Origin of the sequence: Pseudomonas sessilinigenes, from assembly GCF_003850565.1 — a bacterium.
Lineage (GTDB): Bacteria > Pseudomonadota > Gammaproteobacteria > Pseudomonadales > Pseudomonadaceae > Aquipseudomonas > Aquipseudomonas sessilinigenes.
The window spans coordinates 1,924,721-1,980,143 of sequence record NZ_CP027706.1 but is presented as its reverse complement, the minus strand read 5'-3'; the positions used below and the strand labels follow the sequence as shown (position 1 = coordinate 1,980,143).

The 55,423-nt window shown below is 61.5% G+C and carries 59 protein-coding genes and 1 tRNA gene (2 of these 60 cut by a window edge); 15 read left to right on the top strand and 45 right to left on the bottom strand.

The features are described from left to right. Positions 1-71 carry the beginning of a TetR/AcrR family transcriptional regulator gene (locus C4K39_RS09430; RefSeq protein WP_164487271.1) on the bottom strand. 568 nt of this gene lie to the left of the window's left edge, so only the first 71 of its 639 coding nucleotides appear in the window; its start codon is at positions 69-71; the stop codon falls past the left edge of the window. A 92-nt stretch (positions 72-163) separates the two neighbouring features. On the opposite strand from C4K39_RS09430, the gene C4K39_RS09425 reads away from it, so the two are divergent. After that, entirely contained in the window at positions 164-1,171 is a 1,008-nt protein-coding gene (locus tag C4K39_RS09425; protein WP_124346196.1) for an alpha/beta hydrolase, read from the top strand. A 4-nt stretch (positions 1,172-1,175) separates the two neighbouring features. Here the strand turns inward: C4K39_RS09425 and C4K39_RS09420 are convergent, their stop codons facing one another. Then, positions 1,176-1,613, bottom strand: a complete 438-nt coding sequence (locus C4K39_RS09420; protein WP_068577328.1) for a hypothetical protein — start codon at positions 1,611-1,613, stop codon at positions 1,176-1,178. A gap of 85 nt (positions 1,614-1,698) precedes the next feature. Continuing rightward, positions 1,699-2,523: a hypothetical protein gene (locus C4K39_RS09415; protein ID WP_217884170.1), complete on the bottom strand. Its 825-nt coding sequence runs from the start codon at positions 2,521-2,523 to the stop codon at positions 1,699-1,701. A 126-nt stretch (positions 2,524-2,649) separates the two neighbouring features. Here C4K39_RS09415 and C4K39_RS09410 point away from each other — a divergent pair, with 126 nt between their 5' ends. Further along, the gene (locus C4K39_RS09410; RefSeq protein ID WP_124346194.1) at positions 2,650-2,949 is read left to right on the top strand and encodes an Imm32 family immunity protein; all 300 of its coding nucleotides are present in this window, start codon (positions 2,650-2,652) and stop codon (positions 2,947-2,949) included. A gap of 222 nt (positions 2,950-3,171) precedes the next feature. On the opposite strand, the gene C4K39_RS09405 is transcribed toward C4K39_RS09410, so the two are convergent. Both C4K39_RS09405 and C4K39_RS09400 read right to left on the bottom strand, forming a co-directional pair. Further along, positions 3,172-4,140 (bottom strand): acyltransferase family protein, encoded by a 969-nt coding sequence (locus C4K39_RS09405; protein ID WP_124346193.1) that lies wholly within the window; start codon positions 4,138-4,140, stop codon positions 3,172-3,174. Between the two features lie 333 nt (positions 4,141-4,473). Continuing rightward, positions 4,474-4,563: transfer RNA gene (locus C4K39_RS09400), tRNA-Ser, on the bottom strand. A gap of 318 nt (positions 4,564-4,881) precedes the next feature. On the opposite strand from C4K39_RS09400, the gene C4K39_RS09395 reads away from it, so the two are divergent. From C4K39_RS09395 to C4K39_RS09385, 3 genes are all read left to right on the top strand, one after another. Then, positions 4,882-5,571, top strand: coding sequence for a crotonase/enoyl-CoA hydratase family protein (locus C4K39_RS09395; RefSeq protein WP_068577885.1), 690 nt, complete (start codon positions 4,882-4,884; stop codon positions 5,569-5,571). Between the two features lie 195 nt (positions 5,572-5,766). Then, positions 5,767-6,489 carry a lysophospholipid acyltransferase family protein gene (locus C4K39_RS09390; RefSeq protein WP_068577886.1) on the top strand — a complete coding sequence of 241 codons (723 nt, stop codon included), beginning with the start codon at positions 5,767-5,769 and terminating at the stop codon, positions 6,487-6,489. A 140-nt stretch (positions 6,490-6,629) separates the two neighbouring features. After that, positions 6,630-7,601 carry a magnesium and cobalt transport protein CorA gene (locus tag C4K39_RS09385; protein WP_068577887.1) on the top strand — a complete coding sequence of 324 codons (972 nt, stop codon included), beginning with the start codon at positions 6,630-6,632 and terminating at the stop codon, positions 7,599-7,601. 39 nt (positions 7,602-7,640) lie between these two features. On the opposite strand, the gene C4K39_RS09380 is transcribed toward C4K39_RS09385, so the two are convergent. From C4K39_RS09380 to C4K39_RS09370, 3 genes are all read right to left on the bottom strand, one after another. After that, entirely contained in the window at positions 7,641-8,363 is a 723-nt protein-coding gene (locus C4K39_RS09380; protein WP_022643210.1) for an amidotransferase, read from the bottom strand. A 105-nt stretch (positions 8,364-8,468) separates the two neighbouring features. Then, on the bottom strand, positions 8,469-10,613 hold the full coding sequence (locus C4K39_RS09375; RefSeq protein ID WP_124346192.1) for a 3-hydroxyacyl-CoA dehydrogenase NAD-binding domain-containing protein: 2,145 nt from the start codon (positions 10,611-10,613) through the stop codon (positions 8,469-8,471). Between the two features lie 24 nt (positions 10,614-10,637). Further along, positions 10,638-11,843 (bottom strand): acetyl-CoA C-acetyltransferase, encoded by a 1,206-nt coding sequence (locus C4K39_RS09370; RefSeq protein ID WP_068577894.1) that lies wholly within the window; start codon positions 11,841-11,843, stop codon positions 10,638-10,640. Between the two features lie 599 nt (positions 11,844-12,442). Here C4K39_RS09370 and C4K39_RS09365 point away from each other — a divergent pair. Next, a complete protein-coding gene (locus C4K39_RS09365) occupies positions 12,443-12,892 on the top strand; it encodes a rhodanese-like domain-containing protein (RefSeq protein WP_068577896.1) in 450 nt (149 codons plus the stop codon). A 35-nt stretch (positions 12,893-12,927) separates the two neighbouring features. Beyond that, positions 12,928-13,695: a c-type cytochrome gene (locus C4K39_RS09360; protein WP_124348328.1), complete on the top strand. Its 768-nt coding sequence runs from the start codon at positions 12,928-12,930 to the stop codon at positions 13,693-13,695. A gap of 332 nt (positions 13,696-14,027) precedes the next feature. On the opposite strand, the gene C4K39_RS09355 is transcribed toward C4K39_RS09360, so the two are convergent. From C4K39_RS09355 to C4K39_RS09305, 11 genes are all read right to left on the bottom strand, one after another. Next, positions 14,028-14,369: a ribonuclease E inhibitor RraB gene (locus C4K39_RS09355; RefSeq protein WP_068577898.1), complete on the bottom strand. Its 342-nt coding sequence runs from the start codon at positions 14,367-14,369 to the stop codon at positions 14,028-14,030. 211 nt (positions 14,370-14,580) lie between these two features. Then, complete coding sequence (locus C4K39_RS09350) at positions 14,581-14,814, bottom strand: hypothetical protein (protein ID WP_068577900.1); 234 nt, start codon at positions 14,812-14,814, stop codon at positions 14,581-14,583. A gap of 138 nt (positions 14,815-14,952) precedes the next feature. Beyond that, complete coding sequence (locus C4K39_RS09345; protein ID WP_124346191.1) at positions 14,953-15,561, bottom strand: START domain-containing protein; 609 nt, start codon at positions 15,559-15,561, stop codon at positions 14,953-14,955. A gap of 43 nt (positions 15,562-15,604) precedes the next feature. Continuing rightward, entirely contained in the window at positions 15,605-15,859 is a 255-nt protein-coding gene (locus C4K39_RS09340) for a YkgJ family cysteine cluster protein (RefSeq protein ID WP_068577903.1), read from the bottom strand. Positions 15,860-16,028: 169 nt separating this feature from the next. Further along, the gene (locus tag C4K39_RS09335) at positions 16,029-16,511 is read right to left on the bottom strand and encodes a translation initiation factor 2 (RefSeq protein ID WP_178083956.1); all 483 of its coding nucleotides are present in this window, start codon (positions 16,509-16,511) and stop codon (positions 16,029-16,031) included. A 76-nt stretch (positions 16,512-16,587) separates the two neighbouring features. Then, positions 16,588-18,027 carry an aminotransferase-like domain-containing protein gene (locus C4K39_RS09330; RefSeq protein WP_068577907.1) on the bottom strand — a complete coding sequence of 480 codons (1,440 nt, stop codon included), beginning with the start codon at positions 18,025-18,027 and terminating at the stop codon, positions 16,588-16,590. Positions 18,028-18,230: 203 nt separating this feature from the next. After that, positions 18,231-19,043 carry an OmpA family protein gene (locus C4K39_RS09325; protein ID WP_068577909.1) on the bottom strand — a complete coding sequence of 271 codons (813 nt, stop codon included), beginning with the start codon at positions 19,041-19,043 and terminating at the stop codon, positions 18,231-18,233. Then, complete coding sequence (locus tag C4K39_RS09320; protein ID WP_068577911.1) at positions 19,040-19,396, bottom strand: DUF4398 domain-containing protein; 357 nt, start codon at positions 19,394-19,396, stop codon at positions 19,040-19,042. Before C4K39_RS09320 ends, C4K39_RS09325 begins: the two co-directional genes overlap by 4 nt. 9 nt (positions 19,397-19,405) lie before the next feature. After that, positions 19,406-20,230: a substrate-binding periplasmic protein gene (locus C4K39_RS09315; RefSeq protein ID WP_068577913.1), complete on the bottom strand. Its 825-nt coding sequence runs from the start codon at positions 20,228-20,230 to the stop codon at positions 19,406-19,408. 77 nt (positions 20,231-20,307) lie between these two features. Beyond that, entirely contained in the window at positions 20,308-21,237 is a 930-nt protein-coding gene (locus C4K39_RS09310; RefSeq protein WP_068577915.1) for an electron transfer flavoprotein subunit alpha/FixB family protein, read from the bottom strand. Positions 21,238-21,239: 2 nt separating this feature from the next. Continuing rightward, positions 21,240-21,989, bottom strand: a complete 750-nt coding sequence (locus C4K39_RS09305; protein ID WP_031321267.1) for an electron transfer flavoprotein subunit beta/FixA family protein — start codon at positions 21,987-21,989, stop codon at positions 21,240-21,242. Positions 21,990-22,536: 547 nt separating this feature from the next. Between C4K39_RS09305 and C4K39_RS09295 the strand changes: the two genes are divergently transcribed. Continuing rightward, on the top strand, positions 22,537-24,201 hold the full coding sequence (locus tag C4K39_RS09295; RefSeq protein WP_124346188.1) for an electron transfer flavoprotein-ubiquinone oxidoreductase: 1,665 nt from the start codon (positions 22,537-22,539) through the stop codon (positions 24,199-24,201). Positions 24,202-24,253: 52 nt separating this feature from the next. Here C4K39_RS09295 and C4K39_RS09290 read toward each other — a convergent pair whose 3' ends face one another. Continuing rightward, positions 24,254-25,144: an AraC family transcriptional regulator gene (locus C4K39_RS09290; RefSeq protein ID WP_068577922.1), complete on the bottom strand. Its 891-nt coding sequence runs from the start codon at positions 25,142-25,144 to the stop codon at positions 24,254-24,256. A gap of 182 nt (positions 25,145-25,326) precedes the next feature. Here C4K39_RS09290 and C4K39_RS09285 point away from each other — a divergent pair, with 182 nt between their 5' ends. Then, positions 25,327-26,379, top strand: a complete 1,053-nt coding sequence (locus tag C4K39_RS09285; protein WP_068577924.1) for an NAD(P)-dependent alcohol dehydrogenase — start codon at positions 25,327-25,329, stop codon at positions 26,377-26,379. Positions 26,380-26,428: 49 nt separating this feature from the next. On the opposite strand, the gene C4K39_RS09280 is transcribed toward C4K39_RS09285, so the two are convergent. Further along, complete coding sequence (locus C4K39_RS09280; RefSeq protein WP_022643191.1) at positions 26,429-26,908, bottom strand: GNAT family N-acetyltransferase; 480 nt, start codon at positions 26,906-26,908, stop codon at positions 26,429-26,431. Positions 26,909-27,085: 177 nt separating this feature from the next. On the opposite strand from C4K39_RS09280, the gene C4K39_RS09275 reads away from it, so the two are divergent. The 4 genes from C4K39_RS09275 (at position 27,086) to C4K39_RS09260 (ending at position 29,909) form a co-directional block, all read left to right on the top strand. Next, positions 27,086-27,727, top strand: coding sequence for an HD domain-containing protein (locus C4K39_RS09275; protein ID WP_124346187.1), 642 nt, complete (start codon positions 27,086-27,088; stop codon positions 27,725-27,727). 114 nt (positions 27,728-27,841) lie between these two features. Then, positions 27,842-29,056 carry an MFS transporter gene (locus C4K39_RS09270; RefSeq protein ID WP_124346186.1) on the top strand — a complete coding sequence of 405 codons (1,215 nt, stop codon included), beginning with the start codon at positions 27,842-27,844 and terminating at the stop codon, positions 29,054-29,056. Positions 29,057-29,140: 84 nt separating this feature from the next. Then, positions 29,141-29,467: a hypothetical protein gene (locus C4K39_RS09265; protein WP_068577929.1), complete on the top strand. Its 327-nt coding sequence runs from the start codon at positions 29,141-29,143 to the stop codon at positions 29,465-29,467. Between the two features lie 61 nt (positions 29,468-29,528). Next, on the top strand, positions 29,529-29,909 hold the full coding sequence (locus tag C4K39_RS09260; RefSeq protein ID WP_068577931.1) for a Rho termination factor N-terminal domain-containing protein: 381 nt from the start codon (positions 29,529-29,531) through the stop codon (positions 29,907-29,909). A 5-nt stretch (positions 29,910-29,914) separates the two neighbouring features. On the opposite strand, the gene C4K39_RS09255 is transcribed toward C4K39_RS09260, so the two are convergent. The 20 genes from C4K39_RS09255 to C4K39_RS09160 all read right to left on the bottom strand — a co-directional run bounded on the left by C4K39_RS09255 (position 29,915) and on the right by C4K39_RS09160 (position 47,844). Then, positions 29,915-30,835: a PfkB family carbohydrate kinase gene (locus C4K39_RS09255; protein WP_124346185.1), complete on the bottom strand. Its 921-nt coding sequence runs from the start codon at positions 30,833-30,835 to the stop codon at positions 29,915-29,917. Next, a complete protein-coding gene (locus C4K39_RS09250) occupies positions 30,828-32,294 on the bottom strand; it encodes a purine-cytosine permease family protein (RefSeq protein ID WP_068577935.1) in 1,467 nt (488 codons plus the stop codon). Before C4K39_RS09250 ends, C4K39_RS09255 begins: the two co-directional genes overlap by 8 nt. A gap of 162 nt (positions 32,295-32,456) precedes the next feature. Further along, positions 32,457-33,455, bottom strand: coding sequence for an ADP-ribosylglycohydrolase family protein (locus tag C4K39_RS09245; RefSeq protein ID WP_068577937.1), 999 nt, complete (start codon positions 33,453-33,455; stop codon positions 32,457-32,459). After that, complete coding sequence (locus C4K39_RS09240; protein ID WP_124346184.1) at positions 33,452-34,165, bottom strand: GntR family transcriptional regulator; 714 nt, start codon at positions 34,163-34,165, stop codon at positions 33,452-33,454. Before C4K39_RS09240 ends, C4K39_RS09245 begins: the two co-directional genes overlap by 4 nt. A 69-nt stretch (positions 34,166-34,234) precedes the next feature. Continuing rightward, a complete protein-coding gene (locus C4K39_RS09235) occupies positions 34,235-34,798 on the bottom strand; it encodes a DUF1285 domain-containing protein (RefSeq protein ID WP_124346183.1) in 564 nt (187 codons plus the stop codon). An 18-nt stretch (positions 34,799-34,816) separates the two neighbouring features. Further along, the gene (locus C4K39_RS09230) at positions 34,817-35,419 is read right to left on the bottom strand and encodes a DUF4823 domain-containing protein (RefSeq protein WP_124346182.1); all 603 of its coding nucleotides are present in this window, start codon (positions 35,417-35,419) and stop codon (positions 34,817-34,819) included. Positions 35,420-35,519: 100 nt separating this feature from the next. Then, on the bottom strand, positions 35,520-36,488 hold the full coding sequence (locus C4K39_RS09225) for a GTP 3',8-cyclase MoaA (RefSeq protein WP_124346181.1): 969 nt from the start codon (positions 36,486-36,488) through the stop codon (positions 35,520-35,522). A gap of 139 nt (positions 36,489-36,627) precedes the next feature. After that, entirely contained in the window at positions 36,628-37,266 is a 639-nt protein-coding gene (locus C4K39_RS09220) for a TetR/AcrR family transcriptional regulator (protein ID WP_068577947.1), read from the bottom strand. Between the two features lie 739 nt (positions 37,267-38,005). Then, complete coding sequence (locus C4K39_RS09215) at positions 38,006-38,797, bottom strand: TatD family hydrolase (RefSeq protein WP_068577949.1); 792 nt, start codon at positions 38,795-38,797, stop codon at positions 38,006-38,008. A gap of 81 nt (positions 38,798-38,878) precedes the next feature. Further along, positions 38,879-39,865: a DNA polymerase III subunit delta' gene (locus tag C4K39_RS09210; RefSeq protein WP_124346180.1), complete on the bottom strand. Its 987-nt coding sequence runs from the start codon at positions 39,863-39,865 to the stop codon at positions 38,879-38,881. Further along, positions 39,858-40,490: a dTMP kinase gene (gene tmk / locus C4K39_RS09205; RefSeq protein ID WP_124346179.1), complete on the bottom strand. Its 633-nt coding sequence runs from the start codon at positions 40,488-40,490 to the stop codon at positions 39,858-39,860. The genes C4K39_RS09210 and tmk overlap by 8 nt, the downstream gene beginning before the upstream one ends. Before the next feature lie 19 nt (positions 40,491-40,509). Next, a complete protein-coding gene (gene mltG / locus C4K39_RS09200) occupies positions 40,510-41,679 on the bottom strand; it encodes an endolytic transglycosylase MltG (RefSeq protein ID WP_124346178.1) in 1,170 nt (389 codons plus the stop codon). 3 nt (positions 41,680-41,682) lie between these two features. Next, on the bottom strand, positions 41,683-42,498 hold the full coding sequence (gene pabC / locus C4K39_RS09195) for an aminodeoxychorismate lyase (protein ID WP_068577957.1): 816 nt from the start codon (positions 42,496-42,498) through the stop codon (positions 41,683-41,685). Beyond that, positions 42,498-43,742: a beta-ketoacyl-ACP synthase II gene (gene fabF, locus C4K39_RS09190; protein ID WP_068577959.1), complete on the bottom strand. Its 1,245-nt coding sequence runs from the start codon at positions 43,740-43,742 to the stop codon at positions 42,498-42,500. Before fabF ends, pabC begins: the two co-directional genes overlap by 1 nt. Positions 43,743-43,852: 110 nt before the next feature. Beyond that, positions 43,853-44,089: an acyl carrier protein gene (acpP, locus tag C4K39_RS09185; RefSeq protein WP_004884578.1), complete on the bottom strand. Its 237-nt coding sequence runs from the start codon at positions 44,087-44,089 to the stop codon at positions 43,853-43,855. A gap of 195 nt (positions 44,090-44,284) precedes the next feature. Next, positions 44,285-45,025 carry a 3-oxoacyl-ACP reductase FabG gene (fabG, locus tag C4K39_RS09180; RefSeq protein WP_124346177.1) on the bottom strand — a complete coding sequence of 247 codons (741 nt, stop codon included), beginning with the start codon at positions 45,023-45,025 and terminating at the stop codon, positions 44,285-44,287. Between the two features lie 16 nt (positions 45,026-45,041). Beyond that, positions 45,042-45,980 carry an ACP S-malonyltransferase gene (gene fabD / locus C4K39_RS09175; RefSeq protein ID WP_124346176.1) on the bottom strand — a complete coding sequence of 313 codons (939 nt, stop codon included), beginning with the start codon at positions 45,978-45,980 and terminating at the stop codon, positions 45,042-45,044. Between the two features lie 126 nt (positions 45,981-46,106). Further along, positions 46,107-47,117, bottom strand: a complete 1,011-nt coding sequence (gene plsX / locus C4K39_RS09170) for a phosphate acyltransferase PlsX (protein ID WP_083235822.1) — start codon at positions 47,115-47,117, stop codon at positions 46,107-46,109. A 3-nt stretch (positions 47,118-47,120) separates the two neighbouring features. Then, entirely contained in the window at positions 47,121-47,303 is a 183-nt protein-coding gene (gene rpmF / locus C4K39_RS09165; RefSeq protein WP_010447173.1) for a 50S ribosomal protein L32, read from the bottom strand. Between the two features lie 13 nt (positions 47,304-47,316). Further along, positions 47,317-47,844 carry a YceD family protein gene (locus tag C4K39_RS09160; protein ID WP_068577967.1) on the bottom strand — a complete coding sequence of 176 codons (528 nt, stop codon included), beginning with the start codon at positions 47,842-47,844 and terminating at the stop codon, positions 47,317-47,319. A 104-nt stretch (positions 47,845-47,948) separates the two neighbouring features. Between C4K39_RS09160 and C4K39_RS09155 the strand changes: the two genes are divergently transcribed. Further along, the gene (locus C4K39_RS09155) at positions 47,949-48,527 is read left to right on the top strand and encodes a Maf family protein (RefSeq protein ID WP_124346175.1); all 579 of its coding nucleotides are present in this window, start codon (positions 47,949-47,951) and stop codon (positions 48,525-48,527) included. A 51-nt stretch (positions 48,528-48,578) separates the two neighbouring features. On the opposite strand, the gene sppA is transcribed toward C4K39_RS09155, so the two are convergent. From sppA to rluC, 3 genes are read right to left on the bottom strand one after another with little or no spacing between them, the layout of a single operon-like run. After that, positions 48,579-49,568, bottom strand: a complete 990-nt coding sequence (gene sppA / locus C4K39_RS09150) for a signal peptide peptidase SppA (RefSeq protein ID WP_124346174.1) — start codon at positions 49,566-49,568, stop codon at positions 48,579-48,581. Between the two features lie 21 nt (positions 49,569-49,589). Continuing rightward, the gene (locus tag C4K39_RS09145; protein WP_124346173.1) at positions 49,590-50,252 is read right to left on the bottom strand and encodes an HAD-IA family hydrolase; all 663 of its coding nucleotides are present in this window, start codon (positions 50,250-50,252) and stop codon (positions 49,590-49,592) included. Beyond that, the gene (rluC, locus tag C4K39_RS09140) at positions 50,242-51,198 is read right to left on the bottom strand and encodes a 23S rRNA pseudouridine(955/2504/2580) synthase RluC (RefSeq protein ID WP_068577974.1); all 957 of its coding nucleotides are present in this window, start codon (positions 51,196-51,198) and stop codon (positions 50,242-50,244) included. Before rluC ends, C4K39_RS09145 begins: the two co-directional genes overlap by 11 nt. Positions 51,199-51,910: 712 nt before the next feature. On the opposite strand from rluC, the gene rne reads away from it, so the two are divergent. Then, positions 51,911-55,108, top strand: a complete 3,198-nt coding sequence (gene rne, locus C4K39_RS09130) for a ribonuclease E (protein ID WP_124346171.1) — start codon at positions 51,911-51,913, stop codon at positions 55,106-55,108. A gap of 65 nt (positions 55,109-55,173) precedes the next feature. On the opposite strand, the gene C4K39_RS09125 is transcribed toward rne, so the two are convergent. Then, on the bottom strand, positions 55,174-55,423 hold the end of the coding sequence (locus C4K39_RS09125) for a nucleotidyltransferase family protein (RefSeq protein WP_068577979.1). Its footprint extends 347 nt past the window's final position; 250 of the gene's 597 nt are visible here — the last part of the coding sequence; its start codon lies off the right edge, out of view — the gene reads right to left on this strand; its stop codon occupies positions 55,174-55,176.

Sequence of the window (55,423 nt, the reverse complement as noted above, 5' to 3'; positions counted from 1 at the left end):
GATTGCGAGCGCTCCTGTTGAGGCAGCCTTGCGCCCTTCTTGCCCTTGGGAGCCGACGAAGTGTCTTGCATGGGAGAAAAATCCGACATAAGTTATGTTTTAACGTGACAAATGTCACTTTCGATAAAGCGCTCCATCTTCCCTGTCCAGAGCGAGGTCCGCAATGAGCTACCAAGACCAGCATCAGTGGAAAGCCATCCAAGCCTTCCTGCCCAAGGCCTACCAGATCGACGCCAGCAACGCCCCACTGGAGGAATACTGGTCGTGGCGTGGCCACAATGTGCATCTGGATCGCTTCGTCAATCCGACAGCACCGGCCAAGGTCATCCTGTTCCATGGCGTGGGCACCAATGGGCGGCAGATGTCGACGATAGCCGGCTTGCCTCTTGCCCGCCTGGGGCTGGAAACGGTGGCGATCGACATGCCCGGCTACGGCGAGACCCAGGTCGCCCCAAAGGCCCAGGTGCGCTATGACACCTGGGTGGAACTGGCCCACGCGCTCATTGAACACGAGCGTCGCCGGGACTCGCGGCCGATCTTTCTCTATGGTCTGAGCGCCGGTGGCATGCTCACCTACCACGCAGCTGCCATGAACCAGGAGGTGGCGGGCATCATCGGCATGACCTTCCTCGATCAGCGCGTGCCCCTAGTCAGGGAACAGACCGCCCTAACCCCGCTGCTGGGCCGGTTGGGTGGGCCACTGATACACGCTCTGGCGAACACTCCGCTGGCCGGGCTGAAGATACCGATGTGGCTGGCCAGCAAGATGCACACCCTGGTCAATGACCGAGCCGCATTAAAAGCCTGCCTCAAGGACCGCACCTCGGCCGGCAACTGGGCCAGCTTGCGCTTTCTGAGTTCCTACCTGAACTACGTGCCAGTGATCGCCCCCCAAGACTTCAAGGCCTGTCCGGTCCTGCTGACCCAGCCGGCAGCGGACCGCTGGACGCCGCTTAAGCTCAGCCAACCGTTCCTCGAGCGACTGGCACAGGTCGAGGTGCAGACCCGCCTGCTGGAGAACGCCGGGCACTATCCGTTGGAAGAGCCGGGGCTGACCCAGATGAACCAGGCCATTCTTCAATTCATCGAGGCGGTCCTGGCCAGTACCAGCGGGACGCCGCCCACACCCGGTGCCCAGAACCACCCCGAGTCCCTGGGCCAGCGCAGTTGAGCCCTCAGGTCCGGGCCAGGAAGCTGTCGGCGTCGCCGCCTTCGCATTTCCAGTCGGCGAACACCCCGACCAGATTGCAGGAATCACACCGGCAGCCAATGTAGTACCAGCGCACATCGTTGCTGTCGGCATAGAGCGCGACTGCCGAAGTGATCGCAAAATGTTCGTGGTCACAGACGCAGATATGGTTCTCGAAAGCCGCCTGCACTGCGTAGTCGGCGCTGTCGCCCAGCAGCTTGACGGCTGCGCACCGGGTGCAGGTGCTTCTGCCCGCGCCGACCTCCTCGTCGGTTTCCAGGGTGAACCGGTCGTTCCCGCAGGCGCATCGGGCAGCGTTGAACCTCACCGCTTCGTAGCTTGATTGGCTATAGCGGCGGATCTCCGGCTGGATATCCGCGTCTTCGCTGCCGTACCTGTAGCGGCCTTTCTTTGAAATCGTCATGGTGTCTCCACTGCCAGTGGTTATCCGCCGTGGATGATCTGTCGGGCCCGTCGGCGAACACCCGGGCGCCAGGCAATCCAGCTCTTCAGGCCTGTGCCGTCGCCGGGACGGGTACTTCGAACATACGGCGGATAGTGTCCTGGATACGCAAGATATCCGAGACTGCGTACAGCCCCACCGAAGGCGCCAGATGGCTGCTATCCGGAGGATGGGCGACACAGGCGGCAATTAGCGTCACCTGGCCGGCAGGATCGGGCTGGAACTTGATGCCACTCACGCCATACAGGCTCTTGCGCCGGATGCCATCGTTGTACAACTCGCCCTGGGCGGGCGTTTGCTGCAACTGTTCCAGCGTCGGCACCTGGTCGAACACCTGGGCATAGAACTCGATGATCGGGCTTTCGTTGATGCTGCCCAGGCGATGCACATAAGCGGCGTAGAACCTGCCCTCCAGGTGGATGGCCAAGACATCGCCAGCGCGGTAGAACGTTATGGAGTCAGGGAGCGCCGGCTTGCGCGCCAGGGCCACGGGAGGCGCTTGCAGGCCAGCGCTGAATTCCTGCGAGCGCTGATGAAACTTGTCCCCCAGGGCCACCGCTCGATTCAGCTCCTCGATCGCTTCCACGGCCCGGGCGGTAATACTCGGCTCGGCCAAGCCATATTTATGCAGCAGCGTGGCCAGCGCGAGCCAGGCCTTGTGCCGGTAAAGCGGCGCCACCTGCGACTCATCCGCCAGCAACACGCAATTCCAGCGAGCCAGGAGGCTTGGCAACACCGCATCGTTCAGCGAGCCCTGGTGACCCTGCTGCTGTGCGACCATCGCCTTCCAGGCCAGCCGGGCAAGATCCTCGTCCAAGGCCTGGACCAGGTGCCTGGCGGCCAGTTTCTCCAGCAACTGCTGATGTTTCACAAGCTCATCTCCATTCGATGCATTGTCCAGTGCCATCCGGGGCGCTACAGCAGGCATATCCGCTGTGGCCGTTGTTTGTTTCAATGGCGGCCTGCAGCCAAGCACCTGCCCCGGGAAAATCGCGCAATGATAACGATCGACGCCTTCAAGGCATACGGCACCCGAACCGGTTCGCCTACGCAAATACCACTGGACGAAATAACCCTGCTCGCCTCGCCCGCCACTCTCAAGGCGCTGGGGGATTTCCTGGTGCACGCGGCACAATGCATGGAGGAAGACGGCATGAAACACCTGCACCTGCAGGATGCCTGGGCCGACTTCGATCCTCGGCTCCACGTGGACCTGGTGCTGGTGAATAGCGAGCAGGCCACCGAACACGCCCCGCAAACCACGACCGGCGACAGCGCCGGCATTCCCCACGGGTAACGCCGACGCCAGAGGTCATAGAGCGTTTGCGGTTCGCCGCGTATGCCGAGCCCGTGTCCGGTTCCGACTACTAATTCGCCGAAGCGAACCGCGTGCAGGTCATGGGCGAGCCAGGTTGGGAGGCGGCCAGGGAAGCAGCCATCGACCGCTTCAACGAGATCCAAGCCAGATATTCCTCGTCAGCGGCAGCAGCGCCTCATTGAATAGGCGCCGTTTCGCTTGTTATAGAACGCGGGGTTGCCCCTCGGCGGCAGGACTCGGCTGGTTCTTCAGTTTTAGCGCTGGCTTTTCGATTAAGTACCAGCTGGCAGAGGAGAACAGTACCAGTGCGAGGGCCAGCAATGTCCCTGTCAGAAAGGCGTTGCCCGGCTTATACGCTGCGTTGATAAAGAGAATCATCGGGATGTGATAAACGTACATCCCGTAGCTCAAGTCGGGAATTTTAGACGGGATAAGCTTGGCGCCGGACATACCGGCCCATACGACCGCGAATGCCTGCACCACAGAGGGTGCCATGTCGCCGCCGATGCCTGGAATAGGGATATACGTCCACAGGCAAACCACCACGAAGAACACCCACGGCAGCACTGAGCCAAATCGCATCAAGCGCTCTTGATACAGGAACATCAAATTCCCGGTGAAGAACGCAGGCGCCAGGTACGAGAGGACGTGATAGTAGGGGCTGATTGGCATTGTGGTGATTTTCCACGAGATCACGCTCGCCACTGCCAGCAGCAACCAGATGTACACCGGCCGCTTATATGCCCCCAAAGCCCAGAGAATTGCCAGCACGGCATAGGCCAGCTCCTCCCAGGCCAAGGACCATAAAGCCGAATTGGTATGGGGCGGCATCATCAAGCCTCCAGTGACCCAGACGGTAAGCGAGTTGATCAGAAATGTGTAATCGAGCAGGACGTATCCCAACAACAACGAACAGATCAGCGCCGGAAAAATTCGCAACGCCCGTTTCCTGGCAAACGCAGTCCAAGAGCCTGTATTGGCGAAACTCTTAAGCACCAAAAAACCACTGACCGCGAGAAACGCTGGAACAGCTCTGATAAAACCGGGCCAGCTGAAATGCGGGTCCAATGAAGCCCAGGTGTGAACCACCACTACTTCAACTGCCAGTAATAACCGGATCAAATCGAAGCTTGGGTAGCGGACAGTTGTATTTAATATGGGGTTGGACATGTCGCGACCTTTTTCAATAGGGCGCCATCCTATCCGATAGCTTTCACGCCCTGTAGCCCCTTCTACAAGCTCCCAGGCTCGCCCATTCGGCGTGCACGGCGGCCCGCCCGCTCGGGCACAGCGATACAACGATGGTGAAAAACACTAAGGCCGCCGAATACCCTCGGACACGAAGAGCATGGCGGGATTGTTTCCAAGATGATGGGACTCAGGACGGACTATGGCGGCCTAAGGGCCGATTTTTTTGCCCTAAAAATGCCCTAAGCTTTCTATCGGGCAACAAAAAACCCCTGAAAACTTCAACGTTTTCAGGGGTTTAGAGTACATCGAATATGGCGGTGAAGGAGGGATTCGAACCCTCGATACAGTTTCCTGTATACACACTTTCCAGGCGTGCTCCTTAAGCCACTCGGACACCTCACCGTTTCTCTTCAAACCGATTCAGTCTGTCGAGGCGCGCTAATGTAGTCGAAAGCTTTTCAGATGGCAAAGGTTTTTTTCAGAATTTTCATGCGCTTAAGCACTTTTCTGGTTTTCGGGCCTACGCGCGCCCATGGCACAAGGCAAACCGGCCAATCTTCGGCCTGCTCCACGCTGCCGTGCGGCTATACATAGGCAGCCCAGCAGGTCGTGCGGCCTGCCGCCCGGAGCAAAGCCTGACTCACCAGTCAGTCACGGCGCTTTACCGGACCGATCATGCTGGGTAACTTCTGCTGCACTTCTAATACAAGGAATTGCGTCATGAGTGAGTTGATTTCCTACCATCTCGAAGACGGTATCGCGACCCTGACCTTGAGCAATGGCAAGGTCAATGCCATCTCCCCGGACGTGATTGCCGCCTTCAACGCCGCACTCGACCAGGCCACTGCCGATCGCGCGGTGGTGATCATTACTGGTCAGCCGGGGATTCTGTCCGGGGGCTACGACCTCAAGGTCATGACCGCCGGCCCCAAGGAGGCCGTGGCCCTGGTGACCCTGGGCTCGACCCTGGCCCGACGCCTGCTGTCCCACCCTTTCCCGGTGATCGTGGCCTGCCCGGGGCACGCGGTCGCCAAGGGCGCATTCCTGCTGCTGTCCGCCGACTACCGCATCGGTGTCGAGGGGCCCTTCAGCATCGGCCTCAACGAAGTGCAGATCGGCCTGACCATGCACCACGCTGGCATCGAGCTGGCCCGTGACCGCCTGCGGCGCTCGGCCTTCCACCGCTCGGTGATCAACGGCGAGATGTTCGACCCGCACAGCGCCGTGGATGCCGGTTTCCTCGACAAGGTGGTCAGCCCCGAAGAACTGCAAGGCGCAGCCCTGGCAGCGGCACGCCAACTGAAGAAGATCAACATGCTGGCCCACAAGAACACCAAGTTGAAGGTGCGCAAGGCCCTGCTGGACAATCTGGACAACGCCATTATCGAGGACCAGGGACACCTGGGCTGAACCTCGGCATGACGAAACATGGCCCGGCCCTTGTGCCGGGCTTTTTATTACTCCGCCCTCTGGTCCCTGCACGCCCCACCATCGGACACATCTGCTCAAGCATCGCCCCTCTTGTTGCCCGGCACAGCAATTGCCGAAAACAGTGCACATTCGTACACTGCGCCACCTTTTGTCCCCTGCGCGGTAGCCGTTTAGATGCTGTATCTGTTTCGTATGTCATTGATGGGCTTGCACTTTATAGTGGCTGGCAGCCTGGGCTTGCTGCTTGGGCTGTGTCGCCCCTTCAACCCTGACAACAGCCGCCTGTGTGCCCGCCTATATGCTTGGCCGGCCATGCGTATCCTGGGCCTGAAGGTCAGGGCCGAGGCCGGCCCGTTGATGGACAAGCCGCAAAGCTGTGTGATCATTGCCAACCATCAGTCCAACTACGACCTGTTCGTGTTCGGCAATGTGGTGCCGCCACGCACCGTGTGCATCGGCAAGAAAAGCCTGAAGTGGGTGCCGTTGTTCGGCCAGTTGTTCTGGCTGTCGGGCAACGTCCTGATCGACCGTGGCAATCCGCACAAGGCACGACGCTCGATCGTCACCACCACCCATACCTTGCAACACAAGGACACCTCGATCTGGGTGTTCCCGGAGGGCACGCGCAACAGCGGTCAGGAGTTGTTGCCGTTCAAGCGCGGTGCCTTCCAGATGGCGATTGCCGCCGGGGTCCCCATCGTTCCGGTATGCACCAGCAACTACATCAAGCACATGCGCCTGAATCGCTGGAACAGTGGTGAGGTCCTGATCCGTTCGCTACCGGCAATCCCCACTGCCGGCCTGACCCCCGACGACATACCGCGCCTGATGGCCCAATGTCGCGAGCAAATGCTCGACTGCATCACCAGCATGGACCGCCAGTTGCAACCAAACTGAGCCCCTTGTGCAAAAGCCCGCCCCGTGCGGGCTTTCATTTATCGGCGAACTCGCATCCCATGGGCGACTCTGATGCTGCAATGCAAGCTAAGCTGCTGATCTGTCACCGTGCCATTGATAAGAAGAAGTGAACCGGAACCATGGGTAGAGTTGTTGCTGCCGCCGTCTACAGCGGTGGAAAGAAAGTCACGGACATCAGCCTCGACGAAGGCGCAGCCTGGGCGGCGAAACCCGGCCATTTCGTCTGGATCGGCCTGGAGGAGCCCAACGCCCACGAGCTGGCCAACCTGCAACGCCAGTTCAATCTGCATGAGCTGGCCATCGAGGATGCCCTGGAGAAGCACAGCCGGCCCAAGCTGGAAACCTTCGGCGACGCCCTGTTCATCGTCACTTACTCGCCGGTGCGCACCAACGGCAAGCTGGAGTTCATCGAGACCCACATCTTCGCCGGCAATGGCTACATCATCACTGCGCGCAACGGTCATTCGGCTTCCTATGGCCATGTGCGCCAGCGCTGCGAGGCCCGCCCCCTGCTGCTCGAGCATGGCGAGGACTTCGTGCTCTACGCCCTGCTGGACTTCGTCACCGAGAACTACCAGCCCGTGAGCGAAGCCATCCACGCGGAAATCGACGAACTGGAGAGCAACGTGCTGTGCCAGGCGATGAACGAGCGGGACATTCTCAGCCTGCACAGCCTGCGCCGCGATGTGTTGCGCCTGCGCCGCCACGTCGCGCCAATGGTGGAAATCAGCGAGGACCTGCAAAAGCTCAGCTTTCCCTTCATCGACAAGAACATGCGGCCGTATTTTCGTGACGTGCAGATCCATGTCACGCGGCAGATGGAAGACCTTTCGACCCTGCGCGACATCGCCAGCCAGACCATCGAGATTGGCGTGCTGCTGGAGGCCTCGCGGCAAAGCATCGTGCAGCGCAAGTTCGCCGCCTGGGCGGCGATCCTGGCGTTTCCCACGGCGGTGGCAGGGATCTACGGGATGAACTTCCAGAACATGCCGGAGCTGAGCTGGCACTACGGCTACTTTGGCGTCCTGGGCTTCATCAGCGTGGGTTGCGTGGCCCTCTGGGCCAGCTTCAAGCGTTCAGGCTGGCTGTGAAACAACGCGGCCCCGCGCCAGGCGGGGCCGTGGGTCACTTCAGGCCGCTGCGGGTTTGTGGGCGACGAAGCGCATCATCCATTCGGCCACGGTAGTGCCGTGATGATCGTGCTCGAGACTGGCCACGCCCTTCTGGTAGACCTGTTCGCCGAGGAACTCATGGCGCAGGTCGAGCAACGCACGGGAATAGTCGTGGATGAACTCCGGATGCCCCTGGAAGCACAGCACCTGGTCGTTGATGTGGTAGGCCGCGTACGGGCAGAAATCGCTGGAGGCAATCACCGTGGCGTTCTCCGGCAAGGCGGTGACCTGGTCCTGGTGGCTGATCAACAGCGTCAGTTCCTCCACCACCGGGCTCATCCAAGGCGCCTTGGCCGCAAGCTTGTAGTTGTGGATGCCCACGCCCCAGCCCTGGTTCGCCCGCTCGCTCTTGCCACCCAGCAATAGCGCCAGCAACTGATGGCCGAAGCAGATGCCCAGCAGCTTGTCGCCACGCTCGTAGCGCTCCAGCAGGTAGGTCTTGAGGGTCTGGATCCACGGATCGGTACCGAAGGAATCGGCCTTGCTGCCCGTCACCAGGTAGGCATCGAACTTCAGGTCGTCAGCGGGATACTGGCCCTGCACCACGTTGTAGACACTGAACTGCGCGGCGATGGGCTGTTGGGAAAACAGGCGCTGGAACATCTGCCCGTAGCCCTGGTACTGGTCGATCAGTTCGGGACGCAGGATATCGGTTTCAAGAATGCAGATGCGTAGCGACATAAAATATTCCTGACAAGGCGATGGCAATAACGAACACCCCAGAGCCTGCCTTGAAATACCACGGCAAGGCAAGCCCCGGGACCCGTCATTTCACGCCCGCCAGGCTCAGAACAACTGGCCCTGGCGCGCCTTCTCCAGGAGCAGGTTCGGCGGGTTGAAACGCTCGCCGTACTGGCGCGCCAGGTACTGGGCACGGGCGACGAAATCCTGCACCCCGTACTGGTTGATGAACTGCAGCGCGCCGCCACTCCAGGCCGCGAAACCGATGCCGAAGATCGAGCCGACGTTGGCGTCGGCCGTGGACTGCAGCACGCCCTCTTCCACGCAACGCACGGTCTCGATGGCCTGGATGAACAACAAACGGTCGCGCACATCCTGAGGCGAGATCTGCCCGTCGGCCTTGTAGAAGCGCGTGTGCAACTGCGGCCACAGGTGTTTCTGGCCACCGGCCGGGTAGTCGTAGAAACCGCCACCGGCGGCCTTGCCCGCGCGCTTGTACTCGTTGAGCAGCAGGTCGATCACGGCGAATGCCGGGTGCTCGATGCCGGGCTTGCCCTCGGCCTGCAAGTCCTTGCTGGTCTGCAGGCGAATGTGGCTCATCAGGCTCAGGGACACTTCGTCGGAGATCGCCAGCGGACCCACCGGCATCCCGGCCTTGCGGGCCTCGGTCTCGATCATCGGCGCGGCGATGCCTTCGCCGAGCATGGCGATGCCTTCGTTGGTGAAGGTGCCGAACACTCGGGAAGTGAAGAAGCCGCGGCTATCGTTGACCACGATCGGGGTCTTCTTGATCTGCAGGACGAAGTCGAAACCGCGGGCCAGGGTCTCGTCGCTGGTCTTGGCGCCCTTGATGATTTCCACCAGCGGCATCTTTTCCACCGGGCTGAAGAAATGCAGGCCAATGAACTTGTCCGGATTGGGCACCGCACTGGCCAGCCCGGTGATCGGCAGGGTCGAGGTATTGGAGGCGATCACCGCCTCGGCGCCGACCACCTGCTGCGCCGCCCTGGACACCTTGGCCTTGAGCTCGCGATCCTCGTAGACCGCCTCGATGATCAGGTCGCAACCGGCCAGGTCGGCATCCTCGGCGGTGGTGAGGATGCGTGCCAGGGTCGCGTCGCGCTGTTCGGCGCTCAAGTGCCCGCGAGCCACCTTCTTCTCCAACAGGGCCACGGAATGGGCCTTACCCTTCTGCGCCGCTTCAAGGCTGATGTCCTTGAGCACCACCTCGATGCCCGCTGCCGCGCTGACGTAGGCGATGCCCGCGCCCATCATCCCGGCACCCAGCACCCCGACCTTGCGGGTCACCTGAGGCGCGATGCCCTGGGGGCGCGAACCACCGGCATTGATTTCATTGAGCTGGAACCAGAAGGTACCGATCATGTTCTTCGCCACCTGGCCGCTGGTCAGCTCGGTGAAGTAGCGGGCCTCGATCAGTTGCGCAGTATCGAAATCCACCTGGGCACCTTCGACCGCCGCACAGAGGATCTTCTCTGGCGCGGGGAAGCAGCCCTGAGTCTTGGCCCGCAGCACCGAAGGGGCAATGGCCAGCATCTGTGCCACCTTCGGATTCGACGGGGTGCCACCGGGAATCTGGTGGCCCTTCACATCCCAGGGCTGCTTGGCCCCCGGGTTGCCGGCGATCCAGGCCCGGGCCTTGGCCAGCAGTTCGTCGCGATCGCTGGCCAGCTCATTCACCAGGCCCGCCTGCAACGCCTGCTGGGCCCGGACTTTCTTGCCCTCGAGCAGATATGGCAAGGCCTTCTCCAGACCCAGCATGCGCACCATGCGCACGACCCCGCCGCCGCCAGGCAGCAGGCCCAGGGTGACTTCCGGCAAGCCGATCTGCAGCGACTTGTCGTCCAGGGCCACGCGGTAATGGCAGGCCAGGCAGATCTCCCAGCCGCCACCCAGGGCCGCCCCATTGATCGCCGCGACCACCGGCTTGCCCAGGGTCTCCAGCGCCCGTAGCTGGGCCTTGAGGGCCAGCACCATGTCATAGAAAGCCCGGGCCTCGGGCTTGCCGACCTTGATCAGCTCATTGAGGTCACCACCGGCGAAGAACGTCTTTTTCGCCGAAGTGATGATCACCCCGGCCAGGCTGTCCTGCTCGGCTTGCAACCGGGCCAGGGTGGCGGCCATGGCGTCGCGGTAGACCGCGTTCATGGTGTTGGCGCTCTGGCCCGGCATGTCGATGGTCAGGACGACGATCTGGTCCTGGCCTTTTTCGTAACGGATGGCATCGGTCATGAAAGGATTCCTTGAAGTCGGGGCTCAGAGGCGTTCGATGATGGTGGCGATACCCATGCCACCGCCGACACACAGGGTGGCCAGGCCGTAGCGCTGGCGGCGGGCCTCCAGTTCGTCGAGCAAGGTGCCGAGAATCGCGCAGCCCGTGGCGCCCAACGGGTGCCCCATGGCGATGGAGCCGCCATTGACGTTGACCTTGGCCGGATCGACAGCCATGTCCTTGATGAACTTGAGCACTACCGAGGCAAAGGCTTCGTTGACCTCGAACAGGTCGATGTCCTCGACCCGCAACCCGGCCTTGGCCAGGGCCTTGCGAGTGGCCGGGGCCGGCCCGGTGAGCATGATGGTCGGATCGGTACTGGTGACGGCGGTGGCAACGATCCGCGCCCGGGGACGCAGGCCCAGTTCGCGCCCCTTGGCCTCGGAGCCGATGAGCATCAGCGCTGCACCATCGACGATCCCGGAACTGTTGCCAGGCGTGTGCACATGGTTGATCCGCTCCACATGGCTGTAGACCCGCAAGGCCGTGGCGTCGAAGCCCATCTGCCCCATCATCTCGAAGCTCGGCTTGAGCTTGCCCAGGCCCTCCAGGGTCGAGTCGGCGCGGATGAACTCATCATGGTCCAGCAGAACAATGCCGTTCTGGTCCTGCACCGGCACCAGGGATTTGTCGAAGGCGCCGGCCGCCCGGGCCCGCGCGGCCTTCTGCTGGGAATGCAGGGCGAACTGGTCGACGTCCTGGCGGGAGAAGCCTTCCAGGGTCGCGATCAGGTCGGCACCAATACCCTGGGGCGTGAAGTGGCTGTGCATATTGGTCTCGGGGTCCAGCACCCAGGCACCGCCATCGCTGCCCATGGGTACCCGCGACATGGACTCCACGCCGCCCACCACCACCAGCTCCTCGAAGCCGGAGCGCACCTTCATGGCCCCCAGGTTGACCGCCTCCAGGCCCGAGGCACAAAAACGGTTGATCTGTACCCCGGCCACGCTCACATCCCAATCCGCCGCTTGTACGACGGTCTTGGCGATATCGGCGCCCTGGTCGCCAATGGGGGTCACGCAGCCCAGGACGACGTCGTCCACCTGGCTGGTGTCCAGCTCACAGCGTTGCTCCAGGGCACGCAACAGGCCCGCCGCCAGGTTCACCGGTTTCACACTGTGCAGGGCGCCATCGGCCTTGCCTTTGCCACGGGGCGTGCGTAATGCATCGAATATCAGAGCTTGGGTCATGACGTCCTCGAACCGCTGTACAGGGAAAAATGTCGAGTTCCCACCTTAGGCGCGACAGCGTTGGATTCAATGACCGATGCGCTCAGCCGCCTTGACGCTCACGCTCAGACGAACGGTAGGTAGCTAATGGATCAACCGATGAAGGGGCGCGAGCTGTCTAGCCAAAGGGCGGCCACCGGGTCTTGGGCAGCAGCTATAGCGATTTGATTGAGATTGGCGATAACGCCATATGAATTGGATCTAAGCCAGGGGATTCAAGGCCCCTAAGGTAGAAACTGTAGGAAGTTCCGGACGGACTTTGCACCGGAACAGGTAAGAAAATGGAAACATCGCCGGCCCATAGTGAAGTAAAGGAACCGGCTTGCATTGATGCTCAGGAATAACAACAAAAGGCATTCAGCCATGTTCAAACAATCGAAAGTACGCCAGGCGGGACTCATTCTCTTCGCAACCACACTGCTGTTGATCTTGCCGAACCTCACCAAAGTGCTCGGCTGATTCGTGGCTGCTCGATCAACGGGTCATAAAATTATCCCCGGTTCCTACCGGGGCACGGACTTGTGTGCCAGTCTTCCTGTGGAACATCACGGGGAAGATTCATGCGCCATTGGATTGCATTTGCCGCGCTCTTGAGCGCCTTCAACGCCCACGCCGGGATCATCGACGTCAACCGCGCGGTGGATGAAATCAATGACGGCGCGCTGATCCTGGACCTGCGCAACGACAGCGACTTCGCCGCAGGCAACCTGCACAACTCCTTGCAGGTCAACCTCGAACTGGAGGACGGCACCGGCATCAGCGCCGAAGGCCTGGCCTACCAACTGCGCAAGGTGGTACTGGACCCCAACGCTACCGTGGTGATCTACAGCGATACCAACCAGCATGCCCTTGAGGCCGAAGACACGCTGATCAAGCACGGTTATTTCGGTATCGTGAACGGCGGCAACTACGATGAACTCCGGGACGCCCTGTTCGACCATGTGTCGCGACCAGATGACGTGCTGCCCGGCAACGAACCCACTGACGACGATCCCACGGCCATCAATTGAAAGCCCTGTTCCTCTGCACCACCCTGCTGCTGAGCATGCCCCTGCATGCTGCCCAACTCCTGATCGACCTGGGCTCCGGCAGCCGCACCTGGCAAACCGAAGAGCTGCTCCAGCACCCCGCAGCCCAGGACATCACCATCAAGGATGATGTCTCCTACAAGCGCGACATGGCCTACCGGGCAGTTCCCCTGGCGAGCCTGCTCAAGGACCTGAAGGCCGAGGATCATCTACAGGCCGTGGCCCTGGATGGCTTTGCCGCCGAACTGAATGCCGCGCCCTTGCTCAACCGCCATGGAGCCCGGGCCTGGCTCGCCATCGAGGACCCGGCCAAGCCCTGGCCGGCCCTGGCGGCAGGCAAGCTTGGCGCCGGGCCTTTCTACCTGGTCTGGACCGACCCCGCTGCCGGGCACATCAGCCCCGAGCAGTGGCCGTTCCAGGTGGCACGCATCCAGCGCCTGGCACCGGTGGCCGAACGCTTCCCGGCCCTGCTGCCAGCCCCTGGACTGGCGGCCGACGACCCGGTCAACCAGGGGTTCGCACTGTTCCAGAAGAACTGCCTGGCCTGCCATCGCCTCAATGGCGCCGGCGATGCGCAGTTCGGCCCGGACCTGAATATTCCCTACAACCCCACCGAGTACTTCAACCCAGGTTTCCTCAAGCGCTATATCCGCGATCCCCAGGGCCTGAGGCGCTGGCCCCAGGCCAAAATGCCAGGGTTCAGTGCCAGCGTCCTGCCCGATGCAGAGCTGGAGTTATTGCTGGGCTACCTGAAGCACATGGCCGGACGCAAGCAAATCCCCTGAACTGCGCGCACTGGCGCAACAGTCGAGGCCGCCCTCCAAGCAGCCTGCAACGGCAAGGCCTTTGTCTATCGAGCGTATAGCCAGAGTCGATTTCTCTGTGCGCCCGCACGCACAGATAATTGCCCCCATCGAGCAAGTACTCCACCCAGCCTGATGGAGTCGCTGCCCTCTTTTTGATGACGCCGATGACGACCGGAGCCGGACTCTCCCGACCGGTTCCCTCTCCTGACCGGTCTTCCCTTTAGCCACCCTCCCGGGTGGCTTTTTTTATCGGCCCCATAAATGCAATCGGCCAACCCAAGGGGTTGGCCGATCATCAGGCTCGCTACGGACTAAACCAGTCGCCCGCGGATCTCGTGCTTCACCCCCCAGCCTTCAATGATGCCGCCCAGAGGCTCGACCACAGCTTCGAAATCCTGCTCGAAATCGCCGATGCCACCATAGGTGGCGTACATCACCTTGCTCAGTTCCAGGTACCAGGCACCGTCGTCACGCACGCTGACCTGGGCATTCAAGGATTCACCGCGAAAATGTCCTGCCGCCCTGCGTGCCCGCTCCTCATCCGGGAAAATGGCGTAGAACTCGATGGGATGGAATCGTGAAAAATCAAAGCCGCCTTCTTTCATGCGGCGCAGCACGCTGCTGCTGAGATCTTCTTGAAAGGCTGTGCTCATGAAACGTCCTCCTCGAACCTATGGATAGACTTTCCGTGCTTCCCGGCAGCACGCAACAGGCCTGCGTCACGACCCGAAAAGGGTCGACGGGAAACAAGCATGGAGCTGGCAAGATCAAGGCTTGGCGAAGAACTCGCTGATCTTGCTTGCAGATTAGCGCCAACCTCTGGAGGTCGCCAGAAATTGCTATCGGAGCTACTCCCGCTACTGATTAGATCGGCGTGATGCTGAGAATCTGAATACTGTTTTGTTCTTTCAGGCTCTTGAGGGTGGGGGTTTCGGTACGTCCCTCCAGGTCGTTGAGGTCCAGTTCGGCACTTATCGGCAGCAATTTTGCTCGAACCAATTGAGCGGCGCGCTCCAGTGTCGGTTGCTGCTCGCAATCGAAATACTCGACAGACTGGACACCGTGATCATCAACGAAAGCGACTTGCCACTTTTGCATCAATGCCTCCTCGATAGCCCCTGATTGGGCCTACAACATCTGGACCTTGAGCCTTTGAAAAACGTTCCGCCTGGGCCCTAGGCAGCCCATGAAAAAGGCCGCCCGGAGGCGGCCTTGTATCGTTGTGAATCTCAGCGATCAGGGCTTTTCAGCACGAGCCTTCAATGCCTTCAGGGTATTGAAAGGAGCATCGACCACGAACTTGTTGGCCAGCCAGGAAGGCACGCTGCCTCCAGGCTCGGTATGGACCTGATAGGTCACCTCGACCTGATCGGCGCCCTTGGGCACGAACTTCCAGTAACCCTCGACCTGGGCCACGCGCACGAAGCCTTTTTCTTCCGGAATATAGGTCGGCACACCTTCGAGCTTGCGGGTCAGGCTGCCGTCGGCACCCTCGCTGGTGGTGATGTGCAGGACCGAGTCACGAGCGGTGACCGGCCAAGGGGTATTGAACTGGGTGTAGGTCCAGCTTTGATCGCCCTCGTGCTTGAGCAGCTTCTGAGTCTTGCATTCGTGGATCCAAGAGCAGGCACCGGCCACGTCTTCCTGCAGCGCACGGAGCTTGGCGATGCTGGTCTTCATGGTGGTGACCCCACGATAGGCCTTGTATTTGGAACCGGCCACTTCACTCAAAGAGACCTTGATGCCGTCTTCATCCTTGGCCGTTTGCCAGTCTTCGGCCTGGGCCGTTGCCGACAACAGCACGGTTAACCCACAGAGCACAGCAATTCGATGCAGCGAACCCATTGTCTTATTCCTTATTGTTGAAGTTCCGTTCATTGAGGACACCCTAAGCCGCTGTCACTTGCTCCCACCAACCGATCAGGCGGATGGCTTCTTCACGGCTTTCGCCACAAACCTCAGGATCTGCCTGGAACGCCCCACACACCGCCGGCCGCTCAGGCAAGCCGAAAAGGTTGCACAGGTGTTCGACGGAAAGATGCAGGCAACGTTCCCCGGCCGGCTTGCCATTGGGCATGCCGGGCATTGGGGTACTGATGGAAGGGGCAATGCAGCAAGCGCCACAACCTTCACGGCAGTTCATGACGAAAAGCTCCTCGCGACAAGCAAAGTGTCGAATGACGCCTGGTAAGAGTAACCGCTAAAACAGCTGTTTAAAATTACTCAAAGAACGGATTTAACGCACAACCGTGCGTGACTGATCAGTCTCCGACAAAGTGTCGATCAGCCCAGTCACACAGCGGTTGAAGAATTTATTGCTTGAACTCGAAATCCAGGGCAGCGCCCTCGATGTCACGGCGCTCGTCCCTGCGCAACTGCAATTGCATTTCGTTGCTGAGCAAACGCCCGTTGAGTTGGAATGGACTGCTTTCCTTGGGTTTCTCACCAAACATCGGTGGCAACAACGGCGTGTGCTTGGGCAATGGAGTACTGCCAATGGGTTGCAGGTGCTTGACCATTTCCGGTGGCAGGCTCAGGTCGACCTTGGGGCTGACCAGTGGGGTCTTGATATCTTGATAGGCCCACTTGCCCTTGCTGGTAGCGGGTGATTGCTTGCCGCTTTTGGGCTTGCTCGCCGGCGCCTTGGGCGCTGGAGTCTTCCTGGTGCTGGCCGACTTGCTCGGATGCGCCTGGCCGGCCCGCGGCTTATCTGCAACCGGCGCCGCCTGGACGGGCAACACGGCCCCCCCCAACAGACAGGCACATAACCAGATGGCAGTAAAAAAGGCTTTCATAAAAGGCAGGTAGATCGATAAAAGGTTCTCTATGCTCGCTTGTTGCAAGCCCCATGACAAGCATGGAGCCCATTGTTCAGAACGCGCCAGTGGCCTCCTGGCACAACTGGCTGGCAAGCATTCCCAAAGTCATCAGCGCTCGCTCGGCTTCACGATTCCATGGCGTGCCGCAGTTAAGGCGCACACAGTGGTTGAACTGCTCGGTGTTACTGAAGATCAGCCCCGGAGCAATGCTGATGCCTTGTTGCAAGGCACGCACATGCAGTTCCTGGGTGTTGACCCGCCCCGGCAAGCTGACCCACAGGATGAAACCGCCAGTAGGCCGGGTAATTTGCGTTCCCTCGGGGAAATACTGCTGGACCGCCAACTGGAAAGCGCTGAGGTTCTTGCGGTACTCCTGGCGGATAAAACGCAGGTGCCGGTCATAACCACCGTTCTCCAGATAGGCCGCAACCGCCATCTGAGTGACGCTGCACGCCGAATGCGTGCTGAAGGTCTGCAGGCGCTGGATCTCCTGCTGGTACTTGCCGGCAATCATCCAGCCAATGCGCACTCCGGGTGACAACGTCTTGGAGAAACTGGAACAGTAGATCACCCGATCCAGGCGATCGTAGGCCTTGAGGGCCTTGGTACGTCCGACCTCGAACATCAGCTCGCCGTAGATATCGTCCTCGACCACCTGGATATCGAAATCCGACGCCAGGCGCAGAAGCTGTTTCTGGCGCTCTTCCGGCATGGTGCCGCCCAGCGGGTTGCTCAGGCGCGTCGTCAATACCAGTGCCTTGATCGACCATTGGTTGGCAGCCAGTTGCAAGGCTTCCAGGCTCATGCCGGTGGAGGGGTCGCTGGGAATCTCGATGACCTTGAGCCCAAGCAGGTCAGCCAGTTGCAGCAAGCCGTAGTAGGTCGGCGACTCGGCAGCGATCAGGTCGCCTGGGCGGGTCAGGACCCGTAGCGACATTTGCAGCGCGTCGACACAGCCATGGGTGATGACCACTTCCGAAGGATCGACCACCACTCCCGCGTCACGCATGCGAATCGCTACCTGGCGCCGCAGGGGTTCGAAACCCGGGCTGAACATGTAGCTGAACGCCCGAGGACTATGAAACCGGGTGACCTTGGCCAGTTGCTGGTGCAACGCCCGCACCGGCAGGTAGTCGACACTGGGCACCGCGGCTCCCAAGGGGAAAACCCCTTCGCGACGCGACTCCACCAACACCTGCTGGATGATACTGCTACGGGTGACCAGCCCAGGCCGTTCGACCCGGGCAATGTCCGGCGTCGGTGCCGTCAGCGCTGGCGTCTGGTGCACGTAGTAACCCGACTGCGGCCGCGCCCGGATCAGCCCCTGGTCTTCGAGGTTAGCGTAGGCCTGGAGCACCGTGGCATGGCTGACATTGAGCTGCGAACTCATCTTGCGTACCGACGGTACGCGCTCCCCCGGCTGATAGACACCACGGCGAATATCCTCAGCCAATTGCTGAGCGATACGTTGATAGAGCAAGAGATTGGTCATGGCGCAGCACCCGATTTCACGGTGTTTTATTTTTGTGCGAATCAGTACCAGCACAGTTTGGAAGTGTACTGGGACAGTTCCTACAATAGTCGAGCACCCCAGTCAGTGAAAAGCATCACTGCAGTTTTTTTAGCAACTTGCGACCGCCATAAAAAAACCCGATGCCTGTGGGGCATCGGGTTTTCAGCAACAACCAGGCGGCTTCAGCGAGCGGCGCCGAGCTGGCCCTTTTCATCGGAAAAGACGATTTCCACTCGCCGGTTCTGGGCCCGACCACGCTCGGAGGCGTTGGCCTCCACCGGGTAGTCGTCACCATAACCCTCGACCTGGATGCGTTTTTCATCGACCCCCAGGTCCACCAGCACATCGGCAACAGCTTGGGCGCGATCACGAGACAGCTGCAGGTTGTTCTGGCGCTCGCCGGTGTTATCGGTGTATCCCTCGATGCGCACCACGCGCTTGGGGTTGAGCTGGAGGAACTGCGCCACCTTGAGCACGATGCGATTGGAGGAGTTGTTGAGCTCCGCTTCACCGGTATCGAACAACACGTCGCCCAGTGTCATCACCAGGCCACGGTCGGTATGGGTAGTGGCCATGCTGAGGATCTGCTCCTCCAGCCACTTCCCTTGCTGTTGCACGCTGCTCAGCTTGGCCTCGCGCAATGCCAGTTGCAGGCGCTGGCGCTCCAGCTCGAGCTTGGCTGCGCGCTCCTGGTTGAGCATCTGCTCGGTGTGTTCCCGGGCAATCTCACTGTAGCGGCGGCTGAGATAGGCGTAATGCTCAACGTCGCTGCCACTGCCCCAATAGCTTGAAAGACGATCGGCACGGGCCAGTGATTCACCGGCGCGGATCACATCCTTGGGCGCGCTGCGCAGGACATTGGAGTCCTCCTTGACCTTCTGGAAGTCGTTGTAGGCCTGTTGCAGGGCTTCCTCGCTCTGCTGGCCGGCACAGCCCACCAGGCTGGCGCAGACCCACAGCAGGGCACTGCCAAATACCGGTTTGGAAATCTTCATTGGGCATCCCCCAGTTGCTTGCGCAGGCGAGTGATGCGGGTGTTGAGTACGTTCACCTGCTCCTGGCTCTTCTGGGTCAGCACCTTGGCTTCGGCCAGGCGCGCATCCAGCTCGGCCTGCTCGGCTCGTACCCGGGCTTTCTTGTAGGACTCATCCTGCATATTGCCCTGGGCTCGGGAAAACTTTTCTTCGGCCAGTTTCAATTCCGGCACCTGCTCGGCCGTAGCACCCACAGCCTTGGCCTGCTCCAGGGCCCGGGCAGTCAGACGCATCTGCTCGTTGGGGGCCGGATCGGATGCACAACCGGCCATGGCCAGAAAGGCCAAGGCAGCAAAAAGAGGTCGAATAGTCACACTAGATTCCTACGGTTTGGGGCTGCTGACGGGTTGCTGCAACTGGGCTTTCCAGCGCTCCAGATTGCGCTGCAACAGGGCCTCCGTCAGACCGGACGCGGGCAATTCTGTCATCTTTTTTGCCAGCTGTCCGCGCAACCATGGGTCATTGCAAGCCGAGTTGTGGGACAACGCCAGGAACAGCCCTGACTTGTCGATAGGTTGGGGAAACGCGACCAGGTCCGCCGCCATTCCCAGGGACTGGGCCATGGTCATACCGGCATAACGCGGCGCCAGCACATAGTCCACTTCGCCCAGCAGCAGCTTCTGGAAGACCTGGGTCAGGTTTGGCAGGTGCTTGAGTTGCAGGTGCTCCTTGGCCAGCGCCACGAAGGGCTGCGTCAGGCGAGCCTTTTCCGACACAGCGCCAGTACGCCCATGCAAGTCCGCCAATTGGGTATAGGCCAGGGTCGAGTCCTTGCGAGTCCAGACCAGGTAGTCGTTCAGCACCAGCGCCGGATGGATGTAGTCCAGGGACTCCAGTTCATTGATGGTCAGCGGTGCATCGGCCAGCATGTCCATGCGCCCACTACGCACCTCCTCCAGGGCTTCGGAGCGTTTGCCGGCATACAGCAACTCCACCTTGAGGCCCAACTCCCCTGCCACCTGTTGCAGCAGGTCGGCACTGGCCCCCATCAGGTGCTTGGGGTCCTGTGGATCGCGCCATAGGTAAGGTGGCGCATCGGGACTGCCGGTCACTACCAGCCGCTCGCACTTGCCCGCAGCCATCCCCTGCGACGAGCACAGCAACATGCCCAACAGTACTGGCCAGCCACTCACGCGGCGCAGATCCATGGCGATACCTCCCAACAAACGGCAGACAAAAAAAACCCGGCCAAAAGGCCGGGCTCTTTATAAGTGAAGCCGCTGGATTAGACCAGCTTCTCCAGCTCAGGTACCGCTTCGAACAGGTCAGCCACCAGGCCGTAGTCGGCCACCTGGAAGATGGGCGCCTCTTCGTCCTTGTTGATCGCGACGATCACCTTGGAGTCCTTCATGCCCGCCAGGTGCTGGATCGCGCCGGAGATACCAACGGCGATGTACAGCTGTGGCGCGACGATCTTGCCGGTCTGGCCGACCTGCATGTCGTTAGGCACGAAGCCTGCGTCCACGGCCGCGCGGGAAGCGCCGACCGCAGCGCCCAGCTTGTCGGCCAGGGCGTACAGGTGCTTGAAGTTGTCGCCGTTCTGCATGCCGCGGCCGCCGGAAACGACGATCTTGGCAGCGGTCAGCTCAGGACGATCGGACTTGGCCAGCTCTTCGCCGACGAAGCTCGACTTACCGGCATCGTGGACCGCACCAACGGTTTCCACCGCAGCCGAACCACCTTCGGCGGCAACGGCGTCGAAGCCGGTGGCGCGCACGGTGATGACCTTGACCGCAGCAGTGGACTGCACGGTAGCAATGGCGTTACCGGCATAGATCGGACGCTTGAAGGTGTCGGCGCTTTCTACCGAGATGATCTCGGAGATCTGGTCGACGTCCAGCTGGGCAGCAACCCGCGGCAGGATGTTCTTGCCGTTGGAAGTGGCGGCAGCCAGGATGTGGCTGTAGCCAGCGCCCAGCTCGGCAACCAGCGGTGCGACGTTTTCCGGCAGTTGGTGCGCATAGGCAGCGTTGTCGGCTACCAGCACCTTGGCCACGCCAGCGACTTTGGCAGCAGCCTCGGCCACGGCGCCAACGCCTTGACCGGCCACCAGCACGTGAATGTCGCCACCGATTTTGGCAGCAGCGGCCACGGTGTTCAGGGTGGCCTGGGCCAGCGCTTTGTTATCGTGTTCAGCGATTACCAAGATAGTCATGATCAGATTACCTTCGCTTCGTTTTTCAGTTTCTCGACCAGTTCAGCCACCGACTTGACCTTGATGCCTGCGCTGCGTGCAGCCGGCGCTTCGACTTTCAGGGTCTTGTTGGTGGAGGCGGTGGAAACGCCCAAAGCATCAGGAGTCAACGTCTCGAGCGGCTTCTTCTTGGCTTTCATGATGTTCGGCAGCGACGCGTAACGCGGCTCGTTCAAACGCAGGTCGGTGGTGACGATCGCTGGCAGGTTCAGCGCAACGGTCTGCAGGCCGCCGTCGATTTCACGGGTGACATTGACCTTGTCGCCAGCCACTTCGACCTTGGAGGCGAAGGTGCCTTGGGCGTAGCCGCTCAGGGCCGCCAGCATCTGGCCGGTCTGGTTGTTGTCGCTATCGATGGCCTGTTTGCCCAGGATCACCAGTTGAGGCTGTTCCTTGTCGACCACAGCCTTGAGCAGCTTGGCCACGGCCAGGGAGGTCAACTCTTCAGCGGACTCGACGAGGATCGCGCGATCGGCACCCAGTGCCAGGGCGGTACGCAGTTGCTCTTGAGCAGTAGCGGGACCGATGGAGACGACGACGATTTCAGTCGCCACGCCTTTCTCTTTCAGGCGTACGGCTTCTTCCACTGCGATTTCGCAGAAAGGGTTCATCGACATCTTGACGTTGGCGAGGTCGACGCCGGAGTTGTCCGCCTTGACGCGAACCTTGACGTTATAGTCGACCACTCGTTTGACAGCTACAAGAACCTTCATGGATTCCTCGTTACTCTCCGGTGAAAAGAAAGTCGCCTAGGCGAGAACCTGGCGGTTGATGCTCATCGGCACAAGGGCACCTCCAAAAACGCCGGCGCACATAAGGTAGACGTTGCTCACGAGGTGATGACCGTTCGTCAGTGGTGACCGACGAGTCATTCATTATCGCGGCGTGTAAACTGCGCACTTTCAAGCTGCGCGGCCCGTCACCTTCACTGCCTTTGCCCTGCCTTTAGAGGTGCTCTTGAGACCAACAGTCAGCCTACGGCGAGCGCAAAACCGACCGTATCTTGACCGGAACACCTTTTCCGGTCAATACGGCAAAATGGCCGTTCATACGCCGCGCTTCTTTGATTTACCTGGCCTGCGGCAATTTCAAACAAACGTTTGTATTGGACGCTAGGAGTGGTGTAGATATAATGCGCCGCCCAGAGAGAAAGGTCGGCCGTCCCTCCCCTCTCCCCCCATCGGCGATGGGAGAAAGCGGGACGCAATGCCAAACCTCCAATTAGAAAAAACCGTTGAGCCTTGAGTAGGAGATAGCCTAGTGGAACGCGAATACATGGAATTCGACGTAGTCATCGTCGGTGCCGGCCCCGCAGGCTTGTCCGCCGCTTGCCGCCTGAAGCAGAAGGCTGCAGAAGCAGGCAAGGAAATCAGCGTCTGCGTCGTTGAAAAAGGCTCCGAAGTCGGTGCCCACATCCTTTCCGGCGCCGTGTTCGAACCACGGGCCCTGAACGAACTCTTCCCTGACTGGAAGGAACTGGGCGCCCCGCTCAACACCCCGGTCACCCGCGACGACATCTATGTCCTGCGCAACGGCGACGTCGCCACCAAGGTTCCCGACTTCTTTGTGCCCAAGACCATGCACAACGAAGGCAACTACATCATCTCCCTGGGCAACCTGTGCCGCTGGCTGGCCCAGCAGGCCGAGAACCTGGGCGTGGAGATCTACCCAGGCTTCGCCGCCCAGGAAGCCCTGATCGACGAAAACGGTGTGGTCCGCGGCATCCTCACCGGCGACATGGGCGTGGATCGCGAAGGCCATCCCAAGGACGGCATGTACACCCCGGGCATGGAACTGCGCGGCAAGTACACCCTGTTCGCCGAAGGCTGCCGTGGCCATATCGGCAAGCAGCTGATCAAGCGCTTCAACCTGGACAGCGACGCCGACGCCCAGCACTACGGCATCGGCCTCAAGGAAATCTGGGAAATCGACCCGGCCAAGCACCAACCGGGCCTGGTGGTACACACCGCCGGCTGGCCGCTGGACATCATGGGCACCGAGAACACCGGCGGCTCCTTCCTCTATCACCTGGAGAACAACCAGGTGGTGGTCGGCCTGATTGTCGACCTGTCCTACTCCAACACCTACCTGTCGCCGTTCGATGAATTCCAGCGCCTCAAGCACCACCCGGTACTCAAGCAGTACCTGGAAGGTGGCAAGCGCATCAGCTACGGCGCCCGCGCCATTTGCAAGGGCGGCCTGAACTCGCTGCCGAAGATGGTGTTCAAGGGCGGCGCGCTGATCGGCTGCGACCTGGGCACCCTGAACTTCGCCAAGATCAAGGGCAGCCACACTGCCATGAAGTCCGGCATGCTGGCCGCCGATGCCGTGGCCGATGCGCTGCTGGCCGGTTCCGAAGGCGCCGACGAGCTCAACAGCTACGTCAGCGCATTCAAGTCCAGCTGGCTGCATGACGAGCTGTTCGCCAGCCGTAACTTCGGCCCGGCGATCCACAAGTTCGGCGCCATCGTCGGTGGTGGCTTCAACTGGGTCGACCAAAACCTGTTCGGCGGCAAGCTGCCGTTCACCCTGCACGACACCAAGCCGGACTACGCCTGCCTCAAGCTGGCCAAGGACTGCGTGAAGATCGACTACCCGAAACCCGACGGCAAGCTGAGCTTCGACAAATTGAGCTCGGTGTTCATCTCCGGTACCAACCACGAAGAAGAGCAGCCTTGCCACCTGAAGCTCACCGACCCGAGCATCCCCCTGGGCCGCAACCTGCCGCTGTACGACGAGCCAGCCCAGCGCTACTGCCCGGCCGGCGTGTACGAAGTGGTCACCCAGGAAGACGGCGAGAAGCGCTTCCAGATCAACGCCCAGAACTGCGTGCACTGCAAGACCTGTGACATCAAGGACCCTGCGCAGAACATCACCTGGGTCACCCCGGAAGGCTCCGGCGGCCCGACCTACCCGAACATGTAAGTCGACGCCCTGCGAAAAGGCCCCCATATGGGGGCCTTTTTCATTCCAGCGCTCAAGCCGCGCGCTCATCCCCCGGGCTGCGCTCGAAGTAACGCTTGTACTCGCGGCTGAATTGCGAGGTGCTCTGGTAACCCACCCTGTGGGCCACCTGGGCCACGCCCAACCCCTCTCCCAGCAGCAATTGCTGGGCCTTGAGCAGCCGCAAGCGCTTGAGGTACTGCACCGGCGACAACAAGGTGCTGCGCTTGAAATGCTCATGGAAAGCCGAGGTACTCATATTGGCGCAGCGGGCCAGGGTCTCGACGTTCAACGGCTCGGTGTAGTGCTGGTGCAAATGGTTGAGCGAGGCGGCGACCCGGGCGAAATGCCCCTGCTGCTCCACCAGCGCCCGCAAGGCTTCGGCCTGGGGTCCGCGCAAGGCGGCGAACAGCAGCTCACGGACCCGCGCCGGCCCCATGACCTTGCACTCCAGGGGATCGTGCAGGCAGCGCAACAAGCGCTCCACACAACCGCGCATGCTGTCGTCGAGGACCACCGAGGTCATGGACTCCAGGGTCTGCGCCGCGGCTGCGGGTCCATCGCCGATGCCCATGGCCAGCACCAGTTCCCTGAGCACGGCGCGGTCGATACCGATGGAGATTCCCAGCAGCGGCGCGTTGGGCAAGGCGAAGGTTTCGCACTCGAACGGCACCGACAGCGCCTGGATCAGGTAATGCCCGGCACCGTACTCCAGGGTCCGAGTGCCCAGGTACGCAAGCTTGCTGCCCTGGACGATGATCATCAGGCTCGGCTCGTAGATCTGCGGCCCCCGGGCCACATCGCGGCTGGCCCGCAGCACCTGGATCCCGGGCAAGGCAGTAGCGGCGAAGCCCTCGCGACTGGCCAGGGGCTCGAGCAGCGCGACCAGGGGGGCATTGGCGTCCAGATGGCGGGTCAACAACATGTGGGCAAACTTCATGCAAGGGAGGGGATGCCAGCATCATCGCAGGTCCGTTGGCCAATGCCCCGTGAAAACCGTCGATGGCGGAGGATTAGGCATGACATGCCGAGGAATCGCCATGGTTGCCCGCAAGCCTCGCGCCGACAATGCGCCGCCTCACTTGTCAGCGCTTTGCGAGGTCCACCATGTACACCGCCATCGGTTATGCCGCCCAGTCGGCCACCACTCCCCTCGCCCCCATGAGCTTCCAGCGGCGCAGCCCGCGCCCGGACGACGTGGCCATCGAGATCCTCTACTGCGGCGTCTGCCACTCCGATATCCACCAGGCCCGCAACGAATGGGGCATCGCCGTGTACCCGCTGATGCCGGGCCATGAAATCATCGGCCGGGTCACCGCCGTCGGCTCCAGCGTCAGCCTGCACAAGGTCGGCGACCTGGTCGGCGTCGGCTGCATGGTGGACTCCTGCCGCCAGTGCGAGGCCTGCGCCGCCAACCTGGAACAATACTGCCTGCAGGGTCCGACACTGACCTACGCCTCGCCAGACCGGATCGATGGCAGCAACACCATGGGTGGCTATTCCGACAGCATCGTGGTCAGCGAGCATTTCGTGGTGCGCATCCCCGAGTCCCTGGACCCGGCCAGCGCCGCGCCGATCCTCTGCGCCGGCATCACCACCTACTCGCCGCTCAAGCACTACGGCGTCAAGGCCGGGGACAAGGTGGGGATTCTCGGCATGGGCGGCCTGGGCCACATGGGCATCAAGTTCGCCAAGGCCCTGGGGGCCGAAGTGACCTTGTTCACCCGCTCGGCGAGCAAGGCCGAGGAAGCCCGGCAACAAGGCGCGGATCACGTGATCGTGTCCACCGACCCGGCGCAGATGCAGGCCGCGGCCGGGCAGTTCGACTTCCTCCTGGACACCATCCCGGTGGCCCACGACCTCAATCCCTACCTCGACACCCTGCGCTTTGACGGCGTGCACATCCTGGTGGGCCTGATCGAACCGGTGGACCCGGCACTGCACGCCGGCAAGCTGGTAATGGGCCGCCGGGTGCTGGCCGGCTCGTTGATCGGCGGCATCGCCGAAACCCAGGAAGTGCTGGATTTCTGCGCCGAGCACGGCATCCGTTGCGACATCGAGATGCTGGATATCCGCCAGATCAACCAGGCCTACGAGCGCATGATCAAGGGCGACGTGAAATACCGCTTCGTGATCGACATGGCGACCCTCAAGGCCTGAGTCGACCTTGAGTGCGGCGCCAGCGACCCGGATCGCTGGCGCCCGCGCTTCAGCCGCGGGCGAAGGCCCGCAGCACCTCGCCATCCATGCGGTACTTGACCCATTCCTCCTGGGGCTGCGCACCCAGGGACTTGTAGAACTGGATCGCCGGTTCATTCCACTCCAGCACACTCCACTCGAAACGCCCGCAATCGTTGTCGCAGGCGATCTGCGCCAGATGCCGCAACAGTTGCTTGCCGGCCCCTCCGCCACGCTGCTCGGGGGTGATGTAGAGATCCTCCAGGTACAGACAGTTGCTGCCCAGCCAGGTGGAATAGCTGAAGAAGAACACCGCGAAACCGATCGGTACGCCGTCGCGCAGGCACATCAGGCCATGGGCCGTGGCGCCTTCGCTGAACAGGCTGCGCTCGATATCGGCGACGCTGGCGATCACCTCGTGACGGGCTCGCTCGTAGTCGGCGAGTTCGGTGATGAACGCAAGGATCTGCAGGGCATCGCTGGGCAGCGCAGGACGGATTTCGACGGTCATCGGCGGTTCTCATGGCGGAATCAGGTCGGCCATATTAGAACGACAGCCGAAAGACATGCACGGGCATTTATCCACCATCGGCTATCCCTGCGTGCCGGCCTTGCGCCGCATCGACACTTATCGTCACCAGCGCCAGCGGTTAGAGTGACGACCCCACCGCCAACCGGAGCCTGCCCCATGACTTTCGCGCCCCTGGAACCCTTGGCTGCCAGCCTGCTGCCCCATGCCTTCGAACCCCACGACGACGGCGCCCACGACCTGTCCCACCTGTATCGGGTGTGGAGCAATGTCCGGCGCATCGCCGCAGAGGAAGGCGGCGACCTGCGCCTGCTGCTGGCCGCGACCCTGCTCCATGACTGCGTGAACGTGGAAAAAAGCTCGCCGCTGCGCTCCCAGGCTTCGCGGCTCTCGGCCCAGCGGGCACGGCAGGTCCTGGCCGACTTGCACTGGAGCGCCAGCGATATCGAGGCCGTGGCCCATGCCATCGCCGCCCACAGTTTTTCCGCCGGGCTGACACCGACTACCCTGGAAGCGCGAATCCTCCAGGATGCCGATCGCCTCGACTCCCTGGGCGCGCTCGGCGTGGCTCGCACTTTCTATGTCTCGGGGCGCCTGGGCCGAGCCCTGTACGACCCGGCCGACCCACGGGCCAGACAACGCGAACTGGATGACTCGCGCTTCACCCTGGACCACTTCCAGAGCAAGCTGCTGCACTTGGCCGAAGGCTTCCAGACCACCACTGGCAGCAAACTGGCCCAGGTCCGGCATGAACGCCTTGAACGCTTTCGGCGCGAGTTGCTGGAGGAAATCGGCCAGTAGCACCCTCATTCACTCCGCTGCCGACTGATCCTGAGGCGGTGAGTAATGGAACAATCACTGGCTACAGACGTGTTAGAAAGCCCCGCACAACGACAAGCACAAAGAGGCGCTTTCATGTCCCCCTGCACGCCCCCGTCACCTCGGGTTTTCGACCCGTTGTTCGGGCTGTTCTGCCTGGGCAGCTACCTGCTGTCCCTGTCCTATGGCTCGACCTTCCTCCTCTCGCTGCTGATCAGCAGCCACGGCGGCAACGAGCATGACGCCGGCCGGGTGATTTCCGTGGCGATGCTCAGTACCTTCGTTGCGGTGATCGCCTCCGGGCACCTGGCGGACTGGCTCGGCGCTGCGCGCTCGGTGGCCTGCTTCGGCAGCCTGCTGGTCATCGCCTGCCTGGGCTTCGCCCTGACGCCCGGCGTCGGGCCCGCACTGTTGTGCTTCGGCTTGATCCTTGGCCTGGGTTGGGGAGTGTTCTACACCCTGGGACCGATCATCGTCGCCATGCTGGTCGCCCCCTCGCAGCGCCCACGCTACTTCGCCCTGTTGTCGGGCAGCATGATGAGCGGCATCGGCTCCGCTCCACTGCTCGGGCGCCTGGCCAGTGCCCTGGGATATCCCCTGAGCAGCAGCTTTTTCCTTGCCGCCGCAGCCAGCCTGCTAGGTGTGCTGATCTTCTGGCGACTGGCTGGCCACCTGCAGCGGCGTACCGACCACCTGGGTACCGCAGCGGCACGAATCACCTGGACCGGCACCCTCCGGGTACTGACCTCCAGGGCCCTGTTCCCGATCCTGATGGTGGGCCTGGGAGGTTGCGTGTTCGGCGGCCTGTCGAGCTTCCAGACCAGCTATGGCCCCTCCCGGGGCGTGGACTACTCACTGTTCTTCATTGGTTTCATGAGCGCGGCCATCGCCAGCCGGATGCTGATTGCCGGCATCGTGGTCAAACGCGATCCGTACTGGGCCGCGTGCCTGTTGTCGGGATTGATGATGGTGTCGATCCTGCTGTTCCTGTCGGTGGTGGACAGCAGCGCCAGCTACCTGCTGGCCGCCATGGCACTGGGCATCGGCTATGGCCTGACCTACTCGGTGATCAACGGCCAGGCAGCCAATGAAGCGCCACCGGGCCACACCTCGCAGGCATTGCTGCTGTTCAGCCTGTCCTACTTCATTGGCGTATTCGGCTTCCCGTGGCTGGCCGGACGGATCATCGTCGAAGCCGGAATCCAGGCATTGCTGCTAGGCGTGCTGGCGATCGCCACAGTGAACTGGCTGATCGCGCTTGGCCGCCTGGGCTGGAGCTACCGGCTTCGATCCCGGGCGGCCCAGGCCTGACACCGTTCGTCGATCACCCGGCACCAATCGCGGGCCAGGGCAGACCAATATCAGGTAGCGACTCTAACGAATGGAGGCGACATCATGATCAAGGTCCAACTCTCTGCCCTGGTCCTGGCCGGACTGCTGTCCAGCGCGGCCATGGCCGGCTCCACCGGCCCCACCAACCCCGTGGAAGGCCCCAAATCCCCGGCTACCCAAGGCTCACCGAAGATCAACATCAACCCGCCGACCATGGACGAAGGCTCGTTGCCACCAGCCACCGGCACCGATCCACGGATCCAGGGCAACGACAACGGCCGCCAGGGCGGCGCCGGCACCCTGGACTCCGGGACACCGGACAACGGCAAAAGCGGCACCGGCTCCAAGACCACCACCGGCGGCTCGGGCTCCGAAGGCAGCAATCAGTAACGGGCCATTCGCGCTGTCATCTAGCCAGTCCTGCTTGCCAGGATCCAAGAGGAAAGACGCCATGACTCGAGGAAGCAAAGCCAAGTACACCCTGGCCCAGCGGCGCAAGGCGGCGGCCATCGAGGCCAGCTATGAAGAACGCGGCCTGCCCCCGGAGGAGGCCGAAGCCAGGGCCTGGGCCACGGTCAACAAGCAGTCCGGCGGCGGCGAGCGGGCCGGGGGCTCCGGCAGGGACAAGAACCCGACGGACAAGGCCCGGGCCCGCAGCGACTCAGCCCGGCGCGCAGCCGCGAGCCGCCAGGGCCACCCACGTAACAGCAAGGCGTCGCTGGCCACCCAGACCAGGGACAGCCTGCTCCAGGAAGCACGGGTAAAGAACATTGCGGGACGCTCGCGCATGCGCAAGCAGGAATTGATCGAAGCCTTGTGCCAGGCTGGCTAAGCGGATCAGCAAGCCCGCAGCATGGCCTCAACTTCTGCAGTGCCCGGCGCCGTGGCCGGCCCCCGGCGGGTAACCGCCAGGGCTGCCGCGGCGTTGGCCCGGCGAGCGGCTGCCAGGGGCGCGTAGCCCGCCGCGAGGGCCGCGACAAAGACCCCAGCGTGGGCATCACCGGCCCCATTGCTGTCCAGCGCTTCGACCTGAAACCCGGGCACCAGGGCATGTCGCCCCTGCTGGCTGATCCAGCACCCCCGGGGACCATCACGCAGCACCAGCAAAGCCTCGGGTGCCAGGCGCATGGCCAAGTGCTCCAAGGCACTGTCGATATCCAGGCACCCGGTGAATTGCAGCGCCTCGGCGCGATTGCTGCTCCAGATACCCACCCGAGGCAGCAGGGCCGCTATCAGCGATGGTTCCACCGAGCCCAGTAGAGGTCCCGGATCGAACATCAGCGGCAGGTCGCTTGGCAGGGCCAGCAACCAGTCGAGCAAAGCCTGGGCCTTGCTCGCCTGCAGCAGGCTGTAGCCACTGACATAGACATAATCATCGGCCGCCACCCGGACCTGCGCCAGGTCCTCGGTGGACAGCTCGCCCTCGGCACCGATATGGGAAATGAAGGTGCGCTCGGCACTGGCGTCGGTCAGGACCACACACAAGCCGGTATCGGCGCCAGGACTGCACGCCAGGCTCATCTGGATGCCTTCGCGCTGCATCGCCTCGCGCGCCAGGTCACCGAAGCGCCCCTGGCCATGGCGCCCCAGGTAGACCACCGGCAAGCCGTTACGCGCCGCCGCCGCCATGACATTGAAACCGCCACCGGCATCGAAGCGTGCCGACTCGGCCAACACCTCGCCCCCCGGCGCCGGCAGGCATTCCACCGGCATCGCCAGATCGACAATGACCTGGCCGCTATGAAGCAGCCTAGGCATTGGCATTCTCGGCAAAACCGGCACGCCGGTCCCGCGCCCCGCCCAGCAACCCATAACCACCACCGGCCACCAGGAACGTGACAACCCAGCCCAGGCCGTTCTGGCCTAGCCATGAATTGGCCAGAGGCCCGGTGAACCAGACATCCTCGGCGGTGGTGCCAATGCTGGTGAAGCAAAAACCCAGGACGATCGCCAGCAACCAGGCGCCGAAGGCGCGCCATTCGATACCGCCCTGGTACCAGTAGGCACTGGTGGGGCTGACATCCAGCAAGTCGGCGGCGCTGTAGTGGTGACGGTGGACCAGGTCCATCACGAAGATCCCCACCCAGGCGGTGATGGGTACCGCCAGCAGGGAAATGAAGCTGATGAAGGGGCCATAGAAGCTGTCGGCGATCAGCATGAAGTAGATCGAGCCGATGAAGATCGCCACGATGTCCACCAGCACCGCATAGACACGCTTGACCTTCAGGCCCAGGGTCAATGCGGTGAGGCCGGCGGAATACACCGACAGGTTGTTCGACAGCAGCAGCCCGCCGAAGGCGGCGACCAGGTAAGGCACGGCCATCCAGGTCGGCAGCATGTCGCGGATGGCAATGATCGGATCGACTGCCGAGGCCAGGTGATCATTGCCCACCGACAGCAAGCCCCCCAACGTGATCAAAAGTACCAGCGGAATGCCGGCACCGAAGGCGGCCGAGGCCACCAGGCGGCCGGCGGTGACCGAGCGCCGCTGATAACGCGACATGTCCGCCCCGGAGCTGGCCCAGCCGATACCGGTACCCGCGGCCATGGTGCCGATGCCGATCAACACGGCGCTCATGGGTGCTGGAGCTGCATTGAACACGGCGGTCCAGTCGATGGTGGCGCAGAGAAACCCGCCCACCAGCACGTTCAATGCGCCAAAACCATAGGTGGCCCACTTCTGGATCAGCAGCAAGGTGGCGTGACCCAGGCCCGATACGCTCAGGGTCAGCAGCACGAAAATGGCGATGAACAGCAGGGTCAGCAAAGGTGCATCCTTCGCCGACGCCGGGGTCTGGAACAGGATCGAACTCAGGGACAGCAGGACGAAGGCGGCCGTGGTGGTATTCACCGTTTCCCAGCCCACCCGGGACAGCATCGACACCAGGGTCGGGCCAATATTACCCCGCACCCCGAAGATCGCCCGTGACAGCGTGAGGCTGGGAGCCCGCCCCCGCCGACCGGCCACCGAGATCAGGCCGACCACGGCGAACGAGCCCACCGAGCCGAGGAACGCCACCAGCAGTACCTGCCAGATCGACAAGCCACGAAACGCTACCAGCGTCGCCCCCAGGGGCAAGCCGAGAATACTGATATTGGCTGCGAACCAGACCCAGAACAGTTGTAGCGGATGGCCGTCGCACTCCGCCTCGGGGACGGGTTCGATGCCACGGGTCTCCAGTTGCCCGGCACCCTGCCCGGCTGTCGATGAACTCATCGGTAACGCTCCTGTTGCCGTTGTTATGGTCTTAGGCAATTTCGGAAGTCGCTGAACATCCCGGCATTCCTGGCCGTATCCAGAGCCGCCAGCCGCAGCGGGCGAGCTCAGGGCTTTCCATAGCGGTCGGCGGCTGGCCGACGGTGCAACGGCCTTGGCGAATCAGCGCAAGGCCAGCAGTTGTTCTACCAGAGGCTGCAGATCCAGTTTATTGACCTGCCGCACCAAGGCGATCAGATCGCCAGGCCAGCCGTCCAGGCCCAGGCAGGCGCCGAGCATGGCGCCGAGGATCGCGGCAATCGTGTCGGTGTCGCCGCCCAGGCTGGCGGCCAGGCACAGCGCCTCGAAAGCCGCCAGCTGCCCCAGCGCCACTTGTCCGGCCAGGGCAAAACTCACCACCACCGACTCCTGGGAGGCCACCGAGGTACCAATCAGTTCATACAGCGTCCGGGTGAACCGGGCCTTGTCGCCATCGACCCGCAAGGTCGCGGCCCACTCCAGGCGGGCAGCGATGCTCGCGCCGGCCACCCAGTAACCGTGCGCCTCGGCCTGGCGGGCAAGCCGCATCCCCAGGGCAAGGGCCTCGACCAGCGGCGCCCCGTTGATGCCCGCAGACACCACCGCGGCCACTGCCGCTGCGCTGGCAATGCCCAGGCTGGTGTTATGGGTCACCTGGCAGGCCTGGGCCACGGCCTGGACAAAGGCCTGCGGCTCGGCAACATCGGTAGCGATCGCCACCGGGGTGATGCGCATGGCTGCACCATTGGTGGTGCCATAACGCCCCGACTCCTCCACCGAATACCCGGCGAGGATCATCTCAATGGCATGTTTGGTGGAAGGCCCCAGCAGATCCTGGGAACCCTTGGCTCGCATGGCGGCTTCCCATTCGACCAGGCCCTGCGCCAGCTCTTGCGGATCGATCCGGCCTCGCCCCTGCACCAGCAGGCGCCCGACCAGGATCGCCTGCTCGGTGTCATCGGTGATCGAGCCCTTGGGCATGTTGGCGGCGATCGGCTGGTCCGGGCCGGCATCCTCCAGGGTATGGATGCTGCCGAAACGTTGGCGGATCTGCTCATGGCTCAGGGACTGGGTCGGCATCCCCAGGGCGTCGCCCAAGGCCAGTCCGTAGAAAGCTCCCAGCGCACGCTGGATGGGGCTCACAGCAAATCCCCGAATTGCAGGTGCATGCGAAAATGCTGCGGGTCCAGGAGGCTCTCGACCTGCTCCATGAAACGGCCCTGGCGGTCATAGGTGGTACGCAGGGCCTTGAGGAACACTTCACCGGTGGCCCGCCCCAGCAACTCGGCGTCCTCGGCACTCAACGGCTCGGCGCCGATCCATTGGTCACCGCGCTCGCCGATATAGCCATAGGCGGCCAGGGTGATGGTCAGGGAATCATCGATCAGGCCGACCCGAGGCAGGCCTTCCAGCTCGCCGGATGCAGGGATCAGCGAACGCTCAAGGGACAGTACCCGGCCATCGGTGCTGCGACGCCGGCGATCCAGGGCGATGAACCGGTCAGTGCCCAGGCGATGCTTGAGGTCCGGACGACAGATCGCCTCTAAGCGCAACACCTCGGTGTTGATCAGTGCGCCGCTGTCGGCCAGGGCCTGGGCCCAGCCATGGTTTTGGTCCAGTGCGACGCCGTCGAAGGTGACGATGGAGCCCACCCCGCTCTGCGTGGCAATGTAATTACGTCGCTTGAGCTCAGCCAGGGCCTCGCGCAGGGTGCCACGGCTGACACCGAACTCCTCGGCCAGGCGATGCTCTCCCGGTAGCTGGAAGCCGTCCTCCATCAGGCCGCTTTCAATGCGCCGGATCAGCTCGTCGACCACCCTTTTTTTCTTATCGAATCGGACATGTTTGATCATGTCGGATTTGATACATGAAAGGCCGGATCAAGAGCAAGAAATATATTCTTACAACAGTCCGGGCGCGGCTCAAGGCTCCGCGCCAATGGGGAAAAATACCCCGCCGCTCCACACCCCAAGCCAGCTCCGGCCGTCCAGGACGCGAGCCTGCGCCAGTTCCACCAACTGGTAGAAAACATTGCGATGGATCAGCGCCTCGAGATTGTGTCGGATGTGGATATAAGGCGCCGGTTCCCCGGTTTGCGGGTCAACCTCTACCCGCAGCGGATGCTCGCTGCCGGCACACACCTGCTCATCGACATTAGTGAAAAAACGCAGCTCCTGCTCCTCGCCTCGCCCCTCTACTTCCAGGGTCACCGCGACAAAGGGCGCGTCATCGACCTTGATCCCGACCTTCTCCACCGGGGTGACGAGGAAGTAGTCGTCACCATCGCGGCGGATGATGGTGGAGAACAACTTGACCATGGGCTTGCGGCCGATGGGCGTACCCAGGTAGTACCAGGTTCCGTCGCGGGCGATACGCATGTCGATATCGCCGCAGAACTCGGGATTCCACGAATGGACCGGCGGTAAACCCTTTTCAGCCTTGGGAATCTGCGCCAGCAAATCGTTGGCCTTGCCTGGACCACTCATACCACTCTCCTCCTTGCTTCAGTCGCTCAACCCCAACAGGCCACGAGCGTATTGCTGCAGGGGTGGGCCGAGCAAGTCTTGCGGCTTGTTGTCATGGAACGTCAGTAAACCGCCGCGACTGCGCATGCGCGCGGAATCGATCAGGTACTGAGTGCTGGTTTCGATCAGCATGATCTGGATGGTACTGGTGTCGACCCCCAGGCGATCCACCGCTTCCTGGTCCAGCCATTCGTCAGAGTTGCCGATGCGGTCATCGGCCTTGGCGAACCGCGCATAGAGCAGGTAATGCGCGCCCTGGCTCCGAGCTTCGGCCATGGCTTCATTGAGGCCTTCCGGAGCCTTGGCCCGGCGGACCATCGGGAAATACTCGATAAAGCCGTTGAAGGCTTCCTCAGCCACTACGTTAGGTCGCGGATAAGCGCTGCCAGGCGGCACAAAGTGCCCTTGGGCGATGAAAATGTACGAATCGGGTTGAATGCGAAACGAACTGGTACGCCGGGTATCGCTATGATCGAGCATCCCCGCATCGCTCAGGTGGTAGCGCACCCCTTCGCCCATATCACTGACATTCATGCAGCCGCCAAGCGCCAAAAAGGCCAGCAGCAAAACCAGGCTACGCATCCTACCCTCCAAAATCCGGTGACGGAAAACCGGCGAATTGCCACGAGATGCAGCTTCCGCGCCAGCTCTACTATCGAAGGGAATGGCAGCTACCCAAGGGTCAACCACCAATGATCTTCATTACCGTGGCGCCACCGGAAAATGCCACGTCCTGCTTGTCGCCCAAGGCCTTGACCAACAACCGCTGTAGAGCTGGCAGGGCTTGATGACGCGGTTTGTCCAGCAAGTCGCCGACATAGTGGCGGTTGCTCGAGGACAGGCAGCCGTGCAGCCAGCCGGTGGACGACAGGCGCAAGCGCGAGCAGGTCCGGCAAAATGGAACGCTTTCGTTGGCGATCACGCCGAAGTGGCCCAGGCCGGGGATTTCATAGCGCACAGCAGTGGCGTCCAGCGGCGCCTCGGCTTGCAGGTATTCGTAACGCTGGCCGATCAGCTCCAGCAGTTGCCGCAAGCTGACAAACTGCTGCACAAAGGCATTGCCATCGCTGGCCAGGTGGCCCATGCGCATCAACTCGATGAAGCGCAGCTCGTAGCCCTGTTCCAGGCAGTAATCGAGCAGCGGCATGACCTGGTCCAGGTTCTGCCCCCGCAGCGGCACCATATTGACCTTGACCTTCAAGCCTGCCGCACGCGCCTGCGAGAGGCCATCAAGCACTGTGGCCAAGTCACCACCACGGGCAATGCTGCGAAAAGCCGCGGCATCCAAGGTATCGAGGGAAACGTTGATGCGCCGGATGCCGGCATCGAGCAGCAGCGGCAATTTGCGCGCGAGCAGTTGGCCATTAGTGGTCAGGCTGATGTCCTCCAGGCCCATCTGCCCTACAGCCGCCATGAAGGATTCCAGCTTGGGACTGACCAGCGGCTCGCCGCCAGTGATGCGCAAGCGCTCGATACCGGCGGCCTCGATCAGATACGCCACGCCCCGCGCCATCGCCTCGGCCGACAACTCGTCCTGGGCAGCCACCAGCCGCTTGCCATTGGGCACGCAGTAGGTACAGGCGTAGTTGCACGCAGACGTCAGGCTGATCCGCAAGTTGCGAAAGCGCCTGCCTTGACGATCGACGATCATGGATGACTCCGGCGTAAGAAGGGAGAGGCGCGCAAAACCTGACTCAAAAATCAGGTTTCAGCAAGTCCCAAGCCTGAGTATATTCCTCGGACACTGCGCCATACAGAGCACTGATGGCGCAATCCAACGCTTGAGCGCGTCAGTGGTTCGAGGTGTCGGGGTCGCGCTTGCGCTTGTTGCCCATGCGCACGCCGATGTCCATCAGGAACTGGAAGAAGCCTTCCTGGTCTTCCAGCACATTGCTCCAGAACGGCGAGTGGTACAGCGCCACGGCACCGTGGACCAATGCCCAGGAGGCGCAGTAATGGAAGTACGGAGGCACGTCTTCCAGCTTGCCTTCGCTGATACGGCCCTTGATCAGCAGGGTCAGGCGCTCGAAGTTGGAAGCACGGATCTTGTGCAGTTCCTCGACCATCTCCGGAACCTGGTTGCCCTTGACCACCTTCTCTTCCAGGCGGTCGAACAACCGGTAGCGCTGCGGGTCGCGCATGCGGAACTCGAAGTAGGCCCGGGACAGGGCCTCCTTGTCCTTGTCGACATCGGCAGAGTGCAGCAACTCGTTCAAATCCCGCTCATAGTCGAGCATCAGGCGCAGGTAGATTTCCGCCTTGGACTTGAAGTGCTTGTAGATGGTCCCTTTGCCGATACCCACGGCATCCGCAATCATCTCGACGGTGACGCTGTCTTCACCTTGATCGAGGAACAGCTTGAGCGCGGTATCGAGAATTTCTTGCTCACGGCGACGAAATTCACGGACCTTACGAGGTTCTTTCTGCATAAGAAAAGGTCTGTTCGGGGTCAAAATCGAAGCCGCGTATTATGCCTAACTTGCGCCAAAATGCACGGATCATCCGTCGTTGCCACGGTTTCCGACACAAAACTCGATCTGCTGGAAGCCCCCGGAGTGAGCCTGAAAAACCCGCTATCGCCCATGGATACTGGGGCCAAAGGCAGTTCCAGAAGCAAACATCGGGCGAGTCAAAGGCTCGAATCAGACTACAAGGTCCAGCCTTTCCTACAGCAAGAACCCATGACCACTCAAAGCCTAGTGCTCGACGAAAATAATGCAACGAGTCGCGATTCCAACATGCGGGCTACCAGACAAGCCCGATTCGACTGTATCAGTCGCAATGCAAAGCAGGGACAAGCACGGTTCTGTAGCCAGGGTGATGAGTGCTTGCTAAAAAACGGCCAGAACGGCCTATTTCACCGAAAAAGAAGGCAGATCCGGCTATTTTCAACGAAGCAATGCGCAATCCTGCAACAGGCCCGGCAAGTGAGAACTCATGGGAAGCGCTCGTATTCCAAATTTGTTTAAAAAACGAGCAGGGGTAACTGGACTCAATACGATAGTGATCAATACTTGAAATGTCGGCGGGACATCTCCCCCAAGTGAAACGCCGATCTAGGTACCGAAGGACCGCGTGCCTTAGTTTTACTCCTAATGGTCTTAACCCGGATTCACCCCCCAGAACCCGGGTTTTTTTTGCCTGGAATTTGCCGCGCCGGCGCGCGCCTCAGATTGCGCTCTTGACCCTGGCCAAGGGAAACAGGCGCTTGAAGTTCGCCGTGGTCTGTTCGGCAAACGCCTCATAGGACTCACCGCGCAACATGGCCAGGAACTCCGCCACTTCACGCACGTACTGCGGCAAGTTGGGCTTGCCACGATAAGGTATGGGTGCCAGGTACGGCGAATCGGTCTCCACCAGCAGGCGGTCGGCCGGCACTTGCCGCGCTACGTCGCGCAGGGCATCGGCATTGCGGAACGTCACGATTCCCGACAGGGAAATGTAGAACCCAAGATCCAGGGCCGCCTTGGCCATGTCCCAATCCTCGGTGAAGCAATGCAGCACTCCAGCGTTGGGCAATGCCGCTTCGCGCAACAACGCCAGGGTGTCGGCACGGGCGCCCCGGGTATGCACGACCACTGGCTTGCCGGTCTGCTGGGCGGCCTGCAGGTGCAGGCGAAACGATGCTTGCTGCAACTGGGCAGCTTCGGGTTCGTAGTGATAGTCCAGGCCGGTCTCGCCAATGGCCACCACACGCGGATGGTTCAACTCGTCCAGCAGCCAGTCCAGGGCCGGCGCAGCCCCCGGCTGCACGTCCAAGGGATGCACCCCCACTGAACAATCGACATCGTCATAGCGGTCGGCCAGGGCCTTGACGTCCGCCGCATTGTCGGCACTCACGCCGATGCACAGGAAATGCCCCACGCCACGCTGGCGGGCCGCTGCCAGTGCGGCATCAAGGGAGCCATCATGGGCGGCAAGGTCGAGGCGATCGAGGTGGCAATGGGAATCTACAAGCATAGGGCTACAACTGCATCCGATGAATGAAAGGCCGGAGGGCGTTATCCGGCCGGGAACAGGTCTGATTCTAGGCGCCGCGCATCAGTTCCGGGTAGGCAGCGCCGCCCACTGGACCAACAACGCCTCCAACAACAGGACACGATTGAGATTGGCCTTGTTCAGGACCTTCTGCCGTTGGGCCAGGATCCAGTCCTGGATCTCCAGGACCCTGGCCTGGGGCGACTTCTGCGCCAGGTACTGCACCACCTTGCGCATATCAGCCAATCCCAGCCCGTCCTCGTCCTGGGTCAGTTGATAGCGCAGGGCCAGGTTCGACCAGTCACAGAACCAATCGAACAGCAGCAGCAAGGGAATGGCGTTCCAGGACTCGGCCAACTGGGTTGGCGACTGCTGTTGCTTGAGCAGCTTCTTCACCCCTTCCACTACCTGCGCACGCTGCTCACGAACGCCCTGGGCCTGCAATCCGGCGGCAGCCAGGGGCGAACCGGCAGCCAGGGTCAACAGCTCCACTCGCTCCTCTTCGCTGCATTCGGGCAAGGCTGTGGCCAGCCACTGCAGGCTCATAGCCTCGCTGGGCAACGGACAAGCCTGCTGCACGCAGCGGCTCTTGATGGTCGGCAACAACCGACTGGGCTGGTGGCTGACCAGCAACAGCACAGTGTCTCCGGAAGGCTCTTCAAGACTCTTGAGCAATGCGTTGGAAGCATTGATGTTCATCGCCTCCACAGGCTCGATCAGCACCACCTTGCGACCACCCAACTGCGCGGTCTGGACCACGAAACTCACCAGCTCGCGCACCTGGTCGACCTTGATCGCCTTGTCCGCCTCTTCGGGCTCCAGGATGTAGTTGTCCGGATGGCTGCCCGCCTGCAGCAGCAGGCAGGACTTGCATTGCCCACAGGCGTCCAGCCCTTGTGGCTTCTGGCACAGCAAGCGCGCCATCAGGCGCTCGGCCAGGGCTCGCTTGCCGATCCCCGCAGGGCCATGCAGGAGATAGGCATGGGCATGCTGGGTACGCCCGGCCAATTGCTGCCAGAGGCTCGCCTGCCAGGGAAAGACGTCAGCCACGGGCGCGCTCCAGCAAGCGAGGCAACAGGGCATCCAGGGATTGCTGGACCTGGGCCAGGGGCTGCGCCGCGTCGACCAGGAAGTAACGTTGCGGGGCGCCAGCAGCGCGCTTGAGGAACGCCTCGCGGACCTTCTGGAAAAAAGCCTGCCCTTCCAGCTCGAAGCGATCCAGGCGACCACGGGCACTGGCCCGCGCCAGGCCAACCTCTACCGGCAGATCGAAGACCAGGGTCAAGTCCGGCCGCAGCTCGCCCTGGACGAAATCCTCCAGGGCCTCGATCCGCTCGAGGCTCAAGCCACGCCCCGCGCCCTGGTAGGCGTAGGTGGAGTCGGTGAACCGGTCACAGAGCACCACCGCACCACGGGCCAGTGCGGGACGGATCACCGTCGCCAGGTGCTGGGCACGGGCCGCGAATACCAGCAGCAGTTCCGTATCGCTGTTCATGACCTCGTCAGCCGGGGTCAGCAGCACGTCACGGATACGCTCGGCCAGGGGAGTACCACCGGGCTCGCGAGTCAGCACGACCTCGATGCCTGCGGCGCGCAAGCGCTCGGCAAGGTACTCACGATTGGTGCTTTTGCCCGCGCCTTCCGGGCCTTCCAGAGTAATAAACAAGCCTGTCACGGGCAGTCCTTGATCAAATTCATTGTGGGCTTTTCGGGGCGGGTTCGGGCTCGCCAGCTGCTGGAGCCGCCAGCGGGGTCGATGGCGCTTGCTCAGCCTCGCCCCCTGCGCCACCAGCCGCCGGGGTTCCGGCCTCCGAAGTTGCCGGGGCGCTCGCAGGTGCCGGACTGGAACGGTAATCGGCACGCCGCTTGAGTTGAAACTCGCGCACAGCACTGTTGTGGGCGTCCAGGTCGTCGGAGAAGACATGGCTGCCATCTCCCCTTGCAACAAAGTACAGGCTCTTGCCCGCCACCGGATTAAGCGCAGCGTGAATCGCCTCGCGCCCCACCATGGCAATCGGCGTCGGTGGCAGACCGGCATTCACGTAGGTGTTGTAGGGCGTGGACTCTTTCAAGTGCGCCCGGGTCAGCTTGCCGGTGTAACGCTCGCCGAGACCATAGATCACCGTTGGATCGGTCTGCAGCAGCATGCCAATTTGCATTCGACGCACGAATACTCCAGCGATCTGCCCGCGCTCCTGGGGTACGCCGGTTTCCTTTTCCACCAGCGACGCCATGATCAGCGCCTGGTAGGGATCACTGTAGGGTGCATCGTCGGCCCGCTTGCTCCACTCCTTGGCCAGCACCTCGTCCAGACGGACGTAGGCTTTTTCCAGAAGCTCGGCATCGGTCATGCCACGAACAAAACGATAGGTGTCGGGAAAGAAGCGCCCCTCGGGAAACACCCCGGCATGCCCAAGCTTGTCCATCACCTGGCTGTCGCTGAGGCCTGCCAGGGTCTGCTGCAGTTTGTCGCTCTTGGCCAGGGCGTTGCGAACCTGGCGGAAGTTCCAGCCCTCCACCAGGGTCAGGCTGTACTGCACGACCTCGCCCCGTTGCCAGACCCCGATCAGCCCCTCGGCCGTCATCCCCGGAGTCATGCGGTACTCGCCACTGTGCAGAGGTTGGTTAGGCAGATTGAAACGCCAGTACAAGCGCAACCAGAAGGCATCCTCGATGACACCGTCGGCTTGCAAGCGATTGAAGGTACCGGTGGGAGTGGAGCCTGCAGGAACATCCAGCAACTGCTCCTGGCTCAGGTTCAGCGGTTGCTCAAGGGCCGAGTGCAACTTCCAGGCACTTGCACCCAACAGCAGCCCTGCCAGGACCAGTCCGGTTTCCAGCAGGAGCAATAATTTACGTCTCACGAATCAAGCATCCAGTAGTGCGCGGGTAATGCCCTGCAGTTTACGGGTGAGCGGTCCTGCCGACCAGCGCATCCCGGCGCAGCACAGTACCGGCCAGATGCCATAGACACTGTTGCAGACAAAGACTTCATCAGCCTGGTGCAACTGCTCGAGACTGATGTCGGTGATCGCTACGGGAATGCCTTGCAGCTGGGCCTGGGCGAGGATTTCGCCGCGCATCACCCCGGCCACGCCACAACGGCTCAGATCCGCCGTCAGTAGCTGCCCTCCAGCGACCAGGAACAGATTGCTGAACACGCCCTCGATCACGTGCCCGGCGCCATCGAGCATCAGGCCTTCGGCGTGGTCACTGTCGCGCCATTCGGCTCGGGCCAGGACCTGCTCCAGGCGATTGAGATGCTTGAGACCAGCCAGCAAGGGCTGCTCGGACAAGCGCGTGGTGCAAGGAAACAGCTGAACCCCTTGTGCGGCATGGGCCGCCGGGTAGGCCGGCAAGGCACCGCCCTGGAGGATCCGCCGCGCCGGCGCCGCAGGATCGGCCGCGTAGCCCCGCAGGCTATCGCCCCGGGTCAGGATCAGCTTGAGTACCCCTTCGCCCAGGGCTTGGGCATAGGCCAGCACTTCGCTGCGCACCAGCTCCGGATCCGTCACCAGGGCCAGGCGCCGGCAGCCTTCGGCCAGACGCTGCAAGTGCCGCTCGAGCAGCAGCGGCTTGCCGGATCTGACGGCGATGGTCTCGAACAGACCATCGCCGTAGGCCAGGCCACGGTCCTTGAGCGACAGAGCGTCAGCCGGACGACCGTCGACCCAGCTGTGCATCACTCGGAAAACCGACGGAATACCAGGGAGCCGTTGGTCCCACCAAAACCGAAGGAGTTGGACAGCACGACATCGATATCCATGCTGCGCGCAGTGTGCGGCACGAAATCCAGGTCGCAGCCTTCGTCCGGCTCATCCAGGTTGATGGTGGGCGGTGCGACCTGGCTATTGATCGCCAGCACGCTGAAGATCGCCTCGATCGCCCCGGCGGCACCCAACAGGTGGCCAGTCATGGACTTGGTGGAACTGACCGCGAGCTTGTAGGCGTGGTCGCCGAACACACTCTTGATCGCTTCGGCTTCCGCCAGGTCACCAGCAGGCGTCGAAGTACCATGGGCATTGATGTACTGCACCTGATCGGCATTGATCTTCGCGTCGCGCAGGGCGTTGGCGATGCAGCGAGCTGCACCGGCGCCGTCTGCGGGCGGTGAAGTCATGTGATAGGCGTCGCCGCTCATGCCAAAGCCGATCAACTCGGCATAGATGGTGGCGCCGCGCGCCTTGGCATGCTCCAGCTCCTCCAGGACCAGGGCTCCGGAGCCGTCAGACAGCACGAAACCATCACGCCCCTTGTCCCATGGACGGCTGGCGCGGGTGGGCTCGTCGTTGCGAGTCGACAGTGCACGGGATGCCCCGAAGCCGCCCATGCCCAGGCCGCAAGCAGCCATCTCGGCGCCGCCGGCAATCATCACGTCGGCTTCGCCGTAAGCAATATTGCGCGCAGCCATGCCGATGCAGTGGGTACCCGTGGTACACGCCGTGGAAATGGCGTAGTTCGGCCCCTGGAGCCCCAGGTGAATGGACAGGAAGCCGGAAATCATATTGATGATCGAACCGGGCACGAAGAACGGGGAAATCCGCCGCGGGCCGGAATCGTGCAAGGTGCGGCTGGTTTCCTCGATATTGGTCAGACCGCCAATACCCGAGCCCATGGCCACGCCAATGCGATCACGGTTGGCGTCGGTGACTTCCAGGCCCGCATTGCGTACCGCCTGGAATCCGGCCGCCAGGCCGTATTGAATGAACAGGTCGAGCTTGCGGGCCTCTTTGGCCGACAGGTACTCCTCGACATTGAAGCCCTTTACCGAGCCGCCAAAACGGGTGGAATAGGCAGAAAGGTCGGTGTGTTCGATCAGACCGATGCCACTTTGGCCAGCCAGAATGCCCTGCCAGCTGCTCGGTACATCAGTACCCAGTGGCGACAACATACCCATACCGGTGACTACGACGCGTCTACGCGACACAGCACTCTCCTTTTTCTAATGACGACGCTTTGCATCAGGCCTAAAGAAAAAACCGCACGCCGTGACGGCAGTGCGGTTTTTCCATGACAGCAAAAGACGACTACAAACGATTAAGCCTGGTGGCTGTTAACGTAGTCGATAGCTGCTTGAACGGTAGTGATCTTCTCAGCTTCTTCGTCAGGAATTTCGGTCTCGAATTCCTCTTCCAGAGCCATCACCAGCTCAACGGTGTCAAGGGAGTCGGCACCCAGGTCTTCAACGAAGGAAGCGGTGTTAACAACTTCTTCTTCTTTAACGCCCAGTTGCTCAGCAACGATTTTCTTGACGCGCTCTTCGATGGTGCTCATACCTTGTTTTCACTCCTAATGGACAAATTCAGGCAGCTGGCCAGTGGGTAAGTGTATAGAAAGGCTTTTCAGCTTTTCAACCGAAAGCTTTACCCTCAAACCCGTTGGCCATCTGCCTATAAATAGATTGCAGCTTTATAACGGATTTTAGACAGCTCGTATGACATTTTTTTGAAGCAATCCGTCACATTTGACTCACATGTACATCCCGCCGTTGACCGGGATTGTAGCCCCAGTAACGTATGCCGCACCGTCGGAGGCCAGGAAAGCGACCACTTGCGCGATCTCTTGGGCCTGCCCCAGACGACCCAGCGGAATCTGTGCCTGCAGGGCTTCACGCTGCGCTTCTGGCAGCTCACGGGTCATATCGGTATCGATAAAACCGGGAGCGACCGCGTTCACGGTGATCGACCTTGAACCCACTTCTCGCGCCAGGGCGCGGCTGAAACCTTCCAGGCCAGCCTTGGCGGCGGCGTAGTTTACTTGGCCTGCGTTACCCATGGCACCCACAACCGAACCAATATTGATGATTCGGCCCCAGCGAGCCTTGGTCATGCCGCGCAGTACACCCTTGGACAGGCGATACAGACTATTGAGGTTGGTATCGACCACGTCGTACCACTCGTCGTCTTTCATCCGCATCATCAGGTTGTCGCGGGTAATACCGGCATTGTTCACCAGGATAGCCGGTGCACCGAACTGCTCGGTGATGCTGGCCAGCACCGCAGCCACGGATTCATTGCTGGTGACATTGAGTTCCAGGCCAGTGCCCTGGACACCATTTTCCTTGAGGGTCGCGGCGATACGCTCGGCACCCGAGGCAGAAGTGGCAGTGCCCACGACAATAGCGCCCATACGCCCCAGCTCAAGGGCGATAGCCTGGCCGATACCGCGGCTGGCGCCGGTCACCAGTGCAACTTTACCTTGCAGACTCATGCAAGCTTCTCCTAGTTCAGGCCAACTCTGCGCGCGCGGCAGCGAAAGCTTCTGGGGTATTCAGGTTAGAGGTCGCCACACCTTCGGCGCAGCGCTTGTTGAGGCCGGCCAGGACCTTGCCCGGACCACACTCGACCAATTGGGTAGCACCGCTGGCTGCCAGGGTCTGCACCGACTCGACCCAACGAACCGGCTTGTACAACTGCTCCAGCAAGTCACGCTTGAGGGTATCCAGATCCACTGCCACTGCGGCGCTGACGTTCTGCACCAGCGGGATCTGTGGCGCCTGCCAGTTGATCGCTGCGATCGATTCGGCAAAACGCTCAGCCGCCGGACGCATCAACTCACAGTGAGATGGCACGCTGACCGGCAAAGGCAGGGCGCGCTTGGCGCCACGCGCCTTGCAGCCTTCGATGGCACGATCCACCGCCGCCTTGGCACCGGCAATTACAACCTGGCCCGGAGAGTTGTAGTTCACCGCGCTAACCACTTCACCCTGGGCAGCTTCATTACAGGCCGCCACCACATCGGCATCATCCAGGCCAAGAATCGCGGCCATGCCGCCCTGGCCTGCCGGCACAGCTTCCTGCATCAGCTGGCCACGGCGTTCCACCAGCTTGACCGCTTCAGCCAAAGTCAGGCTACCAGCGGCAACCAGCGCGCTGTATTCGCCCAGGCTGTGACCGGCAACGAAAGCCGGCCGCGCACCACCCTCAGCCAGCCATACGCGCCAAAGGGCGATAGAGGCGGTGAGGATCGCAGGCTGAGTCCTGTCGGTTTGATTGAGCAGCTCTTGCGGACCCTCCTGGGTCAGTGCCCAAAGGTCGTAGCCCAAAGCATCGGAGGCTTCTTTGAAAGTATCGAGGACCAACGGGTACTGCGCGCCCAGCTCGGCCAACATGCCGAGGGACTGCGAGCCCTGCCCTGGAAAGACGAATGCGAGGGATGCAGACATGTAACAAGCCCCTAATGATCTTGTCGTCGAAGAATTGACGTCACACCGCGGTGGACGCAAGAAACTGACAGTTGGATGGCCAATTGAACTGAGCGGTCACATTTAAGCATTTCAAGAGCCAAACGCCTAAAGCAGCAAGTCTTCAAGACGCCCATGCAGGCGACGCGGCAGATCTTCCTGGATCTCGATCAGCGCTCGTTGAATCGCACTTTGGAACCCCTGGACCCCAGCCGAACCGTGGCTTTTCACCACAATACCCTGCAGCCCGAGAAAGCTTGCGCCGTTGTGCCGGGCCGGTGCCAGATCGGCCTGCAATCGCCGCATCAACGGCAACGCCAGCGCCCCCACAGCCCTGGACAGCAGGCTGCGCCTGAACAAGGCCTCGATACGGGATGAAATCATGGTGGCCAAGCCCTCACTGGACTTGAGCAGGATGTTGCCGACGAATCCGTCGCACACCACCACGTCGGCCTCACCACGATACAGCCCGTCGCCCTCGACGAACCCTATGTAGTTCAAGCCACGGGCCTGCTGCAAAAGGCTCGCTGCAAGCTTGACCTGCTGATTACCCTTGATGTCCTCGGTGCCGATATTCAGCAAGGCCACCCGGGGACGAGCGATGCCCAGGGTTTGCGCCGCAACCGAGCCCATGATGGCGAATTGCAACAGATGCTCGGCGCTGCAATCGACGTTGGCCCCCAGGTCGAGTAATTGGCAGTAGCCACGCTGAGTGGGAATGGCAGCCACCATCGCCGGGCGATCGATACCGGGCAGGGTCTTGAGTACGTAGCGCGACAGCGCCATGAGCGCCCCGGTATTACCGGCACTGACACAAGCCTGGACCTTTTCCTCGCGCAACAGCTCAAGCGCCACCCGCATCGAAGAATCGGGCTTGCCACGCAGGGCCTGGGAGGGTTTCTCGTCCATGGTGACCACCTCGCTCGCAGGGGTAATCGTCAGGCGCGAGCGATCCACAGCCGGCTGGCCAGATAACAGTTCTTCAAGGAGGGAGGGTTGACCCACAAGGGTCAGGTGCAACGAGGGGGTAGCAGAAAGGCAAGCAATACTGGCCTGAACAATGCTGCGGGGACCGAAGTCCCCGCCCATTGCGTCAATCGCGATGACTTGAGCGGACAAGGATTACTCGTCAGCGCCCTTGTCGATCACTTTACGACCACGGTATACGCCTTCTGGCGATACGTGGTGACGCAGGTGAACTTCACCAGTGGTTTTTTCTACGGACAGAGCGCTAGCCTCGAGAGCATCGTGGGAACGACGCATGTCACGGGCAGAGCGGGATTTTTTGTTCTGCTGAACAGCCATAATTGATTAACTCCTAAACGTTTGGGTCACGCTTTAACTGCGCCAATACACTGAACGGGTTGGACCGCGTTACCTCGTCCTCGCTCGGCTCGGGCTCGTCGAGCCCGTCCGGCTGCTGGCATTCTTCCGGATGATGAGCAGGCACGATTGGCAGGGCAAGCAAAAGCTCTTCCTCGATCAACGCCTGCAGATCCAAAGGATCCTCGCCCAGTTCCAGCACGTCATAACCTTTCGGCAACGACTGGGTATTTGCACCCTCTTTCACCACCGCGTAACTGCATTCGCTGTGGATCGGCAGGGTGACCAGCTCAAGACAACGCTGGCAAACCATTTTGACTTCGACGTCGATAGAACTGTGGATAACCACAGACTTACGCTCGTCGCGCTCGAAAACGAATTTGGCCTGCACCGTACCGACGTTGTCGGAAAGCGGGTCGCAGAGTCTCTCCAAATCGGCCAGCAGCACCTCACCCTCAAGGGTAGTGCCACGATCAGCCAATTTGCGCGGGTCAACGTGAGATGGAATCGGGTCATTCAACATAGGCGCAGCATTATAGGGATGCCCCCAGCCATGTCAAAGGAAATTCAGCCCTGTCCGTCACTTGTCCGCCCGGCTAGAATCTCCGGCCTGTCCAGGAGATGTGCATGCTGCCTTTATTACTCGCCTCAAGCTCGACCTACCGCCGGGAACTACTGTCCCGCCTGCAACTCCCCTTCACCTGCGCTTCCCCGGACATCGACGAAAGCCATCGCCCAAACGAGAGTGCCACGGAGCTGGTCAAGCGCCTGGCCGAGGAAAAGGCCCGGGCACTTGCCAGCAGCCATCCGACGCACCTGATCATCGGCTCGGACCAGGTCGCCGTGCTGGGCGAGAGAATCATCGGCAAGCCCCATACTTTCGCCAAGGCCCGCCAGCAACTCCTGGATGCCAGCGGCAAGAGCGTGACCTTCCTGACCGGGCTCGCCCTACTGAACAGCCAGACCGGCCAATGCCAGGTGGACTGCATCCCCCTCAAAGTCAACATGCGTCAACTCAACAGCCAGCGCATCGAACGCTACCTGCACGCCGAACAGCCGTTTGACTGTGCCGGCAGCTTCAAGGCCGAAGGCCTCGGAGTGAGCCTCTTTCAAAGCACCGAAGGCTGCGACGCTACCAGCCTGATAGGCCTGCCATTGATCCGCCTGATAGACATGCTGCTGGCCGAAGGTGTGGAAATCCCCTGACCAGACAGCAAAAAGCCGGCATTCAAGCCGGCTTTCATTCAACACCCAAGATCAGCGCAAGACCGGCCCCTGAAAGCCCATCCACATCGCGATCCGCTCAGCCATGCTGGTACCGAGCCTCTTGGAGAAACGATCGAGCGGCGACTCCTGGACGGTGAAGTCCACCAGTTCTTTTTCGCCGATCACATCGCGCGCAACCGAACTGGTACTCCCCAAACCATCGATCAACCCCAACTGCAGAGCCTGCTCCCCCGACCACACCAAGCCAGAGAACAGCTCGGGATGCTCCTTGTCCTTGAGACGCTCACCCCGCCCCTGCTTGACGCTGGCAATGAACTGGCGATGAGTGGTGTCCAGCACCCCCTGCCAGAACTGGGTCTCTTCAGGCTTTTGCGGCTGGAACGGATCGAGGAACGACTTATGCTCGCCAGAGGTATAGGTTCGACGCTCGACCCCCAGCTTCTCCATGGTCCCGACAAAACCATAACCGGCCGCTGTCACTCCGATCGAGCCCACCAGACTGGCCTTATCGGCATAGATCTGATCAGCAGCACTGGCAATGTAGTAAGCGCCAGAAGCCCCCAGATCGGAAATGACCGCATAGACCTTGGTGTCCTTATGCAGCGCACGCAATCGACGGATTTCATCATAGACATAACCGGACTGGACCGGACTGCCGCCAGGACTGTTGATCCGCAGGACGATCCCCTTGACCTTGGGGTCGTCAAACGCATTGCGCAGGCTACCGACAATATTGTCCGCACTGGCGGACTCCTTGTCCGCGATCACGCCAACCACATCGATCACCGCGGTATAGCTGCCGCCACGGGCAGCATTTTTTTCCATGCTCATCAGCGGCGTGAACAATGCCAACGCCAAGATCAGGTACACGAAGGTCAGCAACTTGAAAAAAATCCCCCAGCGTCGTGAGCGACGCTGCTCCTGGACACCAGCCAGCAAGGTTTTCTCCAACAGCTTCCAACTCTTGTCATCGACACCTTCTGCACTGGAGCCGTTTGGTGCTTTCCATTCGTCGGTCATGCGTAACACCCCAACAACAAATTAACCGGCACCCTGGCCAAGCCAGGCGTGCAACTGAGGAAAATGATCGATGGATAGGCGCGGCTCAAGCGCCTGCAACGCCTCGATAGGCTGGGCACCATAGCTCACAGCAACCGAGTCCATACCAGCATTGCGCGCCATCAACAGGTCAAAGGACGAATCGCCGACCATCAAAGCCTGGCGCGGCCCCACACCACAATGAGCAAGGATTTCCTCCAGCATCAGCGGATGCGGCTTGCTGGCCGTCTCATCGGCAGCCCGGGTGATATCGAAGTACCCTTCCCAGCCATGGGCTTTCAGCACCCGATCCAGGCCGCGTCGCGCCTTGCCGGTCGCGACAGCCAGCCGATACCCCTCGACCCGCAAGGCCTCGAGCGACTGAACGACCCCGGCAAACAGCGGCGAAGGCTCTGCATCAAGCGCGATGTAGTGATCAGCGTAGTGCTGGCGAAAGACCATCAACTGCCTGTCATCGATCTCGGGATACAGCGTCCGGATCGCCTCTGGCAAACCCAGCCCGATGATGCCCTTGACGGCCGAATCATCACACCGGGGAAAACCAGAACGATCAGCGGACACATGCATCGACTCGACAATCCGACCGATGGAGTCCGCCAGGGTGCCATCCCAATCGAAGATCAGCAGTTGGTAATCAGGGTGCACTCAGGCGCTCCACGGTCTTGGCCCACATCTCGTCCACCGGGGCCTGCAACTTCAATTCGCCACCGTCGGGTAGCGGTACCGTCAGCATGTAGGCATGCAGGAACAGTCGCTTGCCGCCCAGGTCACGGATTTCCCGAGTGAAGTCGTCGTCGCCGTACTTGCTGTCACCGGCGATGCAGTGCCCGGCATGCAGCGTATGTACACGAATCTGGTGAGTACGACCGGTTACCGGCTTGGCTTCGACCATGGTGGCAAAATCACCGAAACGACGCAGGACCTTGAATACCGTCAAGGCCTCCTTGCCCTCCTCATTGACCTCCACCATGCGCTCCCCGGAACGCAGGTTGCTCTTGAGCAGCGGTGCACGCACCTGCTTCAGGCTAGTAGCCCAATGCCCACGGACCAGCGCCATGTAGCGCTTGTCCACGCCATCGCCACGCAATGCAGCATGCAAGTGGCGCAACATGCTGCGCTTCTTAGCGATCATCAGCAGGCCGGAGGTATCACGATCGAGCCGATGCACCAGCTCAAGCTCCTTGGCATCCGGACGCAACTGACGAAAGGCTTCGATCACCCCGAAGTTCAGGCCACTACCGCCATGTACGGCAATGCCAGCGGGCTTGTTGATCACAATCAGCGCCTTGTCCTCGAAGACGATCGCCGCTTCAAGGCGTTGCAACAGCCCTTGGGCCAGGGGCACCGGCTCGTCGCGCTCAGGCACGCGCACCGGTGGCACGCGCACGATGTCCCCTTCCTGCAACTTGTACTCAGGCTTGATTCGCCCCTTGTTCACTCGCACTTCGCCTTTGCGCAAAATGCGGTAGATCAAGGTCTTAGGCACGCCTTTGAGTCGAGCGAGAAGAAAATTGTCAATACGTTGGCCGGCATATTCCGGCGAGACCTCAAGCATTTGGACGCCTGGGGTCGAGGGGGCAGTAGTCGTCATGGGGCGGATAATAACAATTTTTATGGATTTGAAGCACTTAATGATTACTGCTATAGTCGCGAACGCCGCCAAAAGCGGCTGGACAGAGGAAGAGCGGCAAACAGCCGGCCCTGACCAACGCAATTCATAAGGACGCAAGGCCGTCCTACGCAGCTCTCGCTATATAACGGAAGAGTTGGACGCTGTAACAAGCGCAGGTGACATGAGGCCTGAAACCCTAGAAAGCAGAGTGCTAACTCGCCTTCTACGCAGCGATTAACGGCCAGTTCACAAAGTGCAGTCAGCAACTGAAACCTCCGAGCAAGAACTGCGGAAACAACGCCTTAGCCATAATGCGTGATCTCCCCTTCGGAGCTCACGGTAAATGCCAACCCGCTGCAGATTCTGCGCGCGGCAGCACCCGAATTATCAGGGATACGTGTAGGGTGGAGATGCACAACCGTCGGACTGTGTAGCATTAGGCTTTATCAAGACGCTTCATCCCGTCCACAGTTATCGGTTGATTCCTCCTCCTGACAGACTTTTGCTTAAGCGGTGCCTTAGTCACCACAGCAAGCAGGACGCGTGAGTCGCGACTTCGTCCCAGTCACTGACGGGACGGACCTCGCTAGACACTCGAGTGGTCACCCACTCCTGACGCACCTGACACCGACCGTGAGAAGTCGTGTGTGCCGAACGCCGTTTCCGGCAGCCCGGAAACCGACGGTACTACATGAAAAGAATGCTGATTAACGCAACTCAACCCGAAGAGTTGCGTGTTGCCCTGGTAGATGGCCAGCGCCTCTACGACCTGGACATCGAGTCCGGTGCTCGCGAGCAGAAAAAAGCCAACATCTATAAAGGCCGTATCACTCGCATCGAACCTAGCCTCGAGGCTGCCTTTGTCGACTTCGGCTCTGAGCGCCATGGCTTCCTGCCCCTCAAAGAAATCTCCCGCGAATACTTCAAGAAAGCCCCCGAAGGCCGCGTCAATATCAAGGACGTGCTGAGCGAAGGCCAGGAAGTCATCGTCCAGGTCGAGAAAGAAGAGCGTGGCAACAAGGGCGCTGCCCTCACCACCTTCATCAGCCTGGCCGGTCGCTACCTGGTCCTGATGCCGAACAACCCACGGGCAGGTGGCATCTCCCGCCGCATCGAAGGTGAAGAGCGCAACGAACTGCGCGAAGCGCTGAACGGCCTGGTGGCTCCTGCCGACATGGGCCTGATCGTCCGCACCGCCGGCCTGGGTCGCAGCAGCGAAGAAATGCAGTGGGACCTGGACTACCTACTGCAACTCTGGACCGCTATCAAGGAAGCGTCCCAGGACCGTTCCGCACCATTCCTGATCTACCAGGAAAGCAACGTCATCATCCGCGCGATCCGCGACTACCTGCGCCAGGACATCGGCGAAGTGCTGATCGACAGCGTCGAAGCCCAGGACGAAGCCCTGACCTTCATCCGCCAGGTGATGCCGCAATACGCCAGCAAGATCAAGCTGTACGAAGACAGCGTACCGCTGTTCAATCGCTTCCAGATCGAAAGCCAGATCGAGACCGCCTTCCAGCGCGTGGTCGAACTGCCTTCCGGCGGCTCCATCGTCATCGACCCGACTGAAGCCCTGGTGTCCATCGACATCAACTCGGCTCGCGCCACCAAAGGCAGCGACATCGAAGAAACCGCCCTGCAGACCAACCTGGAAGCAGCGGAAGAAATCGCTCGCCAACTGCGCCTGCGTGACATCGGTGGCCTGATCGTCATCGACTTCATCGACATGACCCCAGCCAAGAACCAGCGTGCCGTGGAAGAAAAAGTCCGCGAATGCCTGGAAGCCGACCGTGCCCGCGTGCAGATCGGCCGCATTTCGCGCTTCGGCCTGCTGGAGATGTCCCGCCAACGCCTGCGTCCATCCCTGGGCGAAAGCAGCGGCATCGTCTGCCCACGCTGCAGCGGCACCGGCATCATCCGTGACGTCGAGTCCCTGTCCCTGGCGATCCTGCGCCTGATCGAAGAAGAAGCCCTGAAGGACCGCACCGCCGAAGTCCGCGCTCAAGTGCCAATTCCGGTTGCCGCCTTCCTGCTCAATGAAAAACGCAACTCGATCACCAAGATCGAACTGCGTACCCGGGCCCGTATCGTCATCCTGCCGAACGACCATCTCGAGACGCCGCACTTCGAAGTTCAGCGCCTGCGCGATGACAACCCGGATGCCAACACCAACCAGTCCAGCTACGAGATCGCCGCTGCCGCTGCCGAGGCCGAGGAGGTTCAACCAGCCGCCGCGACCCGCACCCTGGTCCGCCAGGAAGCCGCAGTGAAGACGGCTCCGGCCCGCGCCAACGCCCCGGTTCCAACCGAAGCCGCGGCCCCGGTCGCCGCTCCAGCCCCAGTCGCCGAGCCAAGCCTGTTCAAAGGCCTGGTCAAGTCCCTGGTCAGCCTGTTCGCGACCAAGGAAGAGCCAGTAGCTCCAGCTGTAGTCGAGAAGCCGGTAACCGAGCGACCTGCCCGCAACGAAGAGCGTCGCAACGGTCGCCAGCAGAGCCGCAATCGCAACGGTCGTCGCGATGAAGAGCGCAAGCCTCGCGAAGAGCGTGCTCCACGTGAAGAACGCGCCCCACGCGAAGAACGCCAGCCACGTGAACTGCGCGAAGCCCGCGAGGAAGCGCCAACCACCGCTCGTGAAGAGCGCCAGCCACGTGCTCCGCGTGAAGAACGCCAGCCGCGCCCCCCACGTGAAGAACGCAAGCCACGCGGCGAGCGTGAAGAGCGTGTGCGCGAACTGCGCGAGCCACTGGACGCTGCTCCAGCGGTAGCTGCCGCAACCGCCGCCGTGGTTGCCGAAGAACGTCCGGCCCGCCAGCCTCGTGAAGAGCGCCAGCCACGCCAGCCACGCGAAGAACGCCAGCCACGCACTGAGCAGGCTCAAGCCGCGGCTGCCAGCGAAGAAGAAGTGCTGCCGAACGAAGAGCAACTGCAGGAAGAAGGCCAGGACAACGCCGATGGCGAGCGTCCACGCCGTCGTTCCCGCGGCCAGCGCCGTCGCAGCAATCGTCGCGAGCGCCAGCGTGATGCCAACGGCAACGTGATCGAAGGCTCGGAAGAAAATACCGAAGAGCCAAGCAGCGACGACCTGGCTGCCGGTCTTGCGGTCACCGCCGCCGTTGCCAGCACCACCATCAGTGCCAGCGCCGAAGCCGAGGCTCACCAGCAAGCCGAGCGTGCGACTGCTGCCGTGGAAGAAAAAGCCCCTGAAGCACCAGTAGTTGAAGCCACCACCCCGGTAGAAGCTCCAGCAGCCCCAGCGGTCGAAGTGGCTCCAGTAGTCGAAGAGCAGCCAAAGGTTGAAGTGGTCACCGAGCCTGCCGTGGTAGTCCAAGCCCAGCCAGTGGTCGCCGAACAGCCGGTAGCCGAACCGATCGCCCAGCCAGTGGTTGAAGAAAAGGCCATCGAGCCTGCCCAGGAAGCCCCGGCACCAGCTCCGGTGGCCGAACCGGTAGTCGTCGAACAGCCCGTGGTTGCCCAGCAGCCAGCTCAAGTCGAGGAGCCAGCTCCGGTTGCAGCCCCCGTAGCTGTCGAAGCACCAGCTCCAGTGGTTGAGGCTACCCCAGCCAGCGCCCTGACCAGCAACGGCCGCGCCCCGAACGACCCACGTGAAGTGCGTCGCCGCAAGCGTGAAGCCGAGCGCCTGCAGAAGGAAGCCGAACTGGCCGCCGCTACCGCTTCGACTGAAGCCGAAGTGACTGCCGAGCCTGCTCCGGTAGAAGCGCCAGCCGTGATCGAGACGGCACCACAAGCTGTCGAGGTCGTTGAGGCGACTCCGGTAGCCGAGCCTGCGATCGAGCAGCCTGCCCCAACAGACGAGGAAGCACCTCGCGCTGTCGAGCACGTTGCACATGCCGAGAAAGAGCAGCACGAGCCTAAACCCCTCGCCTGATTCCACCGGCCAATGAAAAAGCCCCGCCCGGGTAACCGGGCGGGGCTTTTTCATGCCTGCATCATTTAACCACCTCGATAGAACAGCGCCTCCGGCAAGTCCACATCCCAGGTCACCCCAGGATCCGTCACCGGCACCTCGACCACTTGGCCCGAAGCGAACAGAGGGCGAGCACCACGATCACCGGACAGTCCCCGCAACGCGTTGCCATAAGATCGACCAAACCCCACCGGATGACCAAGCTCGGCCCCTAGACGCGGAACACTGATGCTCTCCTCGGTCAATGCATCGATCAGCTGGCCAGCAGTATCGGGC

What these genes read in the sequence shown, in the direction of transcription:
- C4K39_RS09425 (WP_124346196.1), top strand. Translation starts at nt 164, where the DNA reads ATGAGCTACCAAGACCAGCATCAGTGGAAAGCCATCCAAGCCTTCCTG.
- pabC (WP_068577957.1), bottom strand. Translation starts at nt 42,498, where the DNA reads ATGCACAGCTGGGTCGACGGTCGTCCGGCTGACGCTCTGTCGCTCAAG.
- C4K39_RS09335 (WP_178083956.1), bottom strand. Translation starts at nt 16,511, where the DNA reads ATGAAAGCCTTTTTTACTGCCATCTGGTTATGTGCCTGTCTGTTGGGG.
- C4K39_RS09265 (WP_068577929.1), top strand. Translation starts at nt 29,141, where the DNA reads ATGATCAAGGTCCAACTCTCTGCCCTGGTCCTGGCCGGACTGCTGTCC.
- C4K39_RS09340 (WP_068577903.1), bottom strand. Translation starts at nt 15,859, where the DNA reads ATGAACTGCCGTGAAGGTTGTGGCGCTTGCTGCATTGCCCCTTCCATC.
- C4K39_RS09350 (WP_068577900.1), bottom strand. Translation starts at nt 14,814, where the DNA reads ATGCAAAAGTGGCAAGTCGCTTTCGTTGATGATCACGGTGTCCAGTCT.
- C4K39_RS09285 (WP_068577924.1), top strand. Translation starts at nt 25,327, where the DNA reads ATGTACACCGCCATCGGTTATGCCGCCCAGTCGGCCACCACTCCCCTC.
- C4K39_RS09405 (WP_124346193.1), bottom strand. Translation starts at nt 4,140, where the DNA reads ATGTCCAACCCCATATTAAATACAACTGTCCGCTACCCAAGCTTCGAT.
- C4K39_RS09260 (WP_068577931.1), top strand. Translation starts at nt 29,529, where the DNA reads ATGACTCGAGGAAGCAAAGCCAAGTACACCCTGGCCCAGCGGCGCAAG.
- C4K39_RS09305 (WP_031321267.1), bottom strand. Translation starts at nt 21,989, where the DNA reads ATGAAGGTTCTTGTAGCTGTCAAACGAGTGGTCGACTATAACGTCAAG.
- fabD (WP_124346176.1), bottom strand. Translation starts at nt 45,980, where the DNA reads ATGTCTGCATCCCTCGCATTCGTCTTTCCAGGGCAGGGCTCGCAGTCC.
- C4K39_RS09325 (WP_068577909.1), bottom strand. Translation starts at nt 19,043, where the DNA reads ATGAAGATTTCCAAACCGGTATTTGGCAGTGCCCTGCTGTGGGTCTGC.
- rluC (WP_068577974.1), bottom strand. Translation starts at nt 51,198, where the DNA reads ATGACGACTACTGCCCCCTCGACCCCAGGCGTCCAAATGCTTGAGGTC.
- C4K39_RS09365 (WP_068577896.1), top strand. Translation starts at nt 12,443, where the DNA reads ATGCGCCATTGGATTGCATTTGCCGCGCTCTTGAGCGCCTTCAACGCC.
- sppA (WP_124346174.1), bottom strand. Translation starts at nt 49,568, where the DNA reads ATGACCGACGAATGGAAAGCACCAAACGGCTCCAGTGCAGAAGGTGTC.
- C4K39_RS09275 (WP_124346187.1), top strand. Translation starts at nt 27,086, where the DNA reads ATGACTTTCGCGCCCCTGGAACCCTTGGCTGCCAGCCTGCTGCCCCAT.
- C4K39_RS09420 (WP_068577328.1), bottom strand. Translation starts at nt 1,613, where the DNA reads ATGACGATTTCAAAGAAAGGCCGCTACAGGTACGGCAGCGAAGACGCG.
- C4K39_RS09290 (WP_068577922.1), bottom strand. Translation starts at nt 25,144, where the DNA reads ATGTTGTTGACCCGCCATCTGGACGCCAATGCCCCCCTGGTCGCGCTG.
- C4K39_RS09360 (WP_124348328.1), top strand. Translation starts at nt 12,928, where the DNA reads ATGCCCCTGCATGCTGCCCAACTCCTGATCGACCTGGGCTCCGGCAGC.
- C4K39_RS09160 (WP_068577967.1), bottom strand. Translation starts at nt 47,844, where the DNA reads ATGTTGAATGACCCGATTCCATCTCACGTTGACCCGCGCAAATTGGCT.
- C4K39_RS09240 (WP_124346184.1), bottom strand. Translation starts at nt 34,165, where the DNA reads ATGATCAAACATGTCCGATTCGATAAGAAAAAAAGGGTGGTCGACGAG.
- C4K39_RS09155 (WP_124346175.1), top strand. Translation starts at nt 47,949, where the DNA reads ATGCTGCCTTTATTACTCGCCTCAAGCTCGACCTACCGCCGGGAACTA.
- C4K39_RS09355 (WP_068577898.1), bottom strand. Translation starts at nt 14,369, where the DNA reads ATGAGCACAGCCTTTCAAGAAGATCTCAGCAGCAGCGTGCTGCGCCGC.
- C4K39_RS09310 (WP_068577915.1), bottom strand. Translation starts at nt 21,237, where the DNA reads ATGACTATCTTGGTAATCGCTGAACACGATAACAAAGCGCTGGCCCAG.
- rne (WP_124346171.1), top strand. Translation starts at nt 51,911, where the DNA reads ATGAAAAGAATGCTGATTAACGCAACTCAACCCGAAGAGTTGCGTGTT.
- C4K39_RS09255 (WP_124346185.1), bottom strand. Translation starts at nt 30,835, where the DNA reads ATGCCTAGGCTGCTTCATAGCGGCCAGGTCATTGTCGATCTGGCGATG.
- acpP (WP_004884578.1), bottom strand. Translation starts at nt 44,089, where the DNA reads ATGAGCACCATCGAAGAGCGCGTCAAGAAAATCGTTGCTGAGCAACTG.
- rpmF (WP_010447173.1), bottom strand. Translation starts at nt 47,303, where the DNA reads ATGGCTGTTCAGCAGAACAAAAAATCCCGCTCTGCCCGTGACATGCGT.
- C4K39_RS09280 (WP_022643191.1), bottom strand. Translation starts at nt 26,908, where the DNA reads ATGACCGTCGAAATCCGTCCTGCGCTGCCCAGCGATGCCCTGCAGATC.
- C4K39_RS09375 (WP_124346192.1), bottom strand. Translation starts at nt 10,613, where the DNA reads ATGACCGATGCCATCCGTTACGAAAAAGGCCAGGACCAGATCGTCGTC.
- C4K39_RS09215 (WP_068577949.1), bottom strand. Translation starts at nt 38,797, where the DNA reads ATGCTTGTAGATTCCCATTGCCACCTCGATCGCCTCGACCTTGCCGCC.
- C4K39_RS09220 (WP_068577947.1), bottom strand. Translation starts at nt 37,266, where the DNA reads ATGCAGAAAGAACCTCGTAAGGTCCGTGAATTTCGTCGCCGTGAGCAA.
- C4K39_RS09410 (WP_124346194.1), top strand. Translation starts at nt 2,650, where the DNA reads ATGATAACGATCGACGCCTTCAAGGCATACGGCACCCGAACCGGTTCG.
- C4K39_RS09330 (WP_068577907.1), bottom strand. Translation starts at nt 18,027, where the DNA reads ATGACCAATCTCTTGCTCTATCAACGTATCGCTCAGCAATTGGCTGAG.
- C4K39_RS09270 (WP_124346186.1), top strand. Translation starts at nt 27,842, where the DNA reads ATGTCCCCCTGCACGCCCCCGTCACCTCGGGTTTTCGACCCGTTGTTC.
- C4K39_RS09225 (WP_124346181.1), bottom strand. Translation starts at nt 36,488, where the DNA reads ATGATCGTCGATCGTCAAGGCAGGCGCTTTCGCAACTTGCGGATCAGC.
- C4K39_RS09235 (WP_124346183.1), bottom strand. Translation starts at nt 34,798, where the DNA reads ATGAGTGGTCCAGGCAAGGCCAACGATTTGCTGGCGCAGATTCCCAAG.
- C4K39_RS09250 (WP_068577935.1), bottom strand. Translation starts at nt 32,294, where the DNA reads ATGAGTTCATCGACAGCCGGGCAGGGTGCCGGGCAACTGGAGACCCGT.
- C4K39_RS09315 (WP_068577913.1), bottom strand. Translation starts at nt 20,230, where the DNA reads ATGGATCTGCGCCGCGTGAGTGGCTGGCCAGTACTGTTGGGCATGTTG.
- fabG (WP_124346177.1), bottom strand. Translation starts at nt 45,025, where the DNA reads ATGAGTCTGCAAGGTAAAGTTGCACTGGTGACCGGCGCCAGCCGCGGT.
- C4K39_RS09230 (WP_124346182.1), bottom strand. Translation starts at nt 35,419, where the DNA reads ATGCGTAGCCTGGTTTTGCTGCTGGCCTTTTTGGCGCTTGGCGGCTGC.
- C4K39_RS09345 (WP_124346191.1), bottom strand. Translation starts at nt 15,561, where the DNA reads ATGGGTTCGCTGCATCGAATTGCTGTGCTCTGTGGGTTAACCGTGCTG.
- C4K39_RS09390 (WP_068577886.1), top strand. Translation starts at nt 5,767, where the DNA reads ATGCTGTATCTGTTTCGTATGTCATTGATGGGCTTGCACTTTATAGTG.
- C4K39_RS09385 (WP_068577887.1), top strand. Translation starts at nt 6,630, where the DNA reads ATGGGTAGAGTTGTTGCTGCCGCCGTCTACAGCGGTGGAAAGAAAGTC.
- C4K39_RS09380 (WP_022643210.1), bottom strand. Translation starts at nt 8,363, where the DNA reads ATGTCGCTACGCATCTGCATTCTTGAAACCGATATCCTGCGTCCCGAA.
- C4K39_RS09395 (WP_068577885.1), top strand. Translation starts at nt 4,882, where the DNA reads ATGAGTGAGTTGATTTCCTACCATCTCGAAGACGGTATCGCGACCCTG.
- C4K39_RS09370 (WP_068577894.1), bottom strand. Translation starts at nt 11,843, where the DNA reads ATGACCCAAGCTCTGATATTCGATGCATTACGCACGCCCCGTGGCAAA.